This is a genomic window from Cupriavidus sp. GW823-FHT07B10 (assembly GCF_058794355.1).
Genome location: NZ_JBXAGS010000019.1, coordinates 1 through 54,921 on the forward strand (window position 1 = coordinate 1; position 54,921 = coordinate 54,921).

General features: G+C 61.8%; 56 protein-coding genes, 1 tRNA gene and 3 pseudogenes (1 of these 60 only partly in view). 34 read left to right on the plus strand and 26 right to left on the minus strand.

Annotated elements, in window-relative coordinates; translation table 11 throughout:
* Positions 1-102: 102 nt before the first annotated feature.
* The 3 genes from AC1Q6V_RS28105 to AC1Q6V_RS28115 form a co-directional block, all read right to left on the minus strand.
* Complete coding sequence (locus tag AC1Q6V_RS28105; RefSeq protein WP_492344604.1) at positions 103-990, minus strand: hypothetical protein; 888 nt, start codon at positions 988-990, stop codon at positions 103-105.
* Positions 991-1,525: 535 nt separating this feature from the next.
* Entirely contained in the window at positions 1,526-1,687 is a 162-nt protein-coding gene (locus tag AC1Q6V_RS28110; RefSeq protein ID WP_492344603.1) for a hypothetical protein, read from the minus strand.
* On the minus strand, positions 1,684-2,844 hold the full coding sequence (locus AC1Q6V_RS28115) for an IS30 family transposase (protein WP_492344602.1): 1,161 nt from the start codon (positions 2,842-2,844) through the stop codon (positions 1,684-1,686). Before AC1Q6V_RS28115 ends, AC1Q6V_RS28110 begins: the two co-directional genes overlap by 4 nt.
* A gap of 313 nt (positions 2,845-3,157) precedes the next feature.
* Between AC1Q6V_RS28115 and AC1Q6V_RS28120 the strand changes: the two genes are divergently transcribed.
* From AC1Q6V_RS28120 to AC1Q6V_RS28155, 8 genes are all read left to right on the plus strand, one after another.
* Positions 3,158-3,403, plus strand: coding sequence for a hypothetical protein (locus AC1Q6V_RS28120; RefSeq protein ID WP_492344601.1), 246 nt, complete (start codon positions 3,158-3,160; stop codon positions 3,401-3,403).
* 128 nt (positions 3,404-3,531) lie between these two features.
* Positions 3,532-3,882 carry a helix-turn-helix domain-containing protein gene (locus tag AC1Q6V_RS28125; RefSeq protein ID WP_492344600.1) on the plus strand — a complete coding sequence of 117 codons (351 nt, stop codon included), beginning with the start codon at positions 3,532-3,534 and terminating at the stop codon, positions 3,880-3,882.
* Positions 3,883-3,931: 49 nt separating this feature from the next.
* Positions 3,932-4,222: a nucleotidyltransferase family protein gene (locus tag AC1Q6V_RS28130; protein ID WP_492344599.1), complete on the plus strand. Its 291-nt coding sequence runs from the start codon at positions 3,932-3,934 to the stop codon at positions 4,220-4,222.
* Positions 4,219-4,545: a HepT-like ribonuclease domain-containing protein gene (locus AC1Q6V_RS28135; protein WP_492344598.1), complete on the plus strand. Its 327-nt coding sequence runs from the start codon at positions 4,219-4,221 to the stop codon at positions 4,543-4,545. The genes AC1Q6V_RS28130 and AC1Q6V_RS28135 overlap by 4 nt, the downstream gene beginning before the upstream one ends.
* A gap of 367 nt (positions 4,546-4,912) precedes the next feature.
* The gene (locus AC1Q6V_RS28140) at positions 4,913-5,089 is read left to right on the plus strand and encodes a hypothetical protein (protein WP_492344597.1); all 177 of its coding nucleotides are present in this window, start codon (positions 4,913-4,915) and stop codon (positions 5,087-5,089) included.
* Between the two features lie 10 nt (positions 5,090-5,099).
* Complete coding sequence (locus AC1Q6V_RS28145) at positions 5,100-5,522, plus strand: DUF6283 family protein (RefSeq protein ID WP_492344596.1); 423 nt, start codon at positions 5,100-5,102, stop codon at positions 5,520-5,522.
* Positions 5,523-5,689: 167 nt separating this feature from the next.
* Positions 5,690-5,938, plus strand: coding sequence for a hypothetical protein (locus tag AC1Q6V_RS28150; protein ID WP_492344595.1), 249 nt, complete (start codon positions 5,690-5,692; stop codon positions 5,936-5,938).
* Positions 5,935-6,186 carry a hypothetical protein gene (locus AC1Q6V_RS28155; protein ID WP_492344594.1) on the plus strand — a complete coding sequence of 84 codons (252 nt, stop codon included), beginning with the start codon at positions 5,935-5,937 and terminating at the stop codon, positions 6,184-6,186. The genes AC1Q6V_RS28150 and AC1Q6V_RS28155 overlap by 4 nt, the downstream gene beginning before the upstream one ends.
* Positions 6,187-6,801: 615 nt before the next feature.
* Here the strand turns inward: AC1Q6V_RS28155 and AC1Q6V_RS28160 are convergent.
* Complete coding sequence (locus AC1Q6V_RS28160; protein WP_492363703.1) at positions 6,802-7,659, minus strand: restriction endonuclease; 858 nt, start codon at positions 7,657-7,659, stop codon at positions 6,802-6,804.
* Between the two features lie 107 nt (positions 7,660-7,766).
* Here AC1Q6V_RS28160 and AC1Q6V_RS28165 point away from each other — a divergent pair, with 107 nt between their 5' ends.
* The 4 genes from AC1Q6V_RS28165 to AC1Q6V_RS28180 all read left to right on the plus strand — a co-directional run bounded on the left by AC1Q6V_RS28165 (position 7,767) and on the right by AC1Q6V_RS28180 (position 12,314).
* Positions 7,767-8,234 (plus strand): fumarate hydratase, encoded by a 468-nt coding sequence (locus tag AC1Q6V_RS28165; protein ID WP_492344593.1) that lies wholly within the window; start codon positions 7,767-7,769, stop codon positions 8,232-8,234.
* Between the two features lie 118 nt (positions 8,235-8,352).
* A tRNA-Ile gene (locus AC1Q6V_RS28170) sits at positions 8,353-8,431 on the plus strand.
* 549 nt (positions 8,432-8,980) lie between these two features.
* Positions 8,981-9,295 (plus strand): H-NS histone family protein, encoded by a 315-nt coding sequence (locus AC1Q6V_RS28175; protein ID WP_492344592.1) that lies wholly within the window; start codon positions 8,981-8,983, stop codon positions 9,293-9,295.
* Positions 9,296-10,847: 1,552 nt separating this feature from the next.
* The gene (locus AC1Q6V_RS28180) at positions 10,848-12,314 is read left to right on the plus strand and encodes an ATP-binding protein (protein ID WP_492344591.1); all 1,467 of its coding nucleotides are present in this window, start codon (positions 10,848-10,850) and stop codon (positions 12,312-12,314) included.
* 516 nt (positions 12,315-12,830) lie between these two features.
* Here the strand turns inward: AC1Q6V_RS28180 and AC1Q6V_RS28185 are convergent.
* Both AC1Q6V_RS28185 and AC1Q6V_RS28190 read right to left on the minus strand, forming a co-directional pair.
* Entirely contained in the window at positions 12,831-13,526 is a 696-nt protein-coding gene (locus tag AC1Q6V_RS28185; RefSeq protein WP_492344590.1) for a nucleotidyl transferase AbiEii/AbiGii toxin family protein, read from the minus strand.
* Complete coding sequence (locus tag AC1Q6V_RS28190; RefSeq protein WP_492344589.1) at positions 13,523-14,026, minus strand: helix-turn-helix domain-containing protein; 504 nt, start codon at positions 14,024-14,026, stop codon at positions 13,523-13,525. The genes AC1Q6V_RS28185 and AC1Q6V_RS28190 overlap by 4 nt, the downstream gene beginning before the upstream one ends.
* Positions 14,027-14,362: 336 nt before the next feature.
* Here AC1Q6V_RS28190 and AC1Q6V_RS28195 point away from each other — a divergent pair.
* The 5 genes and pseudogenes from AC1Q6V_RS28195 to AC1Q6V_RS28215 form a co-directional block, all read left to right on the plus strand.
* Positions 14,363-15,064 (plus strand): annotated as a pseudogene (locus tag AC1Q6V_RS28195) (ISNCY family transposase); the annotation flags it as partial.
* A 226-nt stretch (positions 15,065-15,290) separates the two neighbouring features.
* Positions 15,291-16,823 (plus strand): ATP-binding protein, encoded by a 1,533-nt coding sequence (locus AC1Q6V_RS28200; protein ID WP_492344588.1) that lies wholly within the window; start codon positions 15,291-15,293, stop codon positions 16,821-16,823.
* Positions 16,824-17,427: 604 nt separating this feature from the next.
* The gene (locus AC1Q6V_RS28205) at positions 17,428-17,991 is read left to right on the plus strand and encodes a hypothetical protein (RefSeq protein WP_492344587.1); all 564 of its coding nucleotides are present in this window, start codon (positions 17,428-17,430) and stop codon (positions 17,989-17,991) included.
* On the plus strand, positions 17,984-18,337 hold the full coding sequence (locus tag AC1Q6V_RS28210) for a TOTE conflict system archaeo-eukaryotic primase domain-containing protein (RefSeq protein ID WP_492344586.1): 354 nt from the start codon (positions 17,984-17,986) through the stop codon (positions 18,335-18,337). The genes AC1Q6V_RS28205 and AC1Q6V_RS28210 overlap by 8 nt, the downstream gene beginning before the upstream one ends.
* Positions 18,338-18,817: 480 nt before the next feature.
* Entirely contained in the window at positions 18,818-19,570 is a 753-nt protein-coding gene (locus tag AC1Q6V_RS28215; RefSeq protein WP_492344585.1) for an AraC family transcriptional regulator, read from the plus strand.
* Between the two features lie 233 nt (positions 19,571-19,803).
* On the opposite strand, the gene AC1Q6V_RS28220 is transcribed toward AC1Q6V_RS28215, so the two are convergent.
* Genes AC1Q6V_RS28220 through AC1Q6V_RS28230 form a run of 3 tightly spaced genes read right to left on the minus strand, consistent with a single transcriptional unit; the run spans position 19,804 to position 21,858 of the window.
* Positions 19,804-20,028, minus strand: a complete 225-nt coding sequence (locus tag AC1Q6V_RS28220; protein ID WP_492344584.1) for a hypothetical protein — start codon at positions 20,026-20,028, stop codon at positions 19,804-19,806.
* On the minus strand, positions 20,025-20,792 hold the full coding sequence (gene istB, locus AC1Q6V_RS28225; RefSeq protein WP_492344583.1) for an IS21-like element helper ATPase IstB: 768 nt from the start codon (positions 20,790-20,792) through the stop codon (positions 20,025-20,027). The genes AC1Q6V_RS28220 and istB (AC1Q6V_RS28225) overlap by 4 nt, the downstream gene beginning before the upstream one ends.
* The gene (locus AC1Q6V_RS28230; protein WP_492344582.1) at positions 20,779-21,858 is read right to left on the minus strand and encodes a Mu transposase domain-containing protein; all 1,080 of its coding nucleotides are present in this window, start codon (positions 21,856-21,858) and stop codon (positions 20,779-20,781) included. The genes istB (AC1Q6V_RS28225) and AC1Q6V_RS28230 overlap by 14 nt, the downstream gene beginning before the upstream one ends.
* Positions 21,859-22,081: 223 nt before the next feature.
* Here AC1Q6V_RS28230 and AC1Q6V_RS28235 point away from each other — a divergent pair, with 223 nt between their 5' ends.
* The 3 genes from AC1Q6V_RS28235 (at position 22,082) to AC1Q6V_RS28245 (ending at position 24,448) form a co-directional block, all read left to right on the plus strand.
* On the plus strand, positions 22,082-22,474 hold the full coding sequence (locus AC1Q6V_RS28235) for a hypothetical protein (RefSeq protein ID WP_492344581.1): 393 nt from the start codon (positions 22,082-22,084) through the stop codon (positions 22,472-22,474).
* A 643-nt stretch (positions 22,475-23,117) separates the two neighbouring features.
* Complete coding sequence (locus AC1Q6V_RS28240) at positions 23,118-23,780, plus strand: dienelactone hydrolase family protein (protein ID WP_492363704.1); 663 nt, start codon at positions 23,118-23,120, stop codon at positions 23,778-23,780.
* Positions 23,781-23,893: 113 nt separating this feature from the next.
* The gene (locus AC1Q6V_RS28245; RefSeq protein ID WP_151069297.1) at positions 23,894-24,448 is read left to right on the plus strand and encodes an AAA family ATPase; all 555 of its coding nucleotides are present in this window, start codon (positions 23,894-23,896) and stop codon (positions 24,446-24,448) included.
* A 501-nt stretch (positions 24,449-24,949) separates the two neighbouring features.
* Here the strand turns inward: AC1Q6V_RS28245 and AC1Q6V_RS28250 are convergent.
* Both AC1Q6V_RS28250 and AC1Q6V_RS28255 read right to left on the minus strand, forming a co-directional pair.
* Positions 24,950-26,131 carry an IS91 family transposase gene (locus AC1Q6V_RS28250; protein WP_492344607.1) on the minus strand — a complete coding sequence of 394 codons (1,182 nt, stop codon included), beginning with the start codon at positions 26,129-26,131 and terminating at the stop codon, positions 24,950-24,952.
* Positions 26,132-26,139: 8 nt separating this feature from the next.
* Positions 26,140-26,262: pseudogene (locus AC1Q6V_RS28255) on the minus strand (integrase); the annotation flags it as partial.
* 65 nt (positions 26,263-26,327) lie between these two features.
* Here AC1Q6V_RS28255 and tnpA point away from each other — a divergent pair.
* From tnpA to AC1Q6V_RS28275, 4 genes are all read left to right on the plus strand, one after another.
* The gene (gene tnpA / locus AC1Q6V_RS28260) at positions 26,328-26,738 is read left to right on the plus strand and encodes an IS66-like element accessory protein TnpA (RefSeq protein WP_492344579.1); all 411 of its coding nucleotides are present in this window, start codon (positions 26,328-26,330) and stop codon (positions 26,736-26,738) included.
* Complete coding sequence (gene tnpB / locus AC1Q6V_RS28265; RefSeq protein WP_011154074.1) at positions 26,735-27,082, plus strand: IS66 family insertion sequence element accessory protein TnpB; 348 nt, start codon at positions 26,735-26,737, stop codon at positions 27,080-27,082. The genes tnpA and tnpB overlap by 4 nt, the downstream gene beginning before the upstream one ends.
* A 30-nt stretch (positions 27,083-27,112) precedes the next feature.
* Positions 27,113-28,666, plus strand: a complete 1,554-nt coding sequence (locus AC1Q6V_RS28270) for an IS66-like element IS883 family transposase (RefSeq protein ID WP_492344578.1) — start codon at positions 27,113-27,115, stop codon at positions 28,664-28,666.
* Positions 28,667-28,763: 97 nt separating this feature from the next.
* Positions 28,764-29,039 carry a hypothetical protein gene (locus AC1Q6V_RS28275; protein WP_492344577.1) on the plus strand — a complete coding sequence of 92 codons (276 nt, stop codon included), beginning with the start codon at positions 28,764-28,766 and terminating at the stop codon, positions 29,037-29,039.
* Between the two features lie 9 nt (positions 29,040-29,048).
* On the opposite strand, the gene istB (AC1Q6V_RS28280) is transcribed toward AC1Q6V_RS28275, so the two are convergent.
* Both istB (AC1Q6V_RS28280) and istA read right to left on the minus strand, forming a co-directional pair.
* Positions 29,049-29,816, minus strand: coding sequence for an IS21-like element helper ATPase IstB (istB, locus tag AC1Q6V_RS28280; RefSeq protein ID WP_133098529.1), 768 nt, complete (start codon positions 29,814-29,816; stop codon positions 29,049-29,051).
* Positions 29,817-29,829: 13 nt separating this feature from the next.
* Positions 29,830-31,353: pseudogene (gene istA / locus AC1Q6V_RS28285) on the minus strand (IS21 family transposase).
* A 421-nt stretch (positions 31,354-31,774) separates the two neighbouring features.
* Between istA and AC1Q6V_RS28290 the strand changes: the two are divergent.
* Positions 31,775-32,143, plus strand: a complete 369-nt coding sequence (locus tag AC1Q6V_RS28290; RefSeq protein WP_492344576.1) for a hypothetical protein — start codon at positions 31,775-31,777, stop codon at positions 32,141-32,143.
* Between the two features lie 5 nt (positions 32,144-32,148).
* Here AC1Q6V_RS28290 and AC1Q6V_RS28295 read toward each other — a convergent pair whose 3' ends face one another.
* Positions 32,149-32,826 carry a DUF7673 family protein gene (locus AC1Q6V_RS28295; RefSeq protein ID WP_492344575.1) on the minus strand — a complete coding sequence of 226 codons (678 nt, stop codon included), beginning with the start codon at positions 32,824-32,826 and terminating at the stop codon, positions 32,149-32,151.
* Positions 32,827-32,966: 140 nt separating this feature from the next.
* Between AC1Q6V_RS28295 and AC1Q6V_RS28300 the strand changes: the two genes are divergently transcribed.
* The 4 genes from AC1Q6V_RS28300 to AC1Q6V_RS28315 all read left to right on the plus strand — a co-directional run bounded on the left by AC1Q6V_RS28300 (position 32,967) and on the right by AC1Q6V_RS28315 (position 35,643).
* Entirely contained in the window at positions 32,967-33,734 is a 768-nt protein-coding gene (locus AC1Q6V_RS28300) for a DUF6884 domain-containing protein (RefSeq protein ID WP_492344574.1), read from the plus strand.
* A complete protein-coding gene (locus AC1Q6V_RS28305; protein ID WP_492344573.1) occupies positions 33,731-34,063 on the plus strand; it encodes a hypothetical protein in 333 nt (110 codons plus the stop codon). Before AC1Q6V_RS28300 ends, AC1Q6V_RS28305 begins: the two co-directional genes overlap by 4 nt.
* A 104-nt stretch (positions 34,064-34,167) precedes the next feature.
* Positions 34,168-35,103 (plus strand): tyrosine-type recombinase/integrase, encoded by a 936-nt coding sequence (locus tag AC1Q6V_RS28310; RefSeq protein WP_492344572.1) that lies wholly within the window; start codon positions 34,168-34,170, stop codon positions 35,101-35,103.
* Between the two features lie 108 nt (positions 35,104-35,211).
* On the plus strand, positions 35,212-35,643 hold the full coding sequence (locus AC1Q6V_RS28315) for an HU family DNA-binding protein (protein ID WP_492344571.1): 432 nt from the start codon (positions 35,212-35,214) through the stop codon (positions 35,641-35,643).
* 92 nt (positions 35,644-35,735) lie between these two features.
* Here the strand turns inward: AC1Q6V_RS28315 and AC1Q6V_RS28320 are convergent, their stop codons facing one another.
* Positions 35,736-36,953 (minus strand): 3'-phosphoadenosine 5'-phosphosulfate sulfotransferase, encoded by a 1,218-nt coding sequence (locus AC1Q6V_RS28320; RefSeq protein WP_492344570.1) that lies wholly within the window; start codon positions 36,951-36,953, stop codon positions 35,736-35,738.
* 440 nt (positions 36,954-37,393) lie between these two features.
* Here AC1Q6V_RS28320 and AC1Q6V_RS28325 point away from each other — a divergent pair, with 440 nt between their 5' ends.
* The 5 genes from AC1Q6V_RS28325 to AC1Q6V_RS28345 are packed head-to-tail and all read left to right on the plus strand — an operon-like array spanning position 37,394 to position 43,025.
* Positions 37,394-37,684: a hypothetical protein gene (locus tag AC1Q6V_RS28325; protein ID WP_414224713.1), complete on the plus strand. Its 291-nt coding sequence runs from the start codon at positions 37,394-37,396 to the stop codon at positions 37,682-37,684.
* Positions 37,684-38,991, plus strand: a complete 1,308-nt coding sequence (locus AC1Q6V_RS28330; RefSeq protein WP_492344569.1) for a tyrosine-type recombinase/integrase — start codon at positions 37,684-37,686, stop codon at positions 38,989-38,991. The genes AC1Q6V_RS28325 and AC1Q6V_RS28330 overlap by 1 nt, the downstream gene beginning before the upstream one ends.
* Positions 38,984-40,525 (plus strand): site-specific integrase, encoded by a 1,542-nt coding sequence (locus AC1Q6V_RS28335; protein ID WP_492344568.1) that lies wholly within the window; start codon positions 38,984-38,986, stop codon positions 40,523-40,525. The genes AC1Q6V_RS28330 and AC1Q6V_RS28335 overlap by 8 nt, the downstream gene beginning before the upstream one ends.
* Positions 40,522-42,594 (plus strand): hypothetical protein, encoded by a 2,073-nt coding sequence (locus AC1Q6V_RS28340; RefSeq protein ID WP_492344567.1) that lies wholly within the window; start codon positions 40,522-40,524, stop codon positions 42,592-42,594. Before AC1Q6V_RS28335 ends, AC1Q6V_RS28340 begins: the two co-directional genes overlap by 4 nt.
* Positions 42,591-43,025 carry a hypothetical protein gene (locus tag AC1Q6V_RS28345; RefSeq protein WP_414223665.1) on the plus strand — a complete coding sequence of 145 codons (435 nt, stop codon included), beginning with the start codon at positions 42,591-42,593 and terminating at the stop codon, positions 43,023-43,025. Before AC1Q6V_RS28340 ends, AC1Q6V_RS28345 begins: the two co-directional genes overlap by 4 nt.
* Positions 43,026-43,501: 476 nt before the next feature.
* Here the strand turns inward: AC1Q6V_RS28345 and AC1Q6V_RS28350 are convergent, their stop codons facing one another.
* The 11 genes from AC1Q6V_RS28350 to AC1Q6V_RS28400 all read right to left on the minus strand — a co-directional run.
* On the minus strand, positions 43,502-44,767 hold the full coding sequence (locus AC1Q6V_RS28350; RefSeq protein ID WP_492344566.1) for a lipase family protein: 1,266 nt from the start codon (positions 44,765-44,767) through the stop codon (positions 43,502-43,504).
* A 98-nt stretch (positions 44,768-44,865) separates the two neighbouring features.
* A complete protein-coding gene (locus tag AC1Q6V_RS28355) occupies positions 44,866-45,543 on the minus strand; it encodes a hypothetical protein (protein ID WP_492344565.1) in 678 nt (225 codons plus the stop codon).
* An 87-nt stretch (positions 45,544-45,630) separates the two neighbouring features.
* Positions 45,631-46,455, minus strand: a complete 825-nt coding sequence (locus AC1Q6V_RS28360; protein WP_492344564.1) for an SDR family oxidoreductase — start codon at positions 46,453-46,455, stop codon at positions 45,631-45,633.
* 54 nt (positions 46,456-46,509) lie between these two features.
* The gene (locus AC1Q6V_RS28365) at positions 46,510-47,289 is read right to left on the minus strand and encodes an enoyl-CoA hydratase/isomerase family protein (RefSeq protein ID WP_114134831.1); all 780 of its coding nucleotides are present in this window, start codon (positions 47,287-47,289) and stop codon (positions 46,510-46,512) included.
* Positions 47,290-47,341: 52 nt separating this feature from the next.
* Positions 47,342-48,538 (minus strand): lipid-transfer protein, encoded by a 1,197-nt coding sequence (locus AC1Q6V_RS28370; RefSeq protein WP_492344563.1) that lies wholly within the window; start codon positions 48,536-48,538, stop codon positions 47,342-47,344.
* Positions 48,539-48,558: 20 nt separating this feature from the next.
* A complete protein-coding gene (locus AC1Q6V_RS28375; RefSeq protein ID WP_414223660.1) occupies positions 48,559-50,115 on the minus strand; it encodes a class I adenylate-forming enzyme family protein in 1,557 nt (518 codons plus the stop codon).
* A gap of 48 nt (positions 50,116-50,163) precedes the next feature.
* Entirely contained in the window at positions 50,164-50,640 is a 477-nt protein-coding gene (locus AC1Q6V_RS28380; RefSeq protein ID WP_492344562.1) for a Zn-ribbon domain-containing OB-fold protein, read from the minus strand.
* 4 nt (positions 50,641-50,644) lie between these two features.
* Positions 50,645-51,169 carry a Zn-ribbon domain-containing OB-fold protein gene (locus AC1Q6V_RS28385; protein ID WP_011614760.1) on the minus strand — a complete coding sequence of 175 codons (525 nt, stop codon included), beginning with the start codon at positions 51,167-51,169 and terminating at the stop codon, positions 50,645-50,647.
* A 12-nt stretch (positions 51,170-51,181) separates the two neighbouring features.
* On the minus strand, positions 51,182-52,381 hold the full coding sequence (locus tag AC1Q6V_RS28390) for a thiolase C-terminal domain-containing protein (RefSeq protein WP_011614759.1): 1,200 nt from the start codon (positions 52,379-52,381) through the stop codon (positions 51,182-51,184).
* 54 nt (positions 52,382-52,435) lie between these two features.
* The gene (locus AC1Q6V_RS28395; protein WP_492344561.1) at positions 52,436-53,578 is read right to left on the minus strand and encodes a thiolase family protein; all 1,143 of its coding nucleotides are present in this window, start codon (positions 53,576-53,578) and stop codon (positions 52,436-52,438) included.
* 55 nt (positions 53,579-53,633) lie between these two features.
* On the minus strand, positions 53,634-54,921 hold the 3' portion of the coding sequence (locus AC1Q6V_RS28400) for a class I adenylate-forming enzyme family protein (RefSeq protein ID WP_492344560.1). Its footprint extends 284 nt past the window's final position; 1,288 of the gene's 1,572 nt are visible here — the last part of the coding sequence; its start codon lies beyond the right edge, outside the window — the gene reads right to left on this strand; it ends in the stop codon at positions 53,634-53,636.

Here is a 54,921-nt window from a genome sequence, read left to right on the forward strand (position 1 = left end):
GGGCTGGATGGGATCCTCAAATCAACGCTTCAGGCAGTCGTCGCGCTGACGTCCGCTCGAGGTATTTCAGCGGCCTGCTAATGACAAAAAAGCTTCGCGGTGTTACGCACGCCTGGCTTTGCAGTCGAATATGGACTTGTCTCGGCGAATCACGATAACGTCCTTTCTGTCGATCGGGATCAAAATGCTCTTCTCACCGTTGGTGGAGTGGTCGAAGATGCGAAGATAGGATGTCGAACCAACACCATGCCATACAGCTCGTCCATCTTGAATTGCCCATTGTTTGGTTCCATCCAGTTCACAGGTTTGTATCGTGATCCCGTATGCTGACGAAAGTCTTTGGATATTGTGATGTACGGACTCTGAAACGACTAAAGCATCGCCAGGGAAGGAACGCAGCCCCATCATTCCCATCGAATAATTTAGAATAGCGGGCTTCGCAGCGTTTGCAGCTAGAAAGAGCGTGGCAACGATTAGCAGCCCGCCCATGCGCCACCCAAGGCGCTTCCCGTTTGGTGGCACCACTGCAAGGGAACAGAGAAGGAGGAAGCCATACATCATAAAGAAGAAAACCGTACCTCTAAGCCGCATATCGCTCGGTCCGTCGATCGTGAATGCGACCAGGCCAAAAAGGGTGAAGCAAAGGAAAGAACCCACCACGTTAAGGAACCCAGGAGTTAGACCGTCGATGAACGTGGCATTCGCTTTTCCTCGCTGCGTCAGAAGGGCGTTTCCTGCCGTGAGGATTGCCCAGACGATCCAATAGGTAGCAATGGCGCCATAGGCGGTACCGATAACGGCTACAAATCCGAAACTTAGAACGCTACAACCAAGAATAAAGGTGTCTCCGAAGGAGAATCCGTCAGGGAGAATGCCTTCAGTAGCACAGTACACGAAGACAATGAGCGCGCCGAAGGTCAGCATAACCTTCAGGCCAAGTGCAAGTATTGATTGCGCACTATCAAGACGATCTTTCTGTAAAAATGACATATATCTGGAGAATTGGACTGTAAGAATCAACGTCTACAAGTGCATTTGTAGGACGTTTCATCTTTACGGAGGTGAGACGAGATCTCTGCATCCCACTTTCCGGTGGGATGCAAGGCCCAGGAAGAGACAAATGGGAGGGGGAAGTGACGGGGGTGCGGCCGGGTCGGCGGCTGACTGCCAGCAACAGACGATCGAACGCGTTTTCGTTCAACGTCTATCCCGCGGCGCGCGGCAAGCTAGTCGTCGCCTCATTTATGCAGCCAACCGCGGCTTTTCCGCACCTGGCTGGCACGGCTATCGCGCGCTCGGAGGTGAGCGTTACCGTGCCGCTTGGCGACCAGCTCACGTGTGACGTGACCAGCGACGTGGATTGCGCTCACGGGCCTAGAAATACAGCGTCCGGGCGGGGGTCGGCGCGCAGGCCCTTAAGCTACTGAGAGGTCTTTAACATAACGCCCGATCTCCGAAAAAGCTATTGGGACTTCGTTGTGGGCAGGGGCAGGTGACCCAGGGCTGGTGTGGGGCCGGCCGCCCCTCAGTCAGCTGTCGCCGAGCGGTTGGCGGGAATGGGGACAAAGTCGAAATGGGCGGCGGCATACAGTGCATTGCACGCCCAGACTTCTTCGCCGTTCTTGTAGAAGGTGACCCACTTGCCGTCGCTGATGCAATTGGCGCCGGGAAACACCTGCGGATTCAACCGGTGGTTGCAACGTATTGATGGAATCGTTCAGCCGGCGTATCGAAGTCTAGGGTCTTACGTGGACGTTCATTGAGCCGTCTCGCTACGGCATTGAGCTTGGTTTGCGAATAGACAGTCAGATCGGTGCCTTTCGGGAAGTATTGTCTCAAGAGGCCATTCGTGTTCTCGTTGGATCCACGTTGCCATGGATTCTGAGGGTCGCAGAAGTAGACCTTGATGTCCGTGGCTACGGTGAAGCGCTTGTGATCGGCCAGCTCTTTGCCACGGTCCCACGTCAGCGATTTGTAAAGCTCCTGAGGCAGTTTTCCGGCGTGCTTGATCAGGGCGTTGATGACCGTCTCAGTATCCTTGCTTGCGACCTTCACCAGCATCACGAAGCGTGTCTGACGTTCGACGAGGGTGGCGATCTGGCTGTTAGCGCTGCCGAACAACAGATCGCCTTCCCAGTGTCCAGGTATCGCGCGATCTTCCACCGTTGGAGGGCGTTCACTAATTGATACGGCGTCACGGATTCGCCCGCGCTCATCGGTCTTCCCTGAATATTGACGCGAGCGACGCATGACCCGAGAGCGCCGTAAGTGTTCAAGCAGTTCCTTCTTTAGCGCACCGCGGGCCTGTATGTAGAGGCTACGATAGATCGTCTCGTGTGACACCTGGTAGTCCTTGTTGACCGCATATGCATGCTTGAGCCAGCCTGCAATCTGCTCTGGGGACCACTGTAGCCGTAGCTTGGCTGCCACTACTTGCGCCAGCGTCCGGTTTCTGACGAGCTTACATGTCTTTGGGCGGCGTGCTCGATCCCAGGCAAGCTTATCCGCCTGGTTCGCACGATAGCCATGACTTCCTCCGTTCCGCCTGAGTTCCCGGCTGATGGTAGACGGAGCGCGCCCTAGCCGGCATGCAATTGAACGGATCGAGAGCCCGGCCACCACGGAGCGAGAGATCTCCTCGCGCTCGGCAAGCGTCAACGCCAGTCCGGAGCGGTGTCGTTGTGCCGGCTGGATACCGCCGGTCTCTGCCAAGATCCCCTGGACTGAGGAGTGCCCCCGATCGAACATTCGGGCGATCTGATGGAGCGTTTCACCTCTGCGCCAACGCTCCCACATTAGTGCCTTCTGAGGCTCGGTGTAGTAGATCCTGCGCCTCTGCTTCATTTGCAACACCTCCGCTGCTCATGCAGTCTCCAGTGTGTTGCATTGACCCGTTGAACCCGCACCTCATCATGGCCATTCGGACCGTCCAGCGGAAAGGGGGCGTGCGGTGTAGCCCAGTAGTGGCCGCGCGGTAGGGGCGCGATCGTCTTTGGCATGCTCGTCAAGCCCGTACCGTGTCACAGAAAGGCCAGATCCATGCCCCGCTACGGTGAAGCGGAGACGGTGTCAATCCAGAAACGGCGTAGCACCGTTTTGTGGCAACTTCGTGTAGTCTGGCCACCAAAATCACCTCCTGCATTCCGGTGCGACTTCCATGACACGATACCTTCAGCTTGTGGTCCGGGCCTTCTGCGTCGGTGGCTTCATCGTGATCGTGGCCATCGTCTTCCGCCAAGTATATCTGCGCAGCGCCCCGGAGGCTGTCGACGCCGGCGCAGACAAGGAACCTGCAACAATGATGTCGATCCGCTGCGAAACGATGCACGAGCGTCTGCTGAAGGAGCGCTGGTCGGCTGCGGAGGCTGACGAGCGGCCACGCGCTCGTTGTCGGGAGTCGTGACCTCGGAGAACGTCTGGGGTAGTCGATCAGGCGGCCAAGCAAAAGAAAGCCCGCAGCGAGGGCGGGCATGACTTCCTTAAGGTCAACCTCGGCAGCCCCTGCGTGACGCAGGCATCAAAGCAACTAACATGGCTGACGTTATCCTTTGCCCTTCGCCACTGTCGCCTGCCGGACCGGCTTTCTCAAGGCTTGACGATAATCCCCGCTGGGGATATATAGTGCAGGGACATGAGGCCGATATTGACGGTTCGATGGCAACTAACAAGGAACTTTACCAGCCCCCTCAGCAAGATTTGCTACGCGAGGCAATGGTACAGCTTGGCATGACACGCGAGGAGTTCGCGTCTCGAATCAGCGTATCCAGGCGGACGCTTGACAAGTGGCTTTTGCCGAGTGAGTCCTCTGACTTTCGTGCCTTGCCTGATATGGGCCGCGCGTACATTCAGGAAATCTTGGCGTGGAACGCGAAACGCACTTGAACATCCCCATTGGGGAGGTACAATAGACGCATGTATCGGAGCATTTGGCATGAAACCATCCCTCGCGCTCTCGTCCCATCGGGAGGCCATTCGCCGTGTAGTAGCTGCGCACCGTGCCTGCAATCCACGCGTCTTCGGCTCGGTCGTTCATGGTGACGATGTTGAAGGCAGCGACCTAGATATTCTGATCGACCCGACTCCAGAAACGACGCTGTTCGACATCGGTGCGATTCGGCACGAGTTGCTTCAACTGCTTGGCGTACCTGTTGATGTACTGACTCCGAAGGCGCTGCCTGAAAAGTTCCGGGCGAGTGTTCTTGCCGAAGCGGTGCCAGTATGAGTCGAGACAAGCAACGTCTGACCGATTATCTGGAGCACATTCTGGTGGCCATCGACCGCATTGCCCGCTACACGGAGGACATGGACGAAGTTGTGTTCCTTGCGAACGAGATGGCACAGGACGCAGTGATCCGCAACATCGAGATCATCGGCGAGGCAAGCCGCAACATAGAGGATCACTATCCGGAGTTTGCGACAGCGCACCCTGACCTGCCTCTGGCGTTTGCCTATCAGATGCGAAACGCGGTCGCGCACGGCTATTTCAAAGTGGATCTGGAAATTGTCTGGAAGACCATCCAGAACGACCTCCCGGGGCTTCACTAGCAGGTGAAAACACTGAGCCAAGATCTTTCGCGAGATGTTGGTCAGCCGGTCGCGCCACGTCCGAAGACGTGAGTGCCTACACAAGAAAAAGAGTGCGATGAAACCGTACAGCATTGACGTGTCATCGACCGGGGATACGGTGTGGGTGACAGCACACGACGGCTCGTGCGTAGGGCGGTTCAGTAAGCGATTTGGGATCGACGTCCATCGGACGGTGGATGAGCAATTGGCCGGCGCAGATCAGTGCTTGCATTGCACACACCAGCCGGCGGGTGAGGCCGAATGGAAGGTGTTTCGCACGGAGCTTCTGCGGCACCACGGGATCGATGTCCCGGCTAATGCAATCAGGTTCTGTGAACGGAAAAGCATGCCAGCACTGACTGTAGGAGATTCGCTTCGGCTCGCGATCAACGTCCTTCGGGACGCAGCAGAATCCCACAGAATGCCATCGGGCATTGAACTCGACGACGTTACCGCGGAGTTGCACGCCGTCGCTGCTGAGACGCTCGAAGCGTCGCTGGCCGAGCTGAACGATCACGAATAGGGAAAGCGAAATGTCTCGAACACAAACGACGATTACACGTACCCGCGCGGCTGGGCCTGACCACCAAGTTGTCACGGTCGAAGGTGGCAATGGGAGCTACCGTCGTCGCCCGTGCGCGAAGTGTCCGTGGAGGATCGACGCGGTGGGCGAGTTCCCTGCTGAGTCATTTCGCCATTCTGCGGAGACGGCTTATGATATGGCGACTCACACGTTTGCTTGCCACGAATCCGGTGCACTGAAGCCCGCCATGTGTGCCGGTTTCCTACTACGTGGTGCGGATCACAATATGTCGGTGCGGCTGAAGATGATCCGAGGCGAGAGTTTCGGAGACGTGGCAGATGGCGGCCACGAGCTACACAAGAACTATCGAGCGATGGCGATTGCAAATGGCGTTGCGCCGGATGATCCGGCCCTAGTCTCGTGCCGTGATTGACGACAGAAAGGAGTAGCCATGTCAGTGCTAACGGTAGCCGATTCCCTTCGACTTGCAGTCAATGTGCTCAGGGACACAGCAGAAATGACGAGGTGGCACAACGAAACTGCGGAGACACCGGAAGTGCCGCTGGCCGACCCGAAGGATCACGGGTAGGAAAAGCCTCGATGAGCAAGCGAGTCTGGAATCTGAAGTACCTGGCTGGCAATCCCGCGATGTTCACCACGGTAAGGAGCGACGCGGACAACCCTCGCACGCGAGCGGTTGCCCTTGTCGATGCAGCAAAGGTTGCACAGAACGGCTGGCGCGTATGGGTTGAGCATGCCGATACCGGTGTGCGAATTCTTGAGAGCGAGGCGGAACAGCCTCACGCCGCCGCCCAGGAAGAGCGCAGTAACCAACGGGAAAGTGCATGAGCATCGCATTGGACGCTGTGAAGGCGGTCTACCGTCGTGCCATCGATGCTAAGGCGAGCGATGGCGAAGGCTCCGCCTGGTGGGCGGATGTATCTGCTGAAGTGACGGCCGTTATTCGTGCGGAGAACACTGTGGCCGCAGCGGCCCTTATTGCCTGGTGGCACAACGATTGGAGTCAGGTGAGCGATACACCTAGAGCGGCCGCAGCCCGCCTCCGACGCGCCGCTCGCGCGCTCGACGTAGCTTGAAGGGAAAAACATGAAAGCGATCCTTACCTACGCCGAGCGAGCCGCGATCCGAGGCTTGGCCTCAGGCGACAAAGCCCAACTGGAGGCAGCCCGGGCCGCATTTGATCGGGCGGCGCGGGAGGGCCATGGCGTCCACACTTGCATCGAGCTTCAGTTTATGGCGGAGGTACTCGCACCGGTTCCTGATCTGCTCCTACGATCGCAGTATCGTGCGGCTGTCCTGAAGCAGTCTCTTTGAGCATATAGCAGAGCTCAATAGACCTGCGGCGCCCTGGCGAAATGCACGAAAACCGGACCTGCTAAGCACGAATGGCGAACGGGCGTGGATCGCGCGCACCCAGCGTAGCGCAGGTCGGGTTCTCCGTGCTCGGCCGCAATCTGTCGAGGAGCGTCCCTAGCCACTGAACGACTTGTCGATATTGGGCAACGTATGAAGGCCTCGTCCAAGAGCAGAGTGGCCAGTAGCGTGTCGCGGTTCATGTTGCGAATAGCGTCAATACTTCCACATCGCAGGATATCTCGGCAGGCCCTGTTGAATCGACATGATACGTGCTTCTATCGTAGGCGGGCACCGTTACGGATGGTGCTACCTGCGGCACGCCACCGAGAGGGGCTTCAGCGCCGTTTTCGTCGTCCGGGCATGATCATCGGAGTTGCGGGCAACGTGCTACCTGAATAGAACTCGGATATCAGACGCTCGCGGTTGATTTCCGCAAATACAAAGCCGTCTATCGGGATGGCATTTGCGATATGTGGCTGTACGATGAGATATCGTGCCCGTACCGCATCGGCGGTCAGAATGTAAGCCCCAAGATGCCGCATTCCCAGCCCCCGCACGGTCCACCGAGGCTTCAAGTGACACACTCGCGCATACTCTTCAGCGTGGGCTCGCGAGATGAACAGCGCCCCAAAGATCTCATCCCCTTGTGTAAAGGAATAGGGTTCTTTCGTCTCTGGATCGTACAACGTCCAGAACGGTTCGCCTTTCACTTCGGGGCCAGGCATCACAACGTTGTCCAAGCGCAAGGCAAGAAGTTGCCCAATGGACGGAAGTTCTTCAACCGACAGCACCTTCAGGCCATTTTGGTTGGCGGATTCAACCGCCCCACTTTGATAGCCGTTGGCTGAGACAACTACGCCGACCACCCCCTGGCAATCGTGCACTTTCATCGCAAACGCTAGAACATCGTCCCTTTCCATCGGGCGGCTGGTGTTCTTACATTCAATCGCAACACGGTGCCGTAGACCAGCAATCTCGAATTCGTAGTACACGTCTATCTGGTAAATGCTCCCCCTTGATCCCCGTAAGCTGACTCCGCGCCCGACGACAGCGTTCTCAAGTTCGAGATCAAGCAAAGTCTGATAGACATTGCGGACATGGTCCTCGAGGCATGGCCCATCTCCTACTTCGGGTCTCGCGGTGCTTTCATTCAGGAGAGCTATGAGACCTGCCATCGAGCGTTGGTTCGTCATATTCGTAAACCCTTTAACTGCCTGCACAACAGGACGGAAGTATGCCACTAGTATCTGCAGACAATCGCTTATACTCCGCGCTTCACTCACAACTATGAATAACCAACATGGTCGCAACAACTAAAACGCCACGGGTAAGTGCAACTGCCAAGGGCAAACCTGCCGCAAAGAAGGTGGCCGTGCCAACGAAAAAGGCCAGCGTGCTTGCCCGTGAGGCAGAGGCAGCGAAGAAGCGCTTGCTGAAGCTGCGCGCCGACACGAAGAAGGCAATTGAAGCGGCTAAGCGCGAGGTTGCCCAGGCCGTGGAAGCCGCAAAGGCCGCGGCCCGCTTTGAAAAGCAAGCCGCAAAGGACAAGCTCGCGACGAAGAAAGCCAAGGCTGCAGGCACCAAGAAGGCGACGGGCAATAAAGCTGCGGCAACGAAAGCGGCTGCGAAAAAGGCCGCGCCCGGTACCAAGGGCAAGGTCGCCGCGAAAGCAGCCCCGAAAGCGGCAGCAGTGAAATCCGTGACGAAGAAACGGGCTTCGGCGAAGAAGGTGGTTACGGTTGTAGCGTCGCCTGAAGCGTCGGCGTAATCCTTGCTTCGGCTGGTAGCGCGATGTCGCCAACCAGCCGATTGATGCAAGATGGGGGCACTGCTGAGGAAAGCTGAGGCCGACAAACTTCGTGCTGACGGCTTCCCCCCTTCCAATTGGGCCTCTAGCTCATGCCTGGTTAGAGCAGCGGACTCATAATCCGTTGGTGCCGTGTTCGACTCACGGGAGGCCCACCATTTACCATCGGCTTACAAAGCTCCTCGGCCTGTCAGGTTGATCATGTTGGCCTGGCACGGCGTGTGTGCAATTTTTTCATCGCAAGTTTGGATCCGCCCGAAGCAGTCGCGGACTGGATTTGGCAGCGACACGTCACGCCGCTATTAAACCTGATGATCGCTATCCGTCTATGCTACATGGGATGCGCAACTGCATTCGCTTCGCGTAACAGGGTGCGTCGCCGTGAAATCCCGGCCGTATGGTGAACGCTTGCGCGTGGCACCATGTGACGCTCTGCGGGATTTCAATCGGGGGAGCGTACCCGTTTCTGCGAGCCACGGGGCAAGAGAATCTGCCGCAGATGTAAGCCATCCATGGACGGGGAAGCTATCTCCATGGCGCCAAGTTTATCGGCTAGGACCAAACCATCCGTTAATACGAACATTCCTCCCATTTGAATCGATGACAAGATCTTGCGCCAACGGCTAAGGGCTAGGGAACACAATCCTTGCGGACTGGCTTAAGAATGCGTATAAGTCAAGCGTCGCTTAAAGATTGGAGACGAAGAGATGGCAACTTATAAAGAACTGATTGAAAAAAAGCAGGCGTTGGAAGCCCAAATCGAAGAGGCACGCGTCACCGAAGTCGCGAGCGTCATCGAACAGATTCGCGGCCTAATGGCCCAGTATGGCCTCTCGCCGGAAGACGTCGCACCGCGGCGCCGTCGGGGCCGACCCGCCGGTTCCGCTTCCGCCCCCGCGGAGAAGGAACCGCTGCCGCCGAAGTATCTGGATCCGAAGACCGGGAAAACGTGGTCGGGAAGAGGCCGGGCGCCTACGTGGCTGGGCAAGCGACCCGAGCGCTTCCTCATCCCGCAGGAATGAGCGATCGCACGCGCGTCCGTCAAGGACGCCGGCGACCCGATCGACCATCCAAAGTAGGCGCAGGGGATGCAGGCTGATGGCGACTTTCCCAGCGTCAACGTGAGCAGGGCGGGGTGGCGCCCGTCACGGACATGGTTGCACTCAGTGACGGCGCCCGCGACGCGGGCAGTCAATGTTGTCCTTGACGCCGGCGTGCAAAAAAAAGCTCTCTACCGGTAGAAGAGAGCCATAGAACGTCCAAGAAGAAATCGGGCAACCGTTGCGAGTTGCCCGCGCTCAGTATCCTCCAGGCCGCCGGGGCAGGCAATTGGCCTGCGCAGCTGTGTCGCGGCGAGGCGCCAGATCCCAAAAAAAAGAACCCGCGCACACCGCGGACGGGGGGCGGGCGGTAGCAGGACGCCCAGCGGTGATGTAAGCACTGATTAACACTGGATTAGACGATGCTTTATGGGGCTTTATGCGCCGTTTCTCGGGTCGGTGCAGCGGGTCGTCGTTTATCCACTCTAGCAGGCGACGCTGACGCCTCCCGCAGAGGGCATACGAATGTCATTTCATAGAACACTTTCAAGCTTGAAAGCCGGGCAAGCGCACCATAGTGCAGCGGCACCAATATATGCTTGATAAGGCGCATATACCGATAGGAGCCAGTATTCTTTTACCTCAAGCATTCGGTCCAGCGCGTTGCGTCGGGAACGCTACCCGTCCAGCCGCAGTCGCCGTATGACGTCCATCCGGCCCGCGTTCTGCTCCACGACGTCCGACGGCGCAGCCCTTGGCGAGCGCGTGGGAAATGTAAGTGCGCCGCAGCCAGTAAGGGCGGCGGCCAGGCCGTCGGCGCATTGCGCGAAGGACGCCTTGGGTTGCTTGGCCAGGGTGCGGGGTGCGATGCCAGCGCCGCCGCATCGGGCGCGCGCCGCACTCCCAACTGGCGCGCTCCGCCAAGTCCTGCGCCTGGCCGGCGCTAGCCTCCGCCGGAAATCCGCAGCTGCGCGGACATCTGACCAGTCCCTCCATCACCGTCGGCGCCATGGGCACGCGGCGGTGCCCACCGAGCACCTCCAGCCACCAGCCCTCGATGCGGGTGCGGGCGCCGGGCCGAGCGAGGTTTTCCTAGGCGAGGTGGTCGGTCGTGGCGGATACCGCTTCGGCCAGCTGGACGCCCGTGTTGTAGAGCAGCGGCAGGGCACATAGCAGGCGCGCGCTGGCTGATGTCGACTGCAGGCAGCGAGCTGTTCCCACACAAACGCCCACTGCGACTCGGTGAGGCCGCGGCCGACGTCAAGCGCGGGCCGGGTTTCGCGCGGGACCGAAAGGGACCATGAATTCGACCGGGCAACCGTTCAGCAAATCGGCAATGCTGTGACCGCGCTGGATGCAGGACTCGCAGATGGATGCAGGACTCGCAGAGCTTCATTAAGCAGCGAAAGCCGCGCTTCGGGCTGGCTATTCGGCGGGATCCATACTGTATTGCCGCAGTGCAGACCGTCAGGTCGAGTAAAATTGTGTGCCGCTCAGCAATCGCTTCATAAATCGCTCCCGCCGTCGATCCAGTATGAATCTATCCACATCACAGGAAAAGCTTGCGAGCTTGGTCCGTGAGCTGTGCAAGTTGCCAACGGAAACCGAATGGCTGGAGTTCAAACGCAATCGCGCGGAACCTGAGCAGATTGGGGAGTATCTATCTGCTTTGTCGAATTCCGCGGCGTTGGCCAACCGTGCGCATGGTTACCTTATCTGGGGTGTCGACGACGTCAGCCATGAAATCGTCGGCACAACCTTTGATCCCAAGGCTACAAAAGTCGGGAATGAAGAGTTGGAGAACTGGCTGCTGCGTCTGCTCAGCCCGAAGATTCTATTTGCATTCGATGCGGTGGAAATGGACGGCAAGCTTGTGGTCATCCTCGAAATCGGTAGGGCGTATCGGCACCCGGTGCAGTTCAAGCACAACGAGTTCATCCGGATTGGCTCGCTGACGAAGAAGCTCAAGGAGTTTCCTGAGAAGGAGCGCGAACTCTGGAGAATCTTTGACGAAACGCCGTTCGAAGCGATGGTTGCTCGCCGGGACCTGGCAGACGAGGAGGTAGTTTCCCTGCTGGACTATCCCGCGTACTTTGACCTGGCGGGGATCCCGCTTCCCGAAAACCGCTCGCAGATCCTTGAACGCCTTGCGGCAGAAAGCCTGATTCGACGCAGTAGCAGTGGCAGTTGGGATATCACTAATCTGGGTGCAGTTCTGTTCGCGAAGCGCCTGGAGGACTTCGGCGGCCTGCGGCGCAAAGCTGTCAGGGTGATTGCATATGAGGGTGTGGATCGGATTTCTACTTTGCGCGAGCAGGTTGGAGCGACAGGCTACGCGGCGGGCTTCGAGGGCTTGATTGGCTATATCAATGCCTTGCTGCCGGCCAACGAGGTTATCGGTAAAGCCATTCGCAAGGATGTGCCAATGTATCCTGAGTTGGCTGTCCGCGAACTCGCGGCCAATGCACTCATCCACCAGGACTTCGCGTTGGGCGGCGCCGGACCGATGATTGAGATCTTCAGAGATCGCATGGAGGTGACCAATCCCGGTAGCCCTCTTATCAATGTCGAGAGATTCCTGGACACGCCCCCTCGGTCCCGGAACGAAGGCCTCGCCTCACTCATGCGTCGCTTCGGCATTTGCGAAGAGCGCGGGAGTGGCGTGGATAAAGTAGTGTCGCTGACGGAGGCGTATCAGTTGCCGGCGCCAGAGTTTGCGATCGTCTCTGACCATACCAGGGCAACCCTGTTCGCCCACAAGGAATTGACGAAGATGGACAAGGCCGACCGCGTGCGGGCCTGCTATCTGCATGCCTGCCTCCGGTATGTCCAGCGTGACTACATGACAAACGCGACGCTTCGGGAGCGTTTCGGCATCACCGTCCAGAACAGTGCGACCGCGTCTCGCCTGATCAAGGAAGCGGTGGAGGCAGGGATGTTACGGCCCCACGATGAAAGCGCTGGCCGCAAGTACATGAAATATGTGCCGTATTGGGCCTAGCTAATTTGATGACTTACTTCGCTGATCCAAGGCCCCCGCGCCATCAACAATAGAAATGCTAATGAATTCAGTAGGTTAGAAGAAGCACTTCTATTTGATGGTCATTTGATATCAACCTGATATGAAGTGCCGTATCAGCATCTTTACAGGAGTGTAGCAGAGGAGACCTCCGCCCATTCTGCGCGCAGGCAGAACTGCGCAGTCGCTTCCCCGCAAACCGCGGGTTCTGGCAGGAGCTGGCCAGGTGCACGCGAGTGACCATCGAACACCCAGAGCAGCATGCAGCAATAAAGCAGGGTTCGCCGACGGAGTTCAAGCCGATTCTTGACGCACACGACCGCGGCCCCAAGTGCCCCATGAATCCCTAGCACGATGGAAGCCCTTTTTAGGAATCAATATTTAACATAATTATTCTTATGCGCAAGTTATCTATACGGCACATGTCTCTCAATGGCTGCAGCTGTGGGCTGGCCTACCTCAGCAGCTAAGACATGTGAATTTAGCCGGTGTTGAATCCTACGGGCGCTGCCTTTCCCGCGCTGTTTGCGTAGCGTCGTCGGCTTCCCGCAGCGAATCGAGAAAATCCCCCGCCAGCGCGAAACAATCGTCAAAGCTCCGGTTGAAGTGGATCCGTTGGATCCTTCTGAACTGCTCGCGCATGATCGGCGGCGCGGCCTCGACCCGGCCCAGGAAGGCGGCCGCATGCCGAAGCAGAAACGGCGCGGCAAGCGCGAGCGCTGTTGGTTCTTCCTCGATCACGACGGCCAGGTCAAAGAGATCCCGTGCGGTGGCCCGGTCGCCACGATGGTAAAGCTTCTTGGCGACGATTTCGGTTGCCGTCTCCACTTTGACTGGCTGCCCCATGATCTCCCAGATCTCGAATGGCGCGTCGGTCAGGTTGGGCGAGGCCACGACGTCGACTTCGCCGGCGTCGAGGACCAGCTTCACGAAATTCCCTTGCTCGACATAGTCGCTCGTGATGCTTTCCGCGGCCTCGCTCAAACGCGGCGTCACAAACCCCAGGTATTGCGGATCCGGTACAAAGAGGTCGATATCACGTGAAAACCGATGGCGGTACCGGAGCATCAGGACCGTCCCTCCCCCAAAAGTCCAGAACGGCTCGATGCCTCCGTGCTTTCTGACCTCCTCCATCAGCGTGAAGGCATGCGGGAACAGGCTTTCCCAGACGTCGCCCTGAAGTTCAACCTTCATGCCCACATGCCTCCGCGTGTGGCCATCAATGACTGCGCGAGTCGTCTGAGGTTCTTCCAAATGTCGGCCGGATTCCGTTGCTGCTTCGCCGCCACCTCGGCCACTACCTTGGTGACGAGTTGCAGCGGCGCCTCATCCAGAACTTGTGCAACTTGGGGCCGATACTCTGGCGGCACCTCGCCGGTAGCCAAGGCGCGCTCGAGATCCCCTGGTGTGAGTTCGCCCGTGTAGCTCACGTTGGCACCTTTCGCAGCCATCCACAGCGCGCGGGCCGGCGCGCCTTTAGCCTGACGACTGGCTTCAGGATCCTGTATGTCCAGCGCAAGTCCGAGTACGTCCATCAGCCGCCCAAGCGAATGGAGCGTTGCGTTGACGGTGCCATGTTCAATGCCGTTGAGCGACTGACGCGACAGCCCGGCCATGTCGGCCAGTTGCTGTTGGGTCAGGCCAAGGGCGATCCGCTTGCGTTGAATTGCGCTGCCCAGAAGTGCGGGGTTCATGCCAATAATCTCCGATACTTTGTCAAGTATAGACGACAAAATAGGACATGCTCCGGCAGTTTGCCACATGGCATATGCCGCACACGGGTTAGTTGAAGCCGACCGCGGGCGCGCCCGCGGTCCTGAAGGGATGAGAGTCTGGATGCCGGAGCACGGCTACGAAAAATGAGCCCAGACGGCGTAGCTTGATTTCCGCCGCGCGCATGCACGCTGGAAACAAAGGCGGTGCTGAACTCCGCCTCCTAACCGATCCAGTCAAAAGGAGCCCCGCATGCTGAAGCTCATTATCGTATCTGATCTGGCGGACGACGATAGGCGTCTCCCGTTCGGCATTGCGAACTGATCCAGGGATGCGATCACCGCTGGTTCGAGGACCGCGCGTCGGCCTGCACGCTGCTGGTCTACGTCGACGACGCCACCAGCCGAATCCGTGGAGCTTCGCTTTGCCCATTCGGAGGCCACGTTCACATACTTCGCCGCGACGCGCGCCTACCTGGAGCGCCACGGCAAGCCAGTGGCGCTCTACAGCGACAAGGCCAGCGTGTTCCGAGTCAACAAAAAAGGGAGCGACCAGCGGTGACGGCCACACCCAGTTTGCCTGAGCCCTGTTCGAGCTGAACATCGAGGGCATTTGCGCCAACAGCAGCCAGGCAAAGGGCCGCGTTGAACGAACTCACTTGACCCTGCAGGACCGGCTGGTCAAGGAGCTACGCCTGCGTGGCATCAGTACGATGGAAGCGGCCAATGCCTTCATGGCGGAGTTCATCGCCGACCACAACGCGCGCTTTGCCAAAGTGCCGCGCAATAACCACAACGCCCATCGGCAGCTGCGACCGGATGAAAACCTGGATCTGATCTTCGCGTCGCGCGAGCCACGTTGCGTATCCAAGAGCCTGACGATCCAGTACGACAAGATGCTCCACCTGCTGATGGACACGCCGGAGCACCGCAAGCTGGCCTGCCGCTACATCGATGTCTATCACTACCCCGGATGGCAGGATCGAGCCGCGGGAGAATGGCGCTGCCCTGCCCTACACCCTGGAAAACGCCGTAACACCTGCAGCGAGCGCAAAAAGAGTCCCTTTAGACACTTAATAACATAAGATACATTAATGTAACTTATATGTTAAATCAAAATTTACGCCGTCATCGTGGCTAAGCGGGTTGACGAAGAGAGCTGGCTTTTTTGGCAGCAAGCCTTCTGCTACCTAGCTTTGCGGCCAACAATAATTTAAGATACATCAGTGTAACTAAACCAGAGAATATGACCTCCTGGGAATTCTACGGACGGATGGGGACGCTTGAGACTCTGGACCGGATTGTCCATGGCCCAAACTGGTTCTTCTGCCGCATCCAAGGCCGACGACGCATTGGCAAGACGACCCTGCTGCGTGAGCTATCCAAGAACGAACCGTCGCTACTCGCCCGGATGGTCTACATGCAGATACCAGATTCAGACGAGCGCGATGTGGCGGCTGGGTTCCGCCGGGCGCTGGAAGACTGCGAATCCGAGATCGCAAATGCACTGGCCCCGCAAGTCACTGACTTCGCGTCGATGGCCGGCGTGATCGGGCATCTATGCCGCCGCGGCCTGATCGTCGTGTTGGACGAATTCCAGTATTTCACGGAGACGAGGCTCTACGCCTTCAACTCATTCCTGCAGGAGCAAGTGGACCGGCTGCGCGACACGCAAGGGGGCGGGCTGTTTGTCCTTGGCTCCCTACAGTCGGAAATGAGCGCGCTCCTCGACGACAAGGGTGCGCCGCTCTTTGGGCGGCTCACAGCGACTATCGATCTGCAGCACTGGGATTTCGAGGACTTGATCGAGGTGTACCGCGCACACGATATCCGCGAACCGCACCATTGGCTCACGCTCTGGGGCTTCTTCGAGGGCGTTCCCAAGTTCTACCGTGATGCGTATGACCAAGGCCTGTTTCAGGTGGACGCCCGGTTTCAGGAAGCCTTGCTCGAGCGGATGTTCCTTCGCGAAGGCAGCCCACTGGCCGAAGAGGCAGACACATCCTTCCTTCGTGAAGTGAAGGGCAGACTGCTCTCAGTCCTAAACTTCCTATCGGAACATCCGGGCTCGAGCCACGGGCAACTGGTCGGCACACTGCTGCGGGATGAAGACGAAGCGTCGTTGAAGGTCACAGTCAAACGCTTGGTCGAGAATTACCATATGGTCGACAAGCGCCACCCGGTGTTCTCGGAGAGCAAGAGCCGCAATTCCCGCTATTACATCACCGACAACTTTCTGCAGGCGTGGCTGTCGGTCGTGAAGCCAGCGCGGGACGCTTCCCGCATGCGCCCGCTATCGAAGGCGATCGATCTGACGCTCCCTCGGCTGCACGGGCACGAGGGATACGCGTTCGAGAAACTGATTCGTCAGTTGCACGTAGAGTGTTCGCGAAAGGGCGTGGGCGATTTCTCGCTGACCTCCATCGAACTGGGCTACTGGAATCGGCCGCGAGATGAACAGAACGCGATCGAGATCGACATCGTCGCACTCGACGAGGACGCGCGGCGTATCCGCTTCGGCTCGTGTAAGCGCAGTGCAAGCAAGCACATCCGGTCCTCGCTTTCTGAATTTGAGCGACACATCGAGCGATTCATGTCGACAAAGGAAGGGCGCCGGGTGAGAGGGTGGACGTTGACCAAGGCGCTGTTCTCGCCAGTCTTTTCTGACGAAGAGGCTCGGACGCTGACGGCCGCCGGCTACCAGTGCCTGGACTTGCCGGCGTACGTCAGGATGCTTACGTCTTCGCGGTCAGAAGCTCGGGCCGGCCCTAGCTTCTGACCGCCCGACAGTGGGTGTTGAAGGAAGCGGTGCGAACGGATCGGGTCGAGCAGCTCCAATAAGGAAAGCCCCTGATTTGTGGAAATTTTTGGGTCGCCCCCTCGCTCATCAACCCAACCAGACCGTCTTCCTGGGGCGGTGAATGCCAGCCAGTCGTCCAAATTGATACAATCGATCGCGATTCGCCAATCGACTATGAGAGGACGATGACAAGGGGGTCCACGCGCGAAAGCGTAATAGCCGCGGCTGACACCTGCCGAGAATGCGGCACGTCGGAACGGTCGACGACGGGAGGACGGCATCACTGCCTCGTCAGCGAACAACGAACATCTACCTGCGCCGCTTTGACGGTGACGATGAGCTGGTGAAGAGGTACAGGCATGAGCGATCTTATTCCGGCCCCGTGCCGACTATGGCAGCATGCACGGCGACTCGTCGCCCTGCTGCAAGACGCCCGTCGTGCCGCTGCGCGAAGCATCAACGTGCTGATGACTGCCACCTATTGGGAAATCGACCGCCGCATCGTGGAGTTTGAGCAGGGCGGGCAGGAACGCGCTGCTACCAGCGACGCGGGAGCGGTTCTTGCATGTTGGAGGGAAAGTCAATGTCAGACGTAAGGCCAAAGGCCGCCCGCAAAGCCTCGCCTTCCTGGAGCGATGTCAAAGCCAAGCTGGTCGACTTCGACCGTGCTGGCTTAGTCGGGCTGGTACAGGCCCTGTACGTGGCGAGTAAGGACAACCAGGCCTTCTTGCACGCCCGCTTTACGCTGGGCCAGGATGTGCTCAAGCCATACAAGGTGACCATCGACCGCTGGCTGTGGCCGGATGCATTCGAAAACCAGGACACCTCGGTAGCCAAGGCGAAGAAGGCGATCTCGGAGTACAAGAAGGCCATTGGCCAGCCGCAAGGGTTAGCCGAACTGATGGTGTTCTATTGCGAACGCGCGTCCGGCTTCAGTGCTGATATTGGCCACCAGGACGATGGCTATTTTGCCGCCTTGATGCGGATGTTCGAGCAGTCGCTGCAAATGATCGCTACCCTGCCCGATCCACAGCGGCCGGCACTCTGGGCACGCCTTGCGCAAGTGCGCCGCACCAGCGACAGTTTCGGCTACGGGGTGGGCGATGACATGGATGCATTGCTGGCCGAGTATGGAGTCGATGACTGATCGTAATGCGTTCGCCGCGCTGCAAGCCGAGAACGCCCGCCTGGTCGCGCTACTGGAAGCGCATGGCATCGTATGGCGCTTGCCACCGAAGGAGGCCGCGCCTGGCGTTCTGGGGGCTGAACAACCGCACTTGTCCACGGACGACAAGGTGGCGCTGTTCCGCCGGTTGTTTCGCGGGCGCACAGATGTCTATCCGATCCGTTGGGAGAGCAAATCCACAGGCAAGTCCGGCTACGCGCCGGCTTGCGCCAACGAATGGCGCGCCGGCGTCTGCGAGAAACCGCGCATCAAGTGCGGCGACTGCGGCAACCGATTTCCTACGAGGCGGGCGCGATCGAGGAGCTGAACTTGAACCAGTCCGTTGTGACCATCCTGGAGGGGACGAAGCCGGCCTTCGAGAACCGTCGCCGCAAGTACGTTTGAGACCAGGAGCGATAGAAGGCCACACCAAATCTTGCGATACACCGGCGACTCGGCGGATCGGCGAGCGGAGGTCAGCTTCTTGCGAATGCGGTTGTTCGCCCATCGGACCTCACCGGCCGCACTCCAGCCTGGATCGGATATCCCGCGGAAAGAGCGCTATGACCGCTCCTGGCCGGCTTCTGCCGTTGTCCTGCATCGGTTAGGCCATGGCGCGTTGGATCGCTCTGCCGCAGGGGGAGGGGAATATCAGGGACTGTGGCAGCCACAAGGTACCAGCGCGTGGCGAAGTTCATGTAAGAATCGGCGTTGAATGATCAGACCCCAGCCTCAGTGAGTCCTGCGTATGTTCCACGTAATTGCCCCGACAGCCGCCCTGGCTCCGTATGTCAACGGATACTGGTTCGTGCAGGACCTCGAGGGCGTCTACGAAGGAAAGCCGATCGTCACCTGTCCATACCCGGGCGCCGTCCTTTCGGTCAACTTCGGCCGCCCCAATGAGATGGAGGGCGGCATCACCGTGCCCGGGGTTTCCCTGCTGGGCTTGCAAACGGCCAGCCGACGCTGGCGTTCGTGGTCGGATACGTATTTCGTCATGGCGATGCTGAGCTGCACCGGGCTCGCACGGCTGTTTCCCGGCATCGGCTCCCACTGCAGGGATCAGTTGCTGGACCTGGCGGCCTACATGGGTGACAGGGCGACCCGCGCCCTCAGCGTCGACCTCAGCGCGGCCTGGACGCCGCGCCGGATTGCGACGCAACTGGACGCCTGGCTGCTTCGGCGCATGCGTGACATCCGACCGGTGGCGGAACTGCCGGCCTTCGCTGCGGCACACGCAAGCTTGAGCCAGGGCAGGCAGGTGCAGGAAGTCGCAAGCCTGGCCAGCATCAGCCGCCGTCAACTGAACCGCTGGTTCGAGTGGCACCTGGGCCTCAGCCCCAAGCGGCTGATGGACCTGGAACGCCTGCAATCCAGCATTCGGGCCGTGCAAAGCGGCGAGGGCGATGCGGTTTCCGGCTACAGCGACCAGGCCCACCAGATCCGAAGCTGGCGCCGGCGCCTTGCCTGCACGCCTGGCAGCTACGCGCGTAGCGGACCATCCGCACTGGCCGCGCATTTCTGCCGGTTGCCGGCAGATGGGCCGGCTTTCTACCTCTGACGAGGCGTCCGGCCAGCGTCCCAAACGTTCAATACGCCGTGTCGCCGCTCATGCATCCTTGCCGAACGAAAAGGAGATGCGCATGGATGCCGGAGTCTTTCCCCTGGAACGAAAGTTCGTCGAGTGTTGACGGCGGTCTAAAAGCGACGGTAAATGGCGGCGCCGGGTTGGTAAAGGCGTCAACAGCAAGGGGCCGCTTCCTGCCCCTTGCTGTTCAGGTTGGCTAATCCTGATCAGAAGGGATCGTCGATTTCGTCGGGGGGATGGTGGTCCTCCGGGGGCGAACGCTGCTCACGCAGCAGGTCGTCCAGCGCGAGCTGGTAGTGCGCGCAGATCCGCTCGCGCAGATCGTCGATGAGTTCGACGACGGCGAGCGCCTGTTCCGGGGACCAGTTGTCTGGTATCAGGAAGTCGAGCCCATGGGTGATGCCCGAAGGCAGGTGCAGATGGCGCGTCATGATGGCTTTCTCTCCGCCCTGGCCGCGCTGCGTTTCTTTGCTCGCTGATCGGCCCGCTCACGCGCTTCCTTGACGCGGTACGACTCGCCCTCGATCGCGATGACTTCGGCACGATGCACTAGCCGGTCGACCAGCGAGACGACGCAGGCAGCGTTCGGGAACACCTCCGACCACTCGGCGAAGGGCCGGTTCGTCGTGACCACCGTACTGGTGGCACCATACCGGCGACTGACGAGTTCGAACAGCAGATCGGCATGCCGGTTCGAGTACGACAGGTAGCCGACCTCGTCGATGACCAGCACATCCGGCGAGGCGTAGCGGTGCAGGCGCCGACGCAAGGCCGAATCGCTGTCGAGGGCAGCCAGCTCGCCGAGCATCTGGCCGGCGGTGGTGAACAGCGCCGTGTACCCGTGCACGAGCGCCTGATAGGCCAGATTCAGCGCCAGCGTGGATTTGCCGACGCCGTTCGGGCCGATCAGCACGACGTTGGCCGAGTCCTTGACGAACTCCAGCGATATCAATTCCTCGACGGCTGCCCGGTCGCAGCGCGTCGGCCAGGTCCAGTCGAAGTCGCACAAAGGCTTGAAGTTGCCCAGGCGAGCATCCCGGATGCGTCGCTCCAGTGAGCGGCGCGAGCGCTCCTCTTCTTCCCATTGCAGCAGCGGCGCCACCCAGCCGGCGTCGGCGACCTCCGGCCAGTGCGCCAGCAGCCCATGCAGGCGCAAGGCGTTTGCACGGCTTTGCAGGTTCTCAGGCGTGGTCATTGGCATCTCCCATGATCTGATCGTAGATGTCGAGCCGGTGGGGTGTTACCGGCTTGTCCTTGTGCCGGACGTGGTCGGGCAGTTGGATGTCCACCGGAGGGGGCGCCTGGCGCGCCTCGCGCCGACGTTCCAGCGCCAGGCGCACCGGGTTCTGGTGAGGCGCGGCATCGCTGGCGAGGGTTTCCTCGATCGCCGCTTGCAGTTCCGCGGCGCCATAACGGTCGAGCAGCCGCAGCAGATGGGTGGTGATATTGCCCAGATTGCCGCCCCGTTCCGCCGCGCGCAGCATCAGCGCCTGGCTGGCCGGCACCGCCCGTGCCAGATGGTCAAGTCCGCGATGGTGGCGGGCTTCGCGTTTTCGCTCGACCAGGGCATTGATGTGCGCGGCAATTTCGATCTGCGCGCCGCGATCGTAACTGCGCTCATGGGTGGCGAGCAGCTCCGTGCCATCGAGAATGCGTACCTGCCGGGGACTGGCCCGCACCGTGAGCGTGCGTCGCACGTGGGTATGCGGGATCGTGTAGTCATTCAGATCGAAGCGCACGTACGGTGTCTTGCTGACCTTGACAGCCAGTTGCAGTTCGCACGGATAGGGATTCTCCGGCAAGGCGAGCAGGCTGGGTTGCTCGCGGGCGAAGGCCTCGCGTACGCTGATCGTCGGTTCTTCCCGGCAGGGGCGATCGGCCGCAAGTCCCGCGCACCAGTGGGCGGCCTGGGCATTGAGCTCGTCGAGATCGGTCACGGTGCGTGCGGCGAAGAAGTTATCGCGCACGTAGCGGATGGCACGCTCGACGCGCCCCTTCTCGTTGCCCCGGGCGATGGCGACCGGCCGGGGCTCGTAGCGATGATGCGCAGCGAACGCGAGCAGCGTCGGATGGAATCGGATTGCATCGCCCTGGCGTTCCAGGACGGCGCTCTTCAGGTTGTCGTAGAGCAGGACCTTGGGCAAGCCGGACCAGGCTTCGAAGGCGCCCGCATGGCCAGCCAGGAAGCTGTCCATGCGGGCATCGAGGAAGAAGCGCAGATAGATCTGCCGCGACCACGACAGCACCATCACGAAGGCCATCAGCGGCCGGCGAGCACGGCCGCTGATGGCCGAAGTGACCCCAGTCGACCTGTCCTTGTTCGCCGGGCAGCGTGCGCAGGCGCAGATAGGCTTCTGGCACTGGCCGCGGCCGATGCAGTGAGATCAGGTGCCGGAAGTGGTGAGCATTGCCCCGATAGCCGCGCTCGGTGACCATCGCATACAGACGGCTGGCCGTGAGCGATGGGAACTTCTTCAGCGTCTCATGGATAAATGGCAGGTAGGTATCGATCTGCGAGGGCCGCAGCACGGCGCCAATCCTGGGCAGGCCGGCCTGGGCCAGCACCCGCTGAACGGTGCCGCGGTGCACATGCAACTGACGCGCGATGGTGCCGGCGCGCCATTTCTCGACATGGTAGTAGCGCAGGATCTGCGCTTCGAGTTCGGCTCCAATGGTCATGGGTCGCATCCTGTCGTAGGGATTTCAAGGAAGACCCGACGGCGCAATGGCCCGAGGCGTACGAAGCCCGAACAGACGCAGTGGCAGAAGTGGCAATGTTCAGGAACCGGTGCGGCGGTAGCGGATGTCGCTGCTGTAGCCGGCGTCGTCGAAGTCAGCGGCAGTAGAGCATTGGCGGCTGGCACCACGGAACCGTGATGCGTCACTTTTTTCTGGCGGATGCGATAGCGGCGCATCCGTTCGGCGTGCGCAAAGCGGCCTTGACGGCTGCGCTGGTAGCGCCGGCCAGCCTCGCGCTGGCTGGCGTGGCGTGACATCTGCGAGCAGTCGCCGTCGCAATAGATTTGGCCCCGGTCGCAACGGCGGCAAACGATGACCTGCGCCCGGCAGCGAGCGCACACAAAGAGGCGGCCCGTGGCCAGCATCGGCAATCCCCGTCAATGCCGAAACGGCATCGACGGGGATGGTTGGCCATGCCATACTGGCGTGGCACCCGTGCCCCCGTGCCCCCGTGCGCGCGTGGGGCTCGACATCGGAGTGAACCTGGCAGTTTGGGCCGGTGTCGGGCCTGTTTCTTCGGCGGTAAGCTGTTCTTCTACCGCATCCCGACTTCTGCGTCATCCCTTCACGAAGCGAGCCATACCGGGAGCGTCTGCACTCGCCCTCCGGGCTCCTTCCGACGCTCCCGGTACCGCCCCTCAATGCCGTCGGCAACAAGCACTAATCAGCTCGACAGAACGCGAATCGTTTTGCCTTTCTGACCGACGCCACCGTTTAATGGCGGATTTGGACCGCCGTTCACATCGAGTACACGGATGGCGAAACCGTGTTTGAAGGCTATGTGACCAGGCCTGCAAGCGTGACAACGCTTGCGCCCTGTGTTGTACTCGCACACGAATGGAGCGGCCTAAACGAGGCAATGCGGCGGTGTGCCGACCGGCTGGCGTCACTGGGATACGTCTGTTTTGCGATGGATGTGTATGGCAAAGGCGTCCGCGGCGACCAACTCGGAGACAACGCATGCCTCATGAACCCGCTGCTGCGCGATCGCGCCTTGCTGCGCCAACGGCTACTGGCAGGGCTTGACGCTGCCAAGGCCTTGTCCGGCGTAGACGCGGGCCGCATGGCAGTCGTCGGGTACTGCTTCGGCGGCCTGTGCGCGCTGGACCTGGCGCGTGCAGTGCCGCCAAATCTGCTGGCTGCCGTCAGCGTGCACGGGGTCCTGCAGGCGCCGCGCATCGGCGAGCAGGCGCCGGTCACCGCCAGCATCTTGCTGCTGCATGGCTGGGAAGACCCGGTCGCACCCCCGAATGATGTCCTGGGCATCGCCAGGGAACTGACCGAGGCTGGCGCCGACTGGCAACTGCATGCCTATGGCCATGCCCGCCATGCGTTCACGTTCGAAGGCGCGAACTTTCCAGAGCGTGGCATCGTTTATGACGCTGCCGCGGACCGCCGTTCCTGGGCCGCCATGCGGGCGTTCCTGGCTGAGCGGCTGGCATAGCCCGTGAACACCTGTCAGCACTCGAACGTGAAGAGGCTGTGGTTTCGAATTTACGCGAGAGCGTGGCCGCTGCCGCTGGGTTTTCGGGACAAGCCTTTCACAGAGGATGAAAGATGAATCGACTTATTGTCATTTCCGGGTGTTCGGGCGGTGGCAAATCCACGCTGCTGACGGAGCTTGGACGACGTGGCTACCCGGTGGTGGAAGAGCCCGGTCGTCGCATCGTGGCGGAACAGATGCGCAGCAGGGGAGGAGCACTGCCTTGGATCGATATGACGGCGTTCCTGCATCGTGTGATTGCACTGGCGAGGAGCGACTTGAAGGCCGCAAGCCAATCCAATGAATGGATTTTCCTGGACCGGGGGTTAGTCGATGCGATGGCGGCGCTTCAGCATGTCACAGGTGAACCGCTGTTGAAGGCGCTTGCAGGCGAGGCACAGCACTATCACCAGCTCGCCTTTCTGGTACCGCCCTGGCCGGAGATCTACGTCCAGGACTCGGAGCGACGGCATGATCTGGCCGACGCCACGGCGGAGTACTTGCGGCTTCTTGAAGCTTATCCGGCGCTTGGCTACGATGTCTGCATCGTACCGAAGGCCACCGTGGTTGAACGGGCCGACTTTGTCCTGGGCACGCTGCGTGCACGCATGCGGACGTTGTTTGCATAGACCGGGCCGTGTGGCTCCGCGGGTATCATCCAAGGCTGCTGCTCAATACCATGGATCGGCCTGGGATGTCACGCTATGGCTGAACTTGGCCCGCTGATGGGGGGCGCCAACCAAAAGCAGATTCACAGCCCACGGGAGGCTGAGGGGCGCTGACTGTTAAGGATTGTTGGATGTCTGCCCTCGTCTGCCGGACCGTGAGAGGCGGTGGCGCGTGTGGGCAGGCGTCGAACAATCCTCGAGGGAGGAAGCCGCGGACTGGTGCGATGAGGCGTGCTGACCTATGGCGAATGATGCGTTTGCTCGATCAGCAGAGCCAGGAGATGCGGGAGCAAGCGTGGCGTGAAGCAGGCGTAGGCACGGCGCGAGGTTGCGGCAGCTCAGAGCCATTAGGACGCTGCAAGCGTTCAACGAGGCGGCCGGGGGCAGCGAGCACGACTGTCCGCTTGCGGCTCCGGTCTCCGAAGAGCCGACGGTTGACTTGGATACGAGAGATGTGTGGTGTCATGCAAGGACTCGCTGTTGTGGCGGTCCGCGGATGCAGGCACTGCGCGGGATGACCTCAATGATGAGCATCGGTGCACCACAGTGTCGGCAGAGGAAGGGCGTGGGTGCAGCGAGATCGGTGTCGTCAGGTGGAACGGCCACCATAGGTACGACATTCAACAGTTCGCGCGCTCTGGCCAGGTTCGCGCGGCGCACCGGATTGGCAAGCAGGCCGTAGTGCCGAATGCGGTGGAAGCCGCCAGGCAGCACGTGCAACAGGAAGCGCCGCATGAACTCACCGACATCCAGCGTCATGGTCTTGTAGCGGGTGCGCCCCTTGGCCCGGTAGTCCTTCCAGCGGAAGGTCACGCCACGCTCATCCAGGGCGAGCAGGCGCTGATTGGAGATGGCCACACGGTGGGTGTAGCGTGACAGATAAGCCAGCACCGCCTCTGGCCCGGCGAATGGTCGCTTGGCATAGACCACCCATTCCGAGGTGCGTAGCGGCGCGATCCACTGCGCGAAGGCGGCCGGATTGGTGAGCGCGCCGTAGTCACCGAAGAACTGCAACCGACCCTGCTCGTGCGCGGCCTGCAGGGCCTCGAGGAAGCGCCGCCGGAACAGGCGGGAGAGCACGCGGACCGGCAGGAAGAAGCCGGGGCGACACGCTACCCACCGTTTGCCATCGAGTGACAGGCCGCCGCCGGGAACGATGCCATGCACGTGCGGATGATGCGTGAGTGCCGAGCCCCAGGTGTGCAGCACCAGGGTGGCGCCAATCTGCGCGCCGAGGTGCTTCGGGTCGGCGGCGATGGTCCGCAGGGTGTCAGCGGCGACATCGAACAACAGACCATAGATCACCGACTTGTTGTACCACGCGATGGCGCTGATGGGCGCAGGCAGCGTGAACACGACGTGGTAGTACTCCACGGGGAGCAGATCCTCGCTGCGCGCTTCGAGCCAGCGATGCGCAGCGCTGGCTTGACACTTGGGGCAATGCCGATTGCGGCAGGAGTTATAGGACACCTCAAGCTTGGCGCAGCCGGAACAGCGCAGCACATGCCCTCCCAGTGCCCCGGTGCGGCACTGTTCGATGGCCGACATGACCTGCAACTGGCCCAGGCTCAGGTGTGCAGTTTGTCGCCAGGCCCGCCCATGGAGGCGGAAGATATCGGCGACCTCGAGCACGACAGGCTCGATGGCGCTGCCTAGGTGGAGCGGAGGTTCTCCAGCGGGCTGACGACCTCGCGCAGCAGATCAGCGGCGACCTGAGCATAAAGCGCCGTCGTCTCCAGCTTTTTATGCCCGAGCAGTACCTGAATGACGGTAAGCGAGTCGCCAGCACCGTCTGTACCGTTCAGTAGAGTGGCGCCAAAGTAGTTCCCATCAAATAGTGATGGGAACTACTTTGTCACAGTCACGGGAAGTACCAATTGCCGGCAGTCGCAAAGGCCGGCCGAACCACAGCGAGGAATTCAAGCGGCGGTTGGCAGCCGCTGCGTGTGAGCCGGGGGTCTCGGTATCGAAGTTGGCGCGCGAGCACGGCATCAACGCGAACATGCTGTTCACCTGGCGCCGACGCTATCGAACGGAGCAGCGCCAGGAAGCTGCGGTGTTGTTGCCGGTGACCGTTGAACACCCAAGCTCGCCACCCGGTCCGATGCCAATGAGTCCGGCCGCTGCGTTTTGCGAGCCGACGCCGCCGCACGGCACCATTGAGATCCGTTTGGGCCGAGCGGTGATTCGCATTGAAGGGGCAGTAGACGCGACCACGTTGCGTACGGTACTGGACCGATTGACGCCATGATCGGGTTGCCGGCGGGAACACGCATCTGGATCGCTGCAGGCGTGACCGATATGCGCTGTGGATTCAACGGGCTCGCCGCGAAGGTGGAGGCGACTCTGCAGGAGAGCCCGTTCTCCGGCCATGTCTTCGTCTTCCGCGGCAGGCGCGGCAACGTCATCAAGGTGTTGTGGTCAACGGGCGATGGGCTTTGCTTGCTCTCGAAGCGCCTGGAGCGTGGACGTTTCGTCTGGCCGCAGGCCGACAGCGGCAAGATCCACCTGACGCAAGCGCAGTTGTCGATGCTGCTGGAGGGGATTAACTGGAAGCAGCCCGAGCGCACCTGGCCGCCACTGTCGGTGTTGTAAACCTTGCGGCATATGCGTAAACTGCCGCGCATGCCAATCGACCCCAGCGACCTTCCCGACGATATTGAGGCCCTGAAGGCCTTGGTGTTGGCACAGCGGGAGTCGATCGCACTCATGGAACGGGCCTTGGCGGTCCGCTCCATGGAGATCGAGCAGCTAAATCTGCAGATCTCAAAGCTGAGGCGGATGCAGTTTGGCCAGAAGTCCGAGAAGCTTGATCGACAGATTGAACGGCTCGAGACCCGACTGGAAGATCTGCTCGCCGAGGAGGGTGCGGCCGAAACCGAAACCGATCCGCAGGCAACCCCTCCTGTCCGGAAGAAAGCGGTACGCAAGCCGTTGCCGGAGCACTTGGAGCGGGAGGAGCGCATTCTCGAGCCAGAGACCGAAGCCTGTCCAGAGTGCGGCGGTAAACTCAAGCCGCTGGGTGAGGACATCTCGGAGCAACTCGATATCATCAGCAGTTCATTCAGGGTGATTCGGCAGGTGCGGCGCAAGAAGGCCTGCGCCTGTTGTGATTGCATCGTCCAGGCTGAGGCGCCAAGCCGGCCGATTGAGCGCGGCATTGCCACGGCGGGGCTGCACGCTCACATACTGGTTGCCAAATACGCTGATCATCAACCGCTGTACCGCCAAGCCGCGATCTATGCCCGGCAGGGCGTGGAGCTGGACCGCACGACCATGGCTCGCGGTGTCGGCGCTTGTGGTGCGCTGGTACGCCCCCTGGTCGAGGCTTTGCACCGATACGTGATGATGCCCGGCAAGGTGCACGCGGACGACACGCCGCTGCCGGTACTTGCGCCAGGTAAGGGGCAGACCAAGACGGGAAGACTATGGGCCTACGTGCGGGACGATCGTGCATCGGGTTCGGATGCTGCGCCTGCGGTCTGGTTCGCCTACACACCAAATCGCCAGGGACAACATCCCCAAGCGCATCTGGCCGGCTTCCGCGGCATCCTGCAGGCAGACGCGTATGCGGGCTTCAACGCTGTTTTTACCGATGGCAGTGTGCGCGAAGCAGCTTGTATGGCCCACGCGCGCCGTAAGGTGCACGATCTGCATGTCCGCAAGGCAACGCCGACCACCACGGAGGCGTTGCGCCGGATCGGCGAGCTCTACGCCATCGAAGCGGAAATCCGGGGTAAGCCACCTGCGGTGCGTCAACAGATGCGGCAGCAAAGATCCCGGCCCCTACTGGACAGCTTCGAAGTGTGGTTGCGAGAGCGGCTATTGGCGCTCTCGACGCAGTCGGAAACGACCAAGGCCATCAATTACATGCTGAACCAGTGGCAAGCACTAATCTACTACTGTGATGATGGCCTGGCAGAGATAGACAACAACATCGCGGAGAATGCGCTGCGCGGTGTCGCGTTGGGTCGGAAGAATTTTTTATTCGCCGGCGCCGACAGTGGCGGCGAGCGTGCGGCCGCCATGTACTCGCTCATCGGGTCCTGCAAACTCAACGGCATCGATCCCGAGGCCTATCTGCGTTACGTCTTGGCCCACATCGCCGATCATCCGGTCAACCGGATCGACGAACTCCTGCCGTGGAACGTCGCCGCTCAACTGGCGTTGCAAGCCTAAAGCAGACCATTCCTGTCTCGTCGTCAACCACGGTGCTGGCGATGCGCTTACGAATGACGCGGATATCGACCTTCTGTTCGAGCAGGTGGGTGGCGGTGTGAGCCATGCGCACGCCATTGCCATGAAGCAGTTTGCTCGCTGGCTGCTACCCACCAACGAGAGCGAGAGTGCCGTCGATGTGTCCAAAATCATGATGGTGCGGGCGCATTTCGACTTCGTGATCTCCGAGCGCACGGATGCATTCTGGGAAGAGTATCGGCAGGGCCGCGAAGTTGCGCTCAGGCGCTTCTGTGCGTATTTCGGCGAACGTGACCGCCGATTTCGGGAACGTGACCGATTTGGCGAGATAGGCGTTGCGCGGTGTCGATTGTAGGGTTTCGTATCAGTTCTGGTCGAGTTCGGGCTCCAGGATGTTGGGTTTTGGTGATGCTTTTCTGAGCGATTCGCCAGTGAGCGTGATCCGGTGATGGCGCTGCATGAGACGGTCGAGCATCGCATCGGCGATGGTTTCGTCGCCGATCCAGCTGTGCCAATGCTCAATCGGTAACTGGCTGGTGATGATGGTCGCCTTGCCCGCCGCTCGGTCATCGATCATCTCGAGCAGATCGTTGCGAACCATTGCATCGAGGGGAGCCATTCCCCAATCATCCAGTAGCAGGACGTCAACGCGGGCGACCTGCAGCAGCCATTTGGTGAAGCCGCCGTTGCCGTGGAGTACGCGCAGTTCCTCGCCAAGTCGTGGCACGCGCAGATACAAGGCGGAATGTCCGCGCCGGCAGGCATATTGCGCCAGGGCGCAGGCGAGCCATGATTTGCCCGCGCCGGTTGGGCCGCTGATGAGCAGGCTGTAGCCGGCTTCGACCCAGTCGCCAAGTGCCAGGCTCGTGAGCGAGCGCGGGTCCACGCCTCGACCGGAACGGGTATCGAGGTCCTCGATGGCGGCCTGCGGATACTTGAGACGCGCCTGCTTGAGCAGTCGGGTGCGGCGCCGGTCATCACGCCAGCTGGCTTCCCGGTCGACCAACAGGGACAGTCGCTCCTCGAAGCTCAGGCTGGCCGCGCCGGGCTGCGTCAACTGTTCTTCGAGGCCATCAGCGAAGCCGTCCAGCTTCAGGGTGCGCAGCTGCGTCAGGGTCTGGTGCATCATCATGGTGGGTTCTCTTTTATTGGTAGTAGCTGGGACCGCGTACATGCGCGTGGCTCGGGCTGATCCAGTCGGCAGGCGTTGCCGCCGCAGCGCGGTCGCGGTTGTTGATCAGGATGTCGCGCACGTGGCGGTAACGGTGCACGCCCAGTTCCAGCGCCAGCGCACACGCAGCTTCAAGGCGGTCGCGGCCAAAGCGCCGAGACAGCGAGAGCAATCCGAGGCACGCCCGATAGCCGTGTTCCGGATGGCGTTGCTCCTGCAGCAGTCGCGTGACGAGCGCGCCGGTTGCCGCGCCGATCTGCTGCCCCCAGTGAATCAGCCGCTGCGGCGTCCATTCGAGATGGGCGCGGTGCGCCGCCGGCATGTGCTCGACGACGGTGGTGTAGCCACCCACGCGGTCATTGCGGGCGTGGCTGGCAACGCGGCGGCCGCGATGCAACAGTTCGACAGCCCCCGCTGTGATGCGGGCATCGAGCTTGAGGCCGACCAGGGCGTGCGGCACGCTGTAACGGTGCTTGTTGATCTCGTCGTGATAGTCGATATGAACCGTCACCGACTTGAAGTGCGCCAGCTCATAGGGCTGTGCCGGCAGCGGTTGCAGGGCCGGCGCATCCAGTTCGGCGAACGCGCTGGCGCGGCATCCGGGCAACTTCTGGAACGGGCGCTCGTTCAGGTTCTTCAGCAGCGGCTGGATCGCGTCATTGACCAATTGAACTGACGCAAACTGATGATGACGCAGGCGCGCCATGATCCAGCGCTCAACCACCTGGACTGCAACTTCTACTTTTGGTTTGTCCTGTGGGCGATATACGCGAGCGGGCAGGAAGGACGTGCCGTAATGACGCGCGAAGTCCTACACGGTATCACTCGCGCGCGGCTCATAACGGTCGGGATCGGCAATCATTGCGCGCGGGTTGTCCGGCACGACCAGCTGCGGCACGCCGCCATAGAAGGTCAGCGCGCGTGCAATCCCGCCCAGCCAGTCCTCCATCGTTTCGGCCGGCGTCGCGCACGCGAATGTGTAGCTCGACGCGCCCATGGCGGCCACGAAGATGTGTGCGCGGCGTCCGGTCGTCAGCGGCAGCGTGGGGCCGGCGAAGTCAACGAACAGCTTCTCGCCGGCGCGGTGGATCTGACGCATCGAGCGCTTCAGGCGTTTGGTGAAAGCCTTGTAGTGCTCGCAGAACTGCGTATAGTGGTAGGTCTGCCGGTCCGCGAACTCGGCCTGGTACTCCTCCCACAGCAGGGTGAGCGTCATGCCCTTGCGGCGCAGTTCCTGATGGATCCGCCCGTAGTCGGGCTGGGCGTAGGCTGCTGGCCCCGTGGGCTTGCCGAGTAAGCGCCGCTCAAGCTCTCCCTCGTCCATGTCGCTGGCACTCGCCCAGTCGAGCCCCGCGGCCCCGGCCAGTCCGACGTACTTCGTGACCACGCCCTTGGAAATGCCCAGCGACGCGGCGATCCGATCGTGCGAGAAGCCGCCGTCGAATTTAAGTCTTAAAACGTCCTTGATCATGCGCATGTTCATCCGGTGCGCGGGCATGCTCTCTCCGGCAAAAGTCGGCGAGCATAGCCCGTGCGGTTGATGTCATGCGCAACGCCAACCCTGCCTTCCGGTCCGGTCGGTCACGTTCCCGAAATGCCCGGTCACGTTGCCGAAATCGCCGGTCACGATCCCGAAACGGCCGGTCACGTTCGTCCGAAATACGCACTTCTGCGAGCAGCAGGGCGGTAACGCCATCCGCAAGGTCCTTGTCCGACGCGAGCGTGCAAAATTCGAGAGCTTCGCCAAGGCCTGGATGGACACGCGGCCGTCATGGCTGGAGCTATGTGATGGGCCATTGTCCGATGATGCGCTGCGCAACTGGACGCGCGTCCAAAAGCGACTGGAGACTGCCGGTACTCTGCCATCGCTGAACTGACATCTGCCCGTCGTCGCCTTGATACTGTATATTTATACAGGTATGCTGTTCGAGGTGATGAAACTTCGTTTGGAGGGGCGCGTGCTGCACAGAGGTTGGTGGGGCGGGCAGCGCCTTTGGCGCGGCAATCTGGTTGTCCAGGACCGGCTGGACCCGGTGACCCATCGGACGATGCCGCAGGCCTTCATGCGGTACAGCCAGCATCAGGACGTGGATGTGCTCGGCGTGCTCTACGACGCACGGTTGGTTCACATGAATGGTGCATACATCACTTTGACCGGATTCGAACGCGAGCCGATCGTGCAGCGGGAATTCGTGCAGAGTTGGCTGCTGCGCCCGATTTCAGACGAGGAAGCGAACACGCCGATTCCGGCCGACGTCGTGCGCGGGCGCATGAAGCCGGTCGCCTGATGCTGTCACCATTCGTCACCGCTTTCATGCTCCCGGTACGACGCTTCGATCCAGTCGCGGATCGCCTGCTCGGCGGACGTGGCGCGATCCGCAAAGCCTTCGCCATGGGTGACGACCTCCTCGCCGCCGCGCCAGGCCCAACTGCCGCCTGATTGGACGAACCATCGCCACTTGACCTGGCCAGCATCGGCAGCCGGCGCAAGGAAGCAGAGATAGCCATCGACCTGGATGCAGAACGACCGGCCAGAATCAGCAATTTTCCATTCCTGCTTGTGTAGCCGCCAGTCGTTGGCGAGCCGCTCGAACGCCTGGCCGCCGTTGGGGAAGTAGTCGTGGACCTCGTGCTTTGGCCGGCTGTCCAGTCTCAGCACGCGCAGCATGTCCTCGAAGATCGCGGCATCGACGCTGCGAAACTCCGTCATGTCGAACGGGAAGCGCTGGCCGTTGTACAGGCCGAGCAGGAACGCGGCGACGATGCGGCACTGACCGCTGTGGCTGTGTGCAATGTCGAACAGGCGTTTGAGCGAATCGAGGCCGTCACTCTCGTCCTGGGCGCGGATCTCGGCGGCGCGCTGCGCATCGGTGTCGCGCCGCTTGAACGCGTCAAGGTGTTCCATGAAGGCTCCGAGCTCGCTCTCAGCGACCTCGGATGTGACCGTGACGTGGCCGGCTTTGGGTTTCATGCTGGATTTCTGCCTGTTACCAGATCGATTCACGAAAATGATACGCGCGTTTTGGCGCGCATTTCGATGCTTGGGCCGGTCGCCCCTTGACTTCACGAAGGCGCCGGTAGAGTGAAAGCATCCGATTTTCGACAATGCCCATGCTCTCCCGCCAATCGCGGCTTGCCCTGTTCCCCACGCCGCCGACCCATGCCCCTACGCCGACCGCCCCCGCACTGCTGCTGCTCGCCTGTTCCGGCACGAAGCTCGCCCGGCCGGCGCCGGCGATCGACCTCTACCGAGGCGTCATGTACGAATCCTACCGGGCTCACGTGCGGCGCGAGGCGAGCCCGAACGTCCTGATCCTGTCGGCACGTCACGGCTTCGTCAGTCCCCACCAGATGCTGGACCCGTATGACCAGCGCATGTCCGTAGCACGTGCCGACGAGATGCTGGCCGATCTGCCAGCGTTCGCGGCGTCGGCAGAGTGGCCGGCCCAGGTAGGCAAGGTGCTGCTGGCTGGCGGCAAGGAGTACCGCCGCGTCATGCGCGCCGCGCTCGCGCGCCAGTACAACGCCTCGCCGCTGACCGTCCATGAAACGATTGGTGGCATCGGCCTGCAACGGTCGCAACTCGGCGCGTTCCTCGATGGCATTGCGCCGGCGCTCGCCGGGCCGATGGGGCACCACCCCAACGGCAAGCCCCTCTTTCGGCGCTATGGCTGGCTCGAAGTTGGCGCCGTAACCCGCCTGCTCTATCGCGCCACCCCTTCCCTTCCTGCCGTCAAGGCCCGGGTGCTGGCCTTGTTTGACGGCCCCAGCGGCCCGACTGCCGACGTGGAGGTCGAGGAAACCATCCGCGGCCGCACCCGGATCACGCCGCGCTGGGTCGGCGTCGCGGATCTTCACCCATTGCCGGAGGCGGCATGAGCGAATACGACAAGGCGCTGCACCAGGAGGCCAAGGCGCTCAGCGTGAACCTCGACGGCACGTCCCAGGCATTGCTCGCCCTGACGCATGCCGGCTACAAGGCATGGGCCAAGGAAGGCAACCTGCACTTCCCCGAGGAAAAGCGCTACGCCCTGCTCCACGAGATCTTGCGCTACTGCGCCGAAGCGAATTTGCTTGAGTGCTATCCGACGCATCAGTGCCAGCTGAACGAGATTGCCGGGATGCTGGATGCACGGTACCCGCGCTATGCGTGCACGCGCGCCCGCTTGCAGGCACGCCGTAACCGCTACGGCAGGCCTCGCTTCTAGGCTGCCAACGATGGCCCCCATTCTTGCCAGCAGTTTCCGCCTCGTCGAGGCGGCATGGTGTTGGGGGACGCCAAATTCAGTATATTACTGACCGGATGCGAACCATGGACACCTTGCTCTGGCACACCAATCCGTCCGCCGCCTATGGTGACTGGCAGGAACGCGAGGCCGCCGGCGCGGACCGCCGCCCGTTCTCTGCCCGCTCGATTGTCCAGCACCGGGCGATGTTCGAGCACTTCCGCCGCCATCTGCTGGAGCGCGGCGCGACGCTGGCCAGCTTCGGCCCCGAGCACATCGCCGCGCTGTGGCACACGCCAGCTGGTGCCCGCCACGGCGTTGCCACGCGGATGCGCTACCTGAAGCTGCTGGACCGGCTGTGCCGGCACCTGGTCGCCATCGGGTTGCGCCAGTCCAATCCGGCCGCGCCCCTGGTGCGTGAGGCCCATTGGCCGGAGGGCGAGCCGACCCCGATCTTCCTGCCGGAAGCCGCCGACATGCGCCTGCAGGACTGGGCGCAGCCCGTGCCCGGCGATGACCTCGCCCTGCTGCGTAGCCGGGCCATCGTGGCGCTGTTTCTCGGGACCGGCATCACCGTCGCTGAAGGGCGGGCCGCCGTGGTGGGCGACCTGCACCCGGAGGCCGCACCGCCGTATCTGCGCGTGCCGGCGCATGGGGCGCGCGACACCCGCACCGTCCACCTGGCGCCGTTCGCTGTTCCCGTTGTCGCGGTATGGCAGGAGCGCCGCCCCACGCTGCCCATCGCCGGCGACCTGATTTTTTCCTTGCAGACCAACGGCCAGCCGATGACGGTGAAAACGCTGGGCGTGATCGTGCGGGCGGCACTGGAAGCCATCAATTTCACCGCCGCCGACATGAGCCCGCGGATACTGCGCAACACGTTCTGCCGCCGCCAACTGCTGGCTGGCCACCCACGCGACGACGTCAGCGCGATGCTCGGCCTGGCCAGTCCCCGCACCTGCGATCGCATCGCTGCCACGATTACGGACGACGCGCCGTGGCAGGACGGCGCCGGCGCGTAGCTGGCGAGGCAATTCCCTCTTGCGGGCATGGCCGCATTTGCTATGCTTCGCCGGTGCGCTGTGCGCTGATACCAGCCTGCAGGCCGCCACGCAACCAAATCCACGACTATGGCCACGAAAGCAAAACCCGTAGCAAAGACTGCAACGAAGACCGCTGCAAAGAAGGCTGCACCGGCAAAGAAGGCCGCCCCGGCCAAAAAGGCTGCCGCGGCCGCACCGGTCGCCAAGCCGGTGAAGGACACCTTCAACAAGTCCAGTCTGCTGGCACACCTGATCGCCCAGACCGAACTGGACAAGAAAACTGTGCAGACGGTGCTCGCGCATCTGGAGAACACCATTGTGAGCGCCGTGCACAAGAAGGGCGCGGGCGAGTTCACCCTGCCCGGTCTGTTCAAGGTGTCGGCCATCCAGGTTCCGGCCACCAAGAAGCGTTTCGGCAAAAATCCCTTCACTGGTGCTGAGCAGTGGTTCGCCGCCAAGCCGGCCAGCGTCAAGGTCAAGGTGCGTCCGTTGAAGAAGCTGAAGGACGCCGCGCTGTAAGCCGGCGGCACGCCCGCCCCGTCTGGCTGGGCAAAAAATAAGAAGCCCTGGAATCCGTGAGGATTCCAGGGCTTTGGTTCATGAAGGGGGACTCAGAAGAGCGCGGCTTGCGTCGCGGCCGACTGGCGCCAGCCAGCCTGTGCAGCCGCAGGCAGAGCCTCAAAGTCGACGGCCCGCTTGCTCAGCGCATCGACGTCATAGCCAAGGGTCAGCCCAAGGCGATCCTTGTATGCCGTGCGCCGCGCAATCTCGTCATGCTCAGCGCGCTGCGCGTGCGACAACGTCAGGCAGCCGTACTGCGCATACCACCGGTAACCCGCCGTCACCTGCCCCGGTGCGAGAGCGGCATCGTGCATGTCCAGCAAGCGGTCGTACTCGAACTCAGCAATCAGCAGCGCTGATTCCGCGTCCACGCCGAACTGCTGCGCGGTTGGCAGGGCCAGGATGCTGCGGCCGTTCGCGGCAGCGACCAGCTCCGGCTCGCACGCCGAACCTGCCGTCAGGCCTTCGACATATGGATCGCGCAGCCCGGTCCAATCGGATGATGGCGCCGTGTCGTCCCAGTCCTTGCCGACGAACAGGAAGCGTGCCGGCGGCACCGGCGTTTGCGGCATCGGCGGCACGTCTGGCACATCGAACCGCACACCGCGCTCCCGCACGTCGCGCCAGTCCGCCCAGGCCGCAAACGGCTTGGCCAGCCCGTTGAGCGATTGCAGGGCATCAACCGCGATCAGCATGTCCAGCGGGAGCAACTCGAATTTCGGCCGCTCACCGGCCCGCCCCGCCCGGCATTGCTCGTCGAAATCCAGCTGGAGCATGTACCGCACCAGCTCCCGCAGCATCGTGGGATGGTAAGTGTCCGGCTGAACCTTGACGTAGCCGCCCCGGATCGTGCGCCCCACCCAATGTCGGCGTTGCCAGTCGAAGCGCGTGTGCCGGATAAACCGGTTCAGTCGCTGCAGGCCTGCCGCGTAGGCGTAGCGCTCATCGTACTCGACCATATTGGCCAGGCTCTTGTCCTCGGCCATCTGGCAGACATGACAGCCCAGCCGCGCACCGCATTTGCCCGGCCGGCTTGCGCCGGCGCCTTCGAGAATGGCATCGGCCACCACGGCGCACGATGTGCCGACGGCATGCGCATAGATGCGCCGCATGTCCTCGAAGTCGGAATAGCACGGTCGCCCGCCGCTCCCATAGAGCCCGATACCTTCCCAGATATCGTCGTCGCTCCAGTGACAGACCGGACTGAGGACCAGGTCGCCATCCCGATTGCGCACAGGCGCATTGGCCGAATCGCCGCGCTGGCGCATCGAGGTACCGCGGCGTGCACTCTCTGCATAGCGAGTGCCAAGCAACGTGACCGGCTCCGCATGGCCCTGCCCCGCCAACGACCGGAATAGCTGGCGGCGGAAGGTGCGCTGTGGTGAAATTTTGAGGTCGGTGCTGTTAGGATGACCCGTGGTTTGAAGTGTAAATAGCATCAATTAAGTCCCTGTTTTCAAAGGGAAAAGACGTTATTTTCACGGTGATCGGACGGTGCCATCATTCTTCTCATATGGGCTACGGCACCAATGTGTCAATAAATTCCGAGGCCTTAGCTATCTAAGGCAGTAGTGCAGTTCGGAGCCACGTGAGGCAGTTGGCTTACGTCGTTGATTGGCGGGGCGAACTTTGTAGCGCAATTTGCGAAGGAACCAGAAGCTGGTCAATCGGAACTAAGAACCTACACGTAGATGCAGAAGATTCTTAAATGAGCAACGACACGTATCCCGCAACCGTTATCTACCCGGACGGGGCCAGTATGGCAATCTCCCTCCCCTTGGCGACAGATAGGCGTCTGAGCGCCATACAGGAAATCGTCGGTGGGTGCATCGAGGGTATTCCTCTTTCGTCCGGTCGATACATGTTTCTGAGCGAAAACGGAAATGCTAGCGCCGTCAACCACATAGCCACCGAAATGGCGCGCGATTCCGAGTCCATCATGGCGGACGATTACATTGCGGGCGTGGCTGTAATCGTGCCGATGGAGTTGTCGGACTAATGCCGCAAGCAGCAATGCAGCACCAGCGCTCTCGTTACACGATCCGCACTGTGATGTTCGAGGACGGCGAGCGTACGCCCATCCTCGTTGACGCCAGGCGCGGCTTGCCGTTGTTCGACCCTTGCGTATACGTCTCCACCGAAATCAGGCCGAAGACGGGTTCGGCCGCCACGATCGAACAGGCTCTGCGAGGCGTTCAATTTCTTCTAACCTTCGTTGCCGACCGCCAAATCGACCTTTCTGAGCGCTTTGCTGCCGGCCGGTTTCTGGATCTTCACGAGCTTGACTACCTAGTGCGTGCTGCGTACCTGCCCTTTGGCAAGGCTGCGCTACAAGCTGGGAATCCACAACCCGTAAATCCGAAGGTAGTGAGCTTCGATAAGGTGCGCAAGCGTGCCCCCAAGGTAAAGGAAGGAGCGACGGTGGCCGTCAGCACCGTCGCCATTCGGCTCTACTATGCCAGCGCCTACCTGGAATGGATGGGGCATCGCGCGGCACGACAAGTATCCAAGACACTTGAGGAAAAAAATAACTACATGGCGCTCCTTCGGGAGTTTCTTGGCCGTCTGCGCTCACGAACCCCCAGCTCGCGTGCGAGCCCAAGCCGTCTCAGCTTGAACGCAGACCAGAAAGCCGAACTGCTTCGGATCATCGAGCCGGGTTGCCCAGATAACCCATGGAATGGCGCCTTTGTCCGCGACCGTAATCGGCTCATCGTTCTATGGGGCCTCGGGACCGGTCTGCGACGTGGTGAGTTGCTTGGCTTGCGCATCAAATTGCTCAACCTGCGCCAGCATACGGCTGACATTATCCGCCGGCCGGATGACAAGAACGATCCGCGGAAATATCAGCCCAACACCAAAACCCGGGAGCGCGCCATCGGCATCAGCGAAGAATTGGCCTACTGGACGCACGAGCACATCGTCAAGCGCCGCTCGATGGTTCGTGGTGCCCGAAAGCACGATTTTCTGTTCGTGTCGGAGCATACCGGTCGCCCATTATCGCTGGCGGCGCTGTCCGAAATCTTCCGCTCCCTTCGCGAACGGCAACCAGCCGTTGGCGAGGCGCTGACCTCGCATGTACTACGGCATACATGGAACGAGGATTTTTCAGACATTGCTGAAAAGGCCGGACTAGCGCCGACAGACGAGCGCCGGACCCGTAACCACGCCATGGGTTGGTCTGATCTCTCGAAGAGTTCAGATCACTACCTGAGGCGCCGCACACGGAAACTATCGACAGAAGCTTCGGTGCGGATTCAGCAATCGGTCATTCGCGAGGCAACCAGATCGCAGAAGTATGAATAGCACCAATACTGCCGTAGTCACAGCAGCACCGCGTGCATCTACGCGAACCATCGACGGCATCGAGTTCGATCCGACTGAGCGGCAATGGACCATTCCAACCGCACACGGAAGCGTCTGCTTCAACTTCGACAACCTGCCTGGTGCCACAGAACCGCTTCGTCAGCATGTGCGGGAGGCGTTCGCGGCCCTGCTGTTAGCGAATGCTCCAGAACGACTGGGGCGCATGTTGGTTCGGCTGCGCGCACTACTCAAGTTCCTTATCGCTTTGGACCCGGCTCGAGAGATAAGCGAACTGACTGCGGCCGACTTGCAAAACTATGGAGCGTCTCTTCCAAATCACCAACAGTATTTCCCACGCCACGTGCGTTCCCTTCTCATGGAGTGGGCCAAGACTGGCGTTGCTGGTCTGTCACGCGATTTGATGCTTTTACTTCCTAGCCTTGAAACCAAGAGTCATGCAATTGGTGCTGCTGTTTTGACAATGGAGCCGGAGCGTGGTCCACTGACCGACCTCGAGTATGAGTCAGTTTTGGCGGGACTCCGGCAGGCGTTTGCATCAGGCGACATGCCCATTTACGACTACGCCTTGGTGGTGCTTGCCATTGCGCTTGGGTGCCGTGCTATGCAGTTGGCGATGATGAAGGTGAAGGATCTAAGCATCACCGAGCGCGCGGATGGCTCGAAGGTCTATGTTCTCCAGGTCACCCGCCTTAAACAAGGAAAGAATATCCGACCACGAACCTTGTTCAAGGCACGTGAGCTTGCGCCAGTTGTTGGCGCCCTGCTTGAACAGCAGATTGGACTTGTGACCAAGTGGGCTGAAAAAAATGGACTCATTCCGATCGAGGCACCCCTGTTCCCTGCCACGATGAAGGCATTAAAGAGCAGGCGAGTAATGCATCCTGGCCTGGAAGGCCATCATGACGGAAGTAGCGCCAGTTCAAAGATCGCGAAACTCCTCAACGGTCTAAGGATAGTTTCTGTTCGCACCGGAAAGAAGATGAACCTGTTCCAGACGCGGATTCGGCGGACATTTGGTTCGCGGGCCGCCGCCGAAGGGCTGCCTGCAACCGTCATTGCTGACCTGATGGACCACAGTTGGCTGGACTCTAGCCTAATCTACGTCGAGGCTCGGCCGGAAATTATGGAACGCATTGACAAGGCAATGGCGCTCAAGGTGGCTCCTCTCGCTCAAGCATTCTCCGGGACGCTAGTAGCGCGTCCGGAGAGCGATGTTAATGGTCGCGGTCGAGTGATCCATATTGATACCCCTGAGCGACTAGAGGCGGTTGGCGGCTGCGGCAAGTTCGACTTCTGCGGGCTGGCAGCGCCGCTCGCCTGTTATACCTGCTCCTACTTCCATCCCTGGCTCGACAACATCCATGAAACCTTGCTTGAAAGGCTGTTGGCTGAGAGAAAGGAACTGCTCGCGCTATCCGATCTGCGCATTGCATCGGTCAATGATCGAACGATCGTCGCCGTCGCCGAAGTCGTCACCCGTTGCCGCGAAGCTGCAAGAGAAGGTGCTGCATGAGCAGCGTGATTCCACTGATTCCGCGTGTCAAGGCGGATGCCGAGGGCAATCTTTCAGCGTTCATCGCGCACGCCAGGGATGAACTGACGGCCTTCGGGGCTGAGCTCGACTTCGAAGCCGAATTGTGGGATGTCACAAAGTACTACTCGAACAAGGGACACCGCGATGCGAGGCAAGGTACCGTCACGATCCACTTCTGCCAGCGCATCAAGGACGGAGGCACGCCATTTCTCCCTCAACTTAGCGGTTTTGCGAAGGCGTACGTGCGCAGCCAGTTGGCGAATCGGTCATCGTCCTCGTTCACTTTCGCTATCACTGCTTTCCGTGCCTTGGATAGGTCAATCCAAGAACACGGGCTTGCCTCGCTGGTTGATTGCGATGCGACCATCTTCAACCGGGCTGCCGAAGTGCTTCGGTCGCGTACGATCATTGGGGACAATGAGTCGGCCGGTGCGATTCTTGGGGTTATCGCCCGCTTCATGGACGAGAATGGCTTCGTTTACGCGCCGCTGCACAACTGGCGATACCCTCGCACCCGGAGAGCGGCGAGAGGAAAGATTGGTCCCGATTTCGAGCGGCGCCGGCGGGATCGGATGCCTTCGCCAGAGGCGTTGAACGCCCTTGCACAGGCTTTCCATAGCGCGGTCGAGCCGCGTGATGTATTAATCACGTCGATTACCGCCATTATGTGCTCCGCCCCGGAACGCATCAACGAAGTATTGGCGTTGCCGGTGGATTGTGAGGTCGAACAGCTAGCCAACGATGAGCGGAAATACTTGGGGCTTCGCTGGGCTGGCTCGAAGGGCGCCGTGGACCATATCAAATGGATTTTGCCGGGGATGGCTGACGTGGTTCGTGACGCGCTGGCCAGAATACGTCGGATCACCGATCCGGCACGCGCAATGGCGCGGTGGTATGAGCGGCATCCTACCAAGCTTTACCTGCCGCCCAAACTGAAGCACCTGCGCGACAAGGAGATCCTGACGCTCGAAGAGATCTGGGAGATTGCCAATCTCTCACCGTGCAAGCGGGCAGTACGGAGTTGGATGCGAGGGGGCAAGATCCCCTACACCTACATTACCGCTTCGCATCCGATTCAAGGAGAGATCCAGATTCAGGCAGTTCGCTTTGCGGATATCGAGCAATTCATTGTCGGCATGCTGCCGGCCGGCTTCCCGATCTATGACGAGGGACGTGGCTTGAAGTATTCCGAGGCATTGCTCGCGATTCCCGAAGGGCTATTCGGTAATCGCGGAGATGGGTCAGGCAACGGCTGCATGTTCGAAGTGGTGAAGTATCACCATATCGGGTGCGCACTCGGTCAGAATCGGCGCGCAGGCAGCGCAACCGTCTTTGAGCGGGTTGGCATCGACCCAGAAGGAAAGCTGAGCATGCGGACCCATCAGTTCCGCCACTGGCTAAACACCCTCGCACAGGGAGCGAATCTTTCTCAAGTCGACATTGCCACGTGGAGTGGCCGGGCCCACATTCATCAGAACACCGCCTACGATCATGTGACCAGCGAGGAGATCGTCACCAAGATTCGGGAGGCCGTCGGCAACCATGCCAAGGCCATCGGCCCACTTGCCGAGATTCCCAAGAACCTTCCCCTCACCCGAGCTGAGTTTGCGTCGATGGCGGTACCAACTGCCCACGTGACCCTCTACGGATTCTGCATTCACGACTTTACCTCCACTCCCTGCGAGATGTTCCGCAAGTGCCTCGACTGCCGCGAGCATATCTGCGTCAAGGGAATACCGGGCAAGATGGAGCGAGTGCAACTGGCGCTGGAGGCAGCTCGTGAAAGCCTAGCAAAGGCACGGAAGGCCGTGGGCGACGAGGCTTATGGGGCCGAGGACTGGGTAGCTGCACATCTAGCCACTGTCGAGCGGCTGGAGCAGCTGCTTTCCATTCTGAATGATCCATCCGTCGCCGATGGTGCTGCGATTCAATTGACCTCCACCAATACATTCTCATTGTCCGAAGGGGCGTTGCTTGACCGGCTGAACGTTGGGACCAATCGCCAAGTTCACCTTCCCGGCAAGACAACAAAGAAGGCTCTTTCATGATGCGACGATCGCCCAATCTGACCGCCGACCGGATCGATCTCATCATTGACATCATCCGCGGATGGGAGGGTCGGTTGACGTGGCCGGCACTCATCCAGGCGGTGGCAAAGCGGATGCGGGCTACTTACACCCGTCAGGCGCTATACAACCAGGAACGCATTCGGGTTGCCTACGAGACATACCGCGCATCCAGCACGGCCAGCGGTATCGACGGCCGACCGGTGTCGGCTGCCCTTAAGGCGAGCATGGAACGGGTGCAGCGCCTGGAACTCGAAAATGCCGAGCTTCGGAGGCGGGAAGATTTGCTGCTCGAGCAGTTCGTACGCTGGGCTTACAATGCAGCGTCCAGAGGATTGTCAGAGGATTTCCTGAATCAACCGCTTCCCCCTACGAACAGGCACGGGAATCGTGTAGCAGGCCCAATGAAATAATCAATCTATGCCTGCCGTTTCGGTAACAGACGCCGTATTCACTCGCTGATGCCGGCGTCTCGGGTACTCACCAAGCGTAGCGAGGGGCCCACTGCTTCTGCCCTGCTGGGGACGACCGGTTCAGCCGGTGAAGCGACGTCCGACCTACAGGGGGATGGCCCTACCCGGCCAGTTTGAGACACCAGCTCTCCCATTCTCGATGTCCGAGCTGGCCGATTTTGCGACACTCGGGTCGGACCACACCTATGGCCGCTCCTGGTCCAGTCCCGTCAATCATCTCACCGCGGCATATGTGGGCCGTGCCAGCCTGCATCAAATGAGAGCACTAACTAATCGAAGCTCTTACGCATGCAGCCCCAAACGGAATTGCCCTACCCTTCGTCGAAGAAGGTCGTTGCGTTCTCCGACGCGCGTGGGCAAGCGTACGCGGCCCGAACGGTTTGCTATTGAGATGAAATTCAAGCGAGGACAGCGCCCTATGGGCACTCGGATACCGCAGGGACACTGCCGAATCGCTGTGTCATCCAGTCCAGTGCAACCGGCAAGCCGAGAAGCAGCCCAGTGGCGTGTTCGGTCGCGCCGATGGTCCGGAACGCCACGTTGCCACCGCGCGCACACCAGGCGGCAAACAGCTTCTGGTTCTGCCCAAAGGGAATGATCTCGTCGAGGGTTCCCGCGTACACCAATGCCGGTACGGCAGGCACGCCATTGCCGCTCTGGTTCTGCGCCATGCGCGCCAGCCAGTCGGCGCGGTTCAGGATGGCTGGAGCCTGGACGAGGACCGAGTCAGACAGGAACGGATAGCTGGCAGTCACATCAAGCAGGCATTTTGTGCCGCGAAAGTCGGCAATCACCGACTGCCCATAGGGTGTGAGAATCGATGAGAGGCCAAGTTCAGGGTAGGCGGCATTCAGGCCCATCAGCGCAATCGGCCCTACCCCGCCGAACGGGCCACCATTAACGTTCGCATACACATCAGCGATGCTGAATGGCCCAGCTCCTGCGGCAACGCCCCGCACATTCAGACCGGGGGCATATGCGGGCTGCAGTTCGGCCGCGAAAGCCGCTGCATGGCCACCCTGGGAATAGCCCATGATGCCGACGGGGGCGTTCGCCGACAGGCCCGCCCCGCTCAACTGCTGCGCCGCCAGTGCCGCGTCGAGGACGGCTTGCCCCTCGGCCTTGCCGATCCCCCAGGTGTGATCGCCCGGTGTACCAAGACCCTGATAGTCCGTCATCGCGATCGCCCAACCGCGGGCGAGGGTTGCCGGCGTCGCGCCGGCAATCGTCGCTTCATATTCCGTGCTCAGCGCGTACTGGTGCGAGGGCGCGCAGTTGTCGGCCTGGCCCTGCGTTCCTGGAGCCCACGCAATAACCGGCCGGGGGCCGGAGAGCCACGGCGTAAAGGGCACCAGCACGGTGCCGGTGATGGCAATCGGCAAGCCATTGACGTCGGTGGACTTGTACATGACCTGCCAGCCGTAAGCCAGCAATCCAACCGGAATGAATGGACGGGAGCGGATCAGCGTGCCATGGGGCCCGCTCGGCATCGGCTGGGGCGGCGTGTAGAAGGCATCGTTCCTCGGGTCATCAAGCGGGCCGGCTAGCGCCGGCGCGCCAGCCAGGACACACAGCGCCATGGCAATCGCCAGGACTGCGCGTGCCTCCCCCCTGGCAAGGGCCATGCCGGGGGCGCGAGACGTTACGCGGATCCACAACGGTCTTGCAGTACGACGAGTCATGCGTCTTCTCCTGTCAGGTTTGCTGGCGCATGCGCGCGAAGGCGCCGTGCCTCATGGAATCCGCTGGCTGATGGCGTGCGCCGCAACGCATACAGCCATCAGGCAACCACATGCATGCCCGCCGGTGAGGCCTGTCGTGTATTGCCACAGCGCAATGTCCAGCCGACAAACGGATCGCCGGCGTGGCAACTCATCACCCAGCGCGCCCCGCAGGTGCTGCAGCGGTGCTCGCACCGCAACACCGCCAGGTGCGAGGAGTAGTGCCGGCGGGACGCGGCGGAAAGAGCATAGAGGCGCGAATGGCCGGTTCCGCGCCTGGGGTCCTCCGACAGTCGGGCGCAGTCCGCGCACAGCGCCTGCGGATTCGGTGAAGCACCGGCCACAAGGTCAGCCTGGACTGGCAGGCACTGGCCGTCACCGGCGCGCAGGCGGCGGTAGAAGTCCCAGCGCCGCATGACCGCCCAGTAGAGGACGCGCAGCAGTTGGCCCTCCGACTGCATTGCCGTGGCGAAGCATCGATCAACGTGCTGCTCCAGCAGGATCCCGAGCTCGGCTGCCGAGGCAAAGCAGACAAGTTGCTGCTGCCCGATGCTGTTGATCATCCAGTCATCGAAGACCTCTGCCAATGCGGCGCGATAGGCCTCGCTGCCCAGACGCCCGGCACAGGCGGCGAGCGCATCGGCGCGCCGGCTGGCGCGGCGAATCTCGTGCCGCAAGGAGGTGAGCCTCGTCAGCACGGCGCCGCCGGTGCTCTCGCTGTTGTCGTTGCCACTCACATTCCATCTCCTGCCGGCCGGCGCCATAGCGCGTGCGGCCTGACGGTGACTCCAGCGGAGGTCAGCCAGATCGCCGGACAGCGCCCTTCAGGCCGGCTTTCCGGTCGCCGCTGCCGCACGGCCCGCCGCTTCGAGTGGCACCTTGACGCTCTCCAGGGCACCACCGCCGTCGCACGGCACAAGCGCGCCCGAGATGTACCCCGCATAGGGCGATGCCAGGAACAGTGCAAGATTGGCGATATCGTCCACGGTGCCAAAGCGCTGCATCGGCACGCTGGATTGCGCAGCGGCGCGCTCCGCCTCGGTGGGCGCCATCAACCGCCGGAAGCCCTCCGTACCCTCGATCGGCCCTGGCGAGATCGAGTTGATGCGGATGCCATCACCGCCCCATTCGAGCGCGAGCGCGCGCGTAAGTTGGTCGACCCCCGCCTTGGCGGCACTGGCGTGCGCCTGGTAGCGCATCGGCACGAAGGACTGCGGAGCCGTGATATTGATCACCGCCGCGCCTGGCTTGCGCAGGTGGCCATAGGCCTGGCGCAGCACGTGGAAGGTGCCGACCAGGTCGATGTCGACCACCACGCGAAAGCCGTTCGACGACATGTCCTTCGCCTCGCACAGAAAATTGCCCGCAGCACCGGAAATCAGCACATCGACAGGGCCGAAGCGTTCGACCGCTTCGGCGAACGCCCGGCCTACCGCATCGAAATCGCGCACATCGGCGCAGACCCCAAGGACCGGCCCGCCAAGCTGTGCGAGCTGCTGGTGCGCGGCATCGACGTTCTCCTGCTTGCGGCTGGCCACTGTCACGCTGGCGCCTTGCCTGGCGAACGCCTGGGCGATGCCGAAGTTGATGCCCGTGGTGCCGCCGAACACGAAGATGTGGCGACCGGTAAAATCGAGATTGACTTGCATTGACTTACCTCGTGAAGAACGCCACCAGGGCCGTAATGGCCTGGCGTCCCGTTGTCAGTCGAACCTGGGCGCCCGCCTGTCGATAAAGGCAGCAATGCCTTCGGCGGCATGAGCACTGGCAGCGGACTCAACCATCAGGCTGTGCTCCAGATCGAGCTGCACGCGCAGTGTTCTCTCGTGCGCACCGTCAACCAGTTGCTTGATCCGCCCCAGCGCTCCGGTCGCGCCGTGCGCCAGTGCTTCAGCCAGCGCATCCGCGCGTGCCGGAAGCCCGGCATCCGGGACCACCTCGCTCACGATCCCCATCTCCAGGCACTGCCTGGCGGAAAGCGCCCCATTGGTGAAGAAGAGTTGCTTGGCGCGCATGGCGCCGACGCGGCGCGTCAGGAACCAGGACGAACCGGCATCCGGCGTGAGCCCGATGGCGGAATAGCCGCCGCGCAGCTTCATCGACTCGGCCGCCAGCACGATATCCGCGCAAAGCGCCAGGCCGATGCCGCCGCCGCCGACCGGCCCGTTGACCGCACTGACCACTGGAACCGGCAGCGTGGCGAGCTTGTACAGGGCAGTATGCAACGGGCCGAGCAGTTCTTCGAGCATGGACGGCAGGCCTGCGCCGGCGTGGAGGAAGGCGTCGATGTTCCCACCGGCGCAGAACTGCCGCCCCGCAGCACGCAGCACGACCGTGCGTACCGCCGTGTCGGCCGCCACCTCGTCGATGCACCCGATCAGCGCGCGCGCCGCCTCGGTGTCGATGGCGTTGCCCCGCTCGGGCCGGTTCAGCGTAATGGTGGCGACGGCACCTTGCCACGTCAGAAGGACGGGTTGGTCCATGTTCAGGCTCCCGGAGATGATGTTCAGTGGTCGAAATGAGCAGATCCGCGGCTCAGCCCTGGCGCTGCAGGATCGCGACTGATACCGCAGTGCCCAACCCGCCGTTGTGCTGCAACGCCGTGCGGGCGCCCTCGACCTGCCGCCGGCCGGCGCTGCCACGCAATTGGGTGGCGAGCTCGGTGATCTGCGCCAGCCCGGTCGCGCCCAGCGGGTGCCCCTTGGACAACAAGCCACCTGACGGACACACCACCACCTGGCCGCCGTAGGTGTTGCGTCCCTCGACCACGAAGCGCTCAAGGTCTTGCTCTTCGCAGAAGCCCAGGCACGCGTACGTGAGCAACTCGTTGCTGACGAAGCAGTCGTGCACTTCCGCCACGTCAATGTCCAGCGGCGCCACGCCGGCCATGGCGTATGCGCGGTCAGCCGTGCGGCGCGCCGCGCCCCGGCTCAGCGCATCGGGCACGTTGGGCGGATCGAGGTCGGCAGAAATATCGCTGCCTATTTCGTGCGCGAGGATCGCCACGTCCGTACGCAACCCGTGGCGTCGCGCAAACGGCTCGCTGCACACAATCACGGCGGCGGCGCCACAGCTCGGCGGGCAGGCGTAGAGCTTGCGCAGGCGCCCCCAGACCGTGGGGGCGGCCAGCACCGCTTCGACTGTGAGCGGGTCGCGGAAGATCGCGTAGGGGTTGTGCCTGGCATGCGCGCGCGCCTTGACCGCAATGCGCGCGAACACCTCGTCCGGGATATGCAGTTCGCGCGCCGTCCATTCGAGCTGCGAGCCGAACATCATCAGCGCTGGCGGCAACGCGCGTTCCGCTTCACCAAAGCCCATCGCCACCGCCACGCTCTCGCGGTGGCGCTCCAGCGGATCGGCATGGCCTGGAAACACCCGGTCCAACGCGCCGGGCTGCATTTGCTCAAAGCCGACCGCAAGCGCGCATTCCGCCGCGCCTGCCAGCACTCCCTGCCGCGCCAGGTACAGCGCCGAAGAACCCGAAGCACAGTTGTTGTTGACGTTGGTGATCGGGATGCCGGTCATACCGACCCGGTAGAGCGCGCGTTCCCCCGAGCACGAGTCTCCGTAGACGAAGCTCGCGAAAGCTTGGTCCACCAGGCTGTAATCGATGCCGGCATCGGCCAGGGCGGTGCGCACCGCCTTTTCGGCCATCACGTCATAGGGGTCGCTCTGGCCGGGGCGCCTGAACGGCACCATCCCGACGCCGGCGATCAGTACATTGCTGCTCATGGATCTCCTCGTCCCTGTAATCAGATGCTGCGGTTCTGCGCGGTCCAGTACGGGGTTCGCAGGTCCTTCTTCAGCACCTTGCCGTTGGGGCTGCGCGGCAGGGTGGAGACGAAATCCACCGACTTCGGTGCCTTCACGCTGCCCAGCCTTTCCTTGCATAGCGCAATCAACTCCTCGCCGCTTACGTCCATGCCCGGGTTCAGTTCGACCACGGCCTTGACGGCCTCGCCCCAGGTGGCGTCCGGCACGCCGATCACCGCACAGTCCTGCACCGCGGGGTGGGCCCAGATCACCTGCTCGACTTCGCTGGGGTACACATTGAAGCCACCCGTGATGACCATGTCCTTCTTGCGGTCCGTGATGCGCAGGTAGCCGTTGCCATCGATGTGCCCGATGTCGCCGGTGTGCAGCCAGCCGTCGATGATCGCCTCAGCCGTCTTCTCCGGCGCCTTGTAGTAGCCCTTCATCACCAGGTCCCCGCGCACGCAGATCTCGCCGGTCTCGCCGGTGGCAAGCGGCTCGTTGCGCGCGTTCATGATCGCCACGCGCACCAGCGGGCCGGGGCGGCCGCATGAAAGCAGCCGCGCTTCGTCGGCGATCTCGCCGCCGGAGAAGTTTTCCTCGGGCCGCTTGATCGCGATCGATCCTGGCGCCTCGGTCTGGCCGTAGGCTTCCATCATGACCGGCCCGAACACCGCCATCGCACGGCGCAGCTTTTCGGCCGACATCGGTGCCGCGCCGCAGATGAAGTACTTCAGCGAGGAGTAGTCGTGCTCCCCGATGCCCGGCATGTCGAGCAGCCGATAGATCACGGTCGGCGGCAGGAAGAACTCGCTGACCCGGTGCTTCTCGATTGCCTTGACCAGCGCGGCAGGATCCGGCTTGGTCAGTACCACCACCGTGCCGCCACGCGCGGTACACGGCAGCGACAGCACACCCGCCGTGTGCGTCATGGGCGCGGCGGCCAGGTTCACGATCTTCTCGTCGGCGCGGTAGCTGCAGGCGATCATGAACTGCGCGCAGAAGGCCTGGAAGCTGCGATGGGTGTTCATCACCCCCTTGGGCAGCCCCGTCGTGCCGCCGGTTGGCATCACGGCGATCGTGTCATCCGGCTCGTACGAAACCTCCGGCCTAGTCGCCGGTTGCCCCGCAATCCAGTCCGGCAGTGCGCTCGCGCCTGGCACGGCTTCTTCAATGCAGACATAGAGCCTGACCTTGGGCAGCTTCGGGCGCATCGCCTCTACCACAGGCGCGAACGCCTTCTGGAAGAACAGCACTTCGCAGTCGAAGGCGTTCAGCAATTGATGGTTCTCCTCCGTCGAGCCGCGCGGATTGACCGGCATCCATGCCATGCCGGCACGCCACAGGCCCAGCGTGCAGGTCCACGCGGTGGGATGGTTGGCGCCCAGCACCGCACCGATCTTGCCGCGCCCCATGCCCGCCGCGAGCAGCGCGTGTGCGATGCGGCATGAGAGCGTGCCAACTGCATCGAAGGTGAACAACTCGTCGTCCATCACGTAGGCCGCAGCATCGGGATCGATCTGCCAGCCGCGGTCGAAGAAATCGATGATCGCCATATCTTGTCTCCTGAGTTCCGGCTAGCGCCAGCGCGTGCCGGATCTCGATCAGGCGCTGTCGCCGACTGGTTTGAAGTAGCGGATGTCCCAGATGTTGCCCATGCACTCGTCCGCCAGCACCGCGCGCACGCGCATGCCGGTCTTCACGGCCGCGGCGCCGACGTCGCCGAGGTAGTGCGCCAGCGCCGTGTCAGCGCCATCTAGGCGGATGAGCGCGAGGACATAGGGGCGGGCCACGGGTTGCAGCATCCCGGGCTCGCGCACGATGGTGAAAGAGACCACCGTGCCGGTGTCGCTGACATCGACCCAGTCCTTCAGTTTGGCAAAACACTCTGGGCAGGACAGCCGCGGCGGCACATAGCTGCGCGCGCAGGCAGCGCAGCAGGTCGCGGTGATCCTGCCGTGGTCGCGCAGCGCAGCGAAGAAGCGGCCATTGGTCTCGCCCACGTCGTAGTTGATGTCGGCATACAGCACCGGCTGGCGCAAAATGGCGGGTTCCGCGTCTTCCAGGTATGCGGGATACATTGCCTTAGTCTCCTTGTGTTGTGGCAGGGTCGCGCACCGGCTCCCAGTAAAGGATGTCGGTCATCAACCCCTTGCGTTCGGCCTCGGGCCGGAACACGGCGCGCACACGCATGCCGTTGTGCACCTTGCTCAGGTCGGTTTCGCCAATGTAGTGCCACAGGAAGCCGGCATTGCGGCCCGGCGAATCGACCATCAGGACGCCGACGGGATAGGCGCTTGACTGCACCGACAGATCGTTGGTGTCGATGAATGGCATGTTGAACGACATGAAGCCCGCCACCGTGGCCTCGGGCCCCATCTCCACCCATTGCGGATCCTCGAAGTTCTCGCCATGGCAGACGCTGCAAACGGCCTGCGGCGGCAGCATGCTGAAGCCGCAATGGCGGCAGACCATGCCCATGAGGCGGCCGTTGTCGCGCATTTCGCGGGAAAACCTGCCGTTGAACAAGCCCAGCGGGTACTCCATGAAGAAGGGCGTTCGCAGGCGCGTCGGCGGCACGGGAAGGGTTTCGGGTTGCTCGGTGCTCATTGCCTTTCCTCCTTACTTGTCCTTGGACAGCAGCATCAGCGGCGTCCAGCCGGTGCCGCCGAAGCCGGTGGCCAGGCCAAGCCTGACATCGCGCGGGACCTGGTGCTCGCCGGCATCGCCGCGGATCTGCAGGGCCAGTTCGCCATAACGCAGCAGGGTCGAGGGAACGCCCGGGTTGGTACACGTGACCCCGCCTGATGGATTGATTGGCAGTTCGCCATCGATATCGGTGGCGCCGGTGCCCATCAGCTTCCACGCCTGGTTCGGCTCGCACAGGCCCATGGTTTCCATCCACACCAGTTCGGCCCAAGTGCAGGGCTCGTACATCTCGATCACATCGAGCTGTTTGGCGGGATGCGTGATGCCGTTGCGCTTGTAGAGCACTTCGCACGCCTTGGCCAGGCTCGGCAGCACGCAACGCTCCCTGGGGGCGATGAAGTCCTGCAGCGCGGCCCAGTGCTGCGCGGAGTGGATGGTGACCATGTCCTTCACCCATACCGGCTTTTTGGTGAGCTTGTGCGCCACGTCCTCGCTGGCGAAGATCATCGCCGCCGAGCCTTCGGTGATCGGGCACATATGGAGCTGGCGCATCGGCGCCGTCAGCATCGGCGAGTTGAGCACGTCTTCCACGGTCAGGTGCTCGCGCAGATGCGCATAGGGGTTTTTAAGCGCGTTGTTGGCGGCCTTGACCCGGGCGATGGCAACCGCTTCCTCGGTGCAGCCGGACAGCTTGACATAGGAGCTCGCCATCAGGGAAAAGGTCCCCACGGCGCCCACGCTGCACCATTTTTCGGTGAGCGCGTGCAGGCCGGAATTGATCGCCGCCTGCAGGAACGGCCCGCGCGGCAGCGTGCCGGGCGGCGGGCCGACGAACTTCGCCGTTGCCGACACCAGCGCGACGTCACAGGCGCCGGCTGCGATATGGTGTACAGCCGACAGCGCCGCCGACCCGCCCACGGTGCCGCCGGTTTCGATCTTGACCACGGGCTTGCGGCGGTGCCCGACCCAGTCGGCCAGCTCCATTTCCGACTCCGCCGTGCCCGACACGTAGTCGATGTCGGCCAGCACGATCTCGTCGACCTGCTTCATCGTGATCTGCGCATCTTCCAGTGCCCGCCGCACGGCCTGGTTGGCTAGCTCCGCCTTGCTCAGCGGGCTGCGCGCCATCATCTCCGTCTGGCCGAAGCCGACGATTGCCACTCTGCGATTCATTCCGTTTCTCCGTTGCCGCGCCGTCTTGCGTCGTCCCGCCTCACCTGGCGGGCCTCATGGCGTGGTGCCCAGAACCATGACCTGCTGCAATTGCCCGCAAGGCCCCGAAGCCAGATGGGCAAGCCCCGTGCGTGCACCGTCCACCTGGCGCGCACCCGCCTCGCCGCGCAGTTGCAACACGATCTCGGCAATACGGGCCATGCCGATGGTGGTATGGGAACAGCCGGACAGCGCGCCACCGGAAAGATTGACGGGCTGATGGCCACCCCGGCTGCTCATGCCGGATTCCAGCCAGCGGCCGCCCTGGCCGGCGTCACACAGGCCTAGCCCCTCGTAAGTCATCAGCTCCTGGTAGGAGAACTCATCGGTCACTTCGAGCAGATCGATCTCCTTGCGCGGATCGCTGATGCCGGCCATGCGGTAAGCCTTGTTCGCCGCGATCGTCAGCACCTCGGATTCCGCGAGGTCGCGATCCCCCAGGTAGTAGCCGTCGCAGCAATTGGCCTGCCCCTTGATCCAGACGGGCTTGCTGGTCAGTTGCCGGGCCCGCTGCTCGCTGGCCAGCAGCATCACGATGGCGCTGTCGCCGAACGCACGCGTCTGCAGCGCCGTGATCGGATCCGACAGGGCTTTCGAGCCGAGCACGTCGGCAACGCTGTAGTCGCCCGCCCGCAGCGCCAGCGGGTTGTCCTTCGCGTGGCGCAGGTTCTTCACGGACACCCCGGCACATTGCTTGGAGGTGACACCGTACTTCTCCATGTAGCGGTTTGCCTGTAGTGCGGCAGCCTGCACGTTGTCGAGGCCGAGCGGCCGGCAGAAGAAGGGATCGAAGACCTTGTTCTCGATTGCATTGCCCCCGCTGCGGCTGGTGGAGTCGTGGCATACAGCGACCACGAGCACCGTTTCAAACTCGCCGGATGCGATCTGCCAGGCCGCCTCAAGGACGCCGACGGCGCCGTCCTGGTCGATCTTTTCATCGGGACGCAGGTTCGCGCCGGCAACGTCCACCACCAGCGAGGCCGAGAATGGCCGCGCGATGCGCGAGTGTTCGTGGCAGATCAGGCTTGCGTCGATCCCGCCCTTCTCATAGGCCGGCAGGAACCGCAGGCCGGTTTCCTGCAGCACCGGACGGATTGCCTGGTAGGCCAGTTCCTCGGGCGAACACGCCCGCATCTCGTTGTAGTTGACTTGTGCCATCGAGACGATGGCGACACGGTTTGACATGCTCATCTTGTTGCCCTCGAGCTGTTGACTAGTTCACCTTGCGCTGCTGATCGGCCCAGTATTTGTCGCGCACTTGCCGGCGCAGCACCTTGCCGATCACCGTCATTGGGAGCTGGTCAACGATGGTCACCGTCTTCGGCGCCTTGTACCCGATGCGCTCCTTGCAGAAGGCGACGATCTCGGCCGGATCGGGCGTATGGCCTTCCTTGAGCACCACCTCGGCGTGCACGGATTCGCCCCACTCGGCATGCGGCACGCCGACTGCCGCCGACATCAGCACGGCGGGGTGCGCATTGAGCGCGGCTTCGACCTCGATGGCGTAGATGTTGAAGCCGCCGCTGATGATCATGTCCTTCTTGCGATCGACGATGTACACATAGCGGTCTTCGTCGACGTAGCCGAGGTCACCGGACTTCCAGAAGCCGCCCTGGAATTCGGTTGCAGTCGCTTCCGGATTCTTGTAGTAGCCCTTGATCACGCCTGGTCCGCGGATCCAGAGTTCGCCGGTCTCGCCGACCGGCAGTTCATGGCCTTGTTCGTCCATCACCACGATCTCGGTTTCTGGCAGCGCGATGCCGGTAGAGCTCAGATGCCTGTTGCTTTGGCCAGGCGCACACAGGTGCTCCGCCTTGCTCAGCACGGCCACGGGTGCCAGCACTTCGCTGCTGCCATAGGCCTGGATGAAGATGTTGCCGAACTTCTCCTGCAGCAGCGCGAGCTTGGCCGGACTCATCGGCGCCGCCGCATAGAGGATCGTGCGCAGGCTGGACAGGTCAAATTGCTCGTGCAGGCCAAATTCCAGGAAGCGGTAAAGGATGGTCGGCACGAGGTGGCTGGACGTGATCCGCTCGTTCTGGATATTGGCGCAGAACTGTCTGAGATCCGAAGCGTTCATCGTCACATGGCAGCCGCCCTTGAAAGCAAGCGTCGTGGCATAGGCCGCGGACCCGTGGCTCAGCGGCGTAATGCTCAGGTGACGGGCGTCATTGCCAAACATGTCGTCCGGCATCGAATAGAAGTAGCGGTGCAGGGCCAGCCAGTTGTTCAGCGTGTACATGCAGCACTTGCCGCGGCCGGTGGTGCCGCCGGTGAAGCGCAGGAGCATCGGTTCGTCTGCGTCCAGCTCGATATGCGGCTCCGCGTCCGACACGCCCTCCAGCAGGTCCCAGAAACAGGACACGCCATCGCGGGGCGCCGCGAGCGGATCCATGCACACGATGCGGATGCCGCGCTGGCGCAGCGTGTCGTAGTACTTTTCCAGCAGCGCGGTTTCGAGGAATACCACCTTGGGCTCGACCCAGTCGATCTGCCAGAGG

Bases quoted from the DNA above. Each gene is read 5' to 3' on its own strand.
- AC1Q6V_RS28105 (WP_492344604.1), bottom strand. From the start codon at position 990: ATGTCATTTTTACAGAAAGATCGTCTTGATAGTGCGCAATCAATACTT.
- AC1Q6V_RS28115 (WP_492344602.1), bottom strand. From the start codon at position 2,844: ATGAAGCAGAGGCGCAGGATCTACTACACCGAGCCTCAGAAGGCACTA.
- AC1Q6V_RS28120 (WP_492344601.1), top strand. From the start codon at position 3,158: ATGACACGATACCTTCAGCTTGTGGTCCGGGCCTTCTGCGTCGGTGGC.
- AC1Q6V_RS28125 (WP_492344600.1), top strand. From the start codon at position 3,532: ATGGCTGACGTTATCCTTTGCCCTTCGCCACTGTCGCCTGCCGGACCG.
- AC1Q6V_RS28130 (WP_492344599.1), top strand. From the start codon at position 3,932: ATGAAACCATCCCTCGCGCTCTCGTCCCATCGGGAGGCCATTCGCCGT.
- AC1Q6V_RS28135 (WP_492344598.1), top strand. From the start codon at position 4,219: ATGAGTCGAGACAAGCAACGTCTGACCGATTATCTGGAGCACATTCTG.
- AC1Q6V_RS28140 (WP_492344597.1), top strand. From the start codon at position 4,913: ATGCCAGCACTGACTGTAGGAGATTCGCTTCGGCTCGCGATCAACGTC.
- AC1Q6V_RS28145 (WP_492344596.1), top strand. From the start codon at position 5,100: ATGTCTCGAACACAAACGACGATTACACGTACCCGCGCGGCTGGGCCT.
- AC1Q6V_RS28150 (WP_492344595.1), top strand. From the start codon at position 5,690: ATGAGCAAGCGAGTCTGGAATCTGAAGTACCTGGCTGGCAATCCCGCG.
- AC1Q6V_RS28155 (WP_492344594.1), top strand. From the start codon at position 5,935: ATGAGCATCGCATTGGACGCTGTGAAGGCGGTCTACCGTCGTGCCATC.
- AC1Q6V_RS28160 (WP_492363703.1), bottom strand. From the start codon at position 7,659: ATGACGAACCAACGCTCGATGGCAGGTCTCATAGCTCTCCTGAATGAA.
- AC1Q6V_RS28165 (WP_492344593.1), top strand. From the start codon at position 7,767: ATGGTCGCAACAACTAAAACGCCACGGGTAAGTGCAACTGCCAAGGGC.
- AC1Q6V_RS28175 (WP_492344592.1), top strand. From the start codon at position 8,981: ATGGCAACTTATAAAGAACTGATTGAAAAAAAGCAGGCGTTGGAAGCC.
- AC1Q6V_RS28180 (WP_492344591.1), top strand. From the start codon at position 10,848: ATGAATCTATCCACATCACAGGAAAAGCTTGCGAGCTTGGTCCGTGAG.
- AC1Q6V_RS28185 (WP_492344590.1), bottom strand. From the start codon at position 13,526: ATGAAGGTTGAACTTCAGGGCGACGTCTGGGAAAGCCTGTTCCCGCAT.
- AC1Q6V_RS28190 (WP_492344589.1), bottom strand. From the start codon at position 14,026: ATGAACCCCGCACTTCTGGGCAGCGCAATTCAACGCAAGCGGATCGCC.
- AC1Q6V_RS28200 (WP_492344588.1), top strand. From the start codon at position 15,291: ATGACCTCCTGGGAATTCTACGGACGGATGGGGACGCTTGAGACTCTG.
- AC1Q6V_RS28205 (WP_492344587.1), top strand. From the start codon at position 17,428: ATGTCAGACGTAAGGCCAAAGGCCGCCCGCAAAGCCTCGCCTTCCTGG.
- AC1Q6V_RS28210 (WP_492344586.1), top strand. From the start codon at position 17,984: ATGACTGATCGTAATGCGTTCGCCGCGCTGCAAGCCGAGAACGCCCGC.
- AC1Q6V_RS28220 (WP_492344584.1), bottom strand. From the start codon at position 20,028: ATGACGCGCCATCTGCACCTGCCTTCGGGCATCACCCATGGGCTCGAC.
- istB (WP_492344583.1), bottom strand. From the start codon at position 20,792: ATGACCACGCCTGAGAACCTGCAAAGCCGTGCAAACGCCTTGCGCCTG.
- AC1Q6V_RS28230 (WP_492344582.1), bottom strand. From the start codon at position 21,858: ATGGCCTTCGTGATGGTGCTGTCGTGGTCGCGGCAGATCTATCTGCGC.
- AC1Q6V_RS28235 (WP_492344581.1), top strand. From the start codon at position 22,082: ATGGATAAATGGCAGGTAGGTATCGATCTGCGAGGGCCGCAGCACGGC.
- AC1Q6V_RS28245 (WP_151069297.1), top strand. From the start codon at position 23,894: ATGAATCGACTTATTGTCATTTCCGGGTGTTCGGGCGGTGGCAAATCC.
- tnpA (WP_492344579.1), top strand. From the start codon at position 26,328: ATGGGAACTACTTTGTCACAGTCACGGGAAGTACCAATTGCCGGCAGT.
- tnpB (WP_011154074.1), top strand. From the start codon at position 26,735: ATGATCGGGTTGCCGGCGGGAACACGCATCTGGATCGCTGCAGGCGTG.
- AC1Q6V_RS28270 (WP_492344578.1), top strand. From the start codon at position 27,113: ATGCCAATCGACCCCAGCGACCTTCCCGACGATATTGAGGCCCTGAAG.
- istB (WP_133098529.1), bottom strand. From the start codon at position 29,816: ATGATGATGCACCAGACCCTGACGCAGCTGCGCACCCTGAAGCTGGAC.
- AC1Q6V_RS28290 (WP_492344576.1), top strand. From the start codon at position 31,775: ATGCTGTTCGAGGTGATGAAACTTCGTTTGGAGGGGCGCGTGCTGCAC.
- AC1Q6V_RS28295 (WP_492344575.1), bottom strand. From the start codon at position 32,826: ATGAAACCCAAAGCCGGCCACGTCACGGTCACATCCGAGGTCGCTGAG.
- AC1Q6V_RS28300 (WP_492344574.1), top strand. From the start codon at position 32,967: ATGCTCTCCCGCCAATCGCGGCTTGCCCTGTTCCCCACGCCGCCGACC.
- AC1Q6V_RS28305 (WP_492344573.1), top strand. From the start codon at position 33,731: ATGAGCGAATACGACAAGGCGCTGCACCAGGAGGCCAAGGCGCTCAGC.
- AC1Q6V_RS28310 (WP_492344572.1), top strand. From the start codon at position 34,168: ATGGACACCTTGCTCTGGCACACCAATCCGTCCGCCGCCTATGGTGAC.
- AC1Q6V_RS28315 (WP_492344571.1), top strand. From the start codon at position 35,212: ATGGCCACGAAAGCAAAACCCGTAGCAAAGACTGCAACGAAGACCGCT.
- AC1Q6V_RS28320 (WP_492344570.1), bottom strand. From the start codon at position 36,953: ATGCGCCAGCGCGGCGATTCGGCCAATGCGCCTGTGCGCAATCGGGAT.
- AC1Q6V_RS28325 (WP_414224713.1), top strand. From the start codon at position 37,394: ATGAGCAACGACACGTATCCCGCAACCGTTATCTACCCGGACGGGGCC.
- AC1Q6V_RS28330 (WP_492344569.1), top strand. From the start codon at position 37,684: ATGCCGCAAGCAGCAATGCAGCACCAGCGCTCTCGTTACACGATCCGC.
- AC1Q6V_RS28335 (WP_492344568.1), top strand. From the start codon at position 38,984: ATGAATAGCACCAATACTGCCGTAGTCACAGCAGCACCGCGTGCATCT.
- AC1Q6V_RS28340 (WP_492344567.1), top strand. From the start codon at position 40,522: ATGAGCAGCGTGATTCCACTGATTCCGCGTGTCAAGGCGGATGCCGAG.
- AC1Q6V_RS28345 (WP_414223665.1), top strand. From the start codon at position 42,591: ATGATGCGACGATCGCCCAATCTGACCGCCGACCGGATCGATCTCATC.
- AC1Q6V_RS28350 (WP_492344566.1), bottom strand. From the start codon at position 44,767: ATGACTCGTCGTACTGCAAGACCGTTGTGGATCCGCGTAACGTCTCGC.
- AC1Q6V_RS28360 (WP_492344564.1), bottom strand. From the start codon at position 46,455: ATGCAAGTCAATCTCGATTTTACCGGTCGCCACATCTTCGTGTTCGGC.
- AC1Q6V_RS28365 (WP_114134831.1), bottom strand. From the start codon at position 47,289: ATGGACCAACCCGTCCTTCTGACGTGGCAAGGTGCCGTCGCCACCATT.
- AC1Q6V_RS28370 (WP_492344563.1), bottom strand. From the start codon at position 48,538: ATGAGCAGCAATGTACTGATCGCCGGCGTCGGGATGGTGCCGTTCAGG.
- AC1Q6V_RS28375 (WP_414223660.1), bottom strand. From the start codon at position 50,115: ATGGCGATCATCGATTTCTTCGACCGCGGCTGGCAGATCGATCCCGAT.
- AC1Q6V_RS28380 (WP_492344562.1), bottom strand. From the start codon at position 50,640: ATGTATCCCGCATACCTGGAAGACGCGGAACCCGCCATTTTGCGCCAG.
- AC1Q6V_RS28385 (WP_011614760.1), bottom strand. From the start codon at position 51,169: ATGAGCACCGAGCAACCCGAAACCCTTCCCGTGCCGCCGACGCGCCTG.
- AC1Q6V_RS28390 (WP_011614759.1), bottom strand. From the start codon at position 52,381: ATGAATCGCAGAGTGGCAATCGTCGGCTTCGGCCAGACGGAGATGATG.
- AC1Q6V_RS28395 (WP_492344561.1), bottom strand. From the start codon at position 53,578: ATGGCACAAGTCAACTACAACGAGATGCGGGCGTGTTCGCCCGAGGAA.